This window comes from Streptomyces sp. SID13726 (assembly GCF_010548375.1).
In the GTDB taxonomy this organism is placed as follows: Bacteria; Actinomycetota; Actinomycetes; order Streptomycetales; family Streptomycetaceae; genus Streptomyces.
This window is the reverse complement of sequence record NZ_JAAGLY010000007.1, coordinates 1-54,920: the sequence shown is the minus strand read 5'-3', so window position 1 is coordinate 54,920 and position 54,920 is coordinate 1. Positions and strand designations below refer to the sequence as shown.

Below are 54,920 nucleotides of genomic sequence, written 5' to 3'. Positions count from 1 at the left end.
ACGGGGACGGCTGGTGGTGGCCGACGGTCATCGCCGCACTGGCCCTCGTGGTGCTCCTGGCCCTGTGGTGGCTCACGGCGGTCCTCCGCAGGCGTCGGCTCACCGAGGTCCGCGTCGACACGGGCGACGGCGAGGGCGCGCTCCTGAGGGGTCGCGCCCTGGAAGCCGTACTGGCGGGCGACGCGGGCCAGTTGGACGGCGTCCAGCGCGCCCAGGTCGGCCTGACCGGCCGCCCAGACGCCCCCGAGACCCACGTACGCCTCCACCTGGAACCGCACGTGGACCCGGGAACGGCCCTGCACCACCTGACGACGGAAGCCCTGACCCACGCCCGTAATTCAGCGGGGCTGGAGTCACTGCCGGCCGAGGTACGGATGACAGGGGTCAAGCACAAAGCGGAAAGGGTCAGTTGAGAGTTTTCAGGGGCGCGGGGTACTGCGTGACGAGCCCCCACCGGCCGGCACCTCAGAACCCGTGCCGCATCCCCCCGTCGACAGGCAACATGACCCCGGTCAAATACGAGGCGGCCGGCGACAGAAAGAAAGCCGCAGCCCGCCCGAATTCCTCCGGCGTCCCATACCTCCGCAACGGAATCCGGGACTCGTTGGCGGCCCGAGTGGCCTCGGGATCAGCCGACATCCCGTCCAGCTCGCGGACGCGATCCGTGTCGATCCGGGACGGCAGCAAGCCGACGACCCGAATACCCCGCGGCCCCAGCTCGTCCGCGAGCGACTTCGCGAACCCGGCGAGCCCCGGCCGCAGCCCGTTGGAAATGGTCAGCCCCGGAAGCGGCTCATGCACGGAAGCGGAGAGCACGAAGCCGATGACACCCCCGGCTTCCAGCTCACCGGCCGCCGCCCGGGCCAAGCGAACCGCCCCGAGGAACACGGACTCGAACGCGGTCTGCCACTGCTCGTCCGTGTTGTCGGCGACGAAGCCGGGCGCGGGCCCGCCCACACTGATCAGCACCCCGTCGAAGCCGCCGAAGTTCTCCCGCGCGACACCGATCAACCGTTCCGCCGCCGCCGGATCGGCGTTGTCGACGCCCACCCCCACCGCGTTCGGCCCCAGTTCGGCCGCCGCGGCAACGGCCCGCTTCTCGTCCCGCCCGGTCACCACGACCTTCGCCCCGTCGGCGACCAGCGAACGCGCCGCCGCGTTGCCGAGCCCACGGGTCGCGCCGGTGACGACGTACACACGGTCCTTCAGTCCAAGATCCATGGCCCCTATCCTGCCTCCTCGGCCGAGTCCGCGAACAGCGTGAGGGCGGTGCTGACCAGTCCGATGTGGCTGAACGCCTGCGGGAAGTTGCCGAGTTGGACGCCGGCCACGGGGTCGTACTCCTCGGACAGCAGCCCCACGTCGTTGGCGAGCCCCAGCAGCCGTTCGAAGAGGTCCCGCGCCTCCTTCGTGCGGCCCGTCATGTGCAGTGCGTCGGCGAGCCAGAACGAGCACACCAGGAAGGTGCCCTCGCCGCCGGGCAGCCCGTCCACCGGGGTCTCCTCGGCGCTGTACCGCCGTACGAAACCGCCGTGCTCCAGCTCCGCGCGGACCGCGTCGATGGTGCCGACCACGCGGGGATCGTCGGGCGGCAGGAAGCCGACGCGCGGGATCAGCAGCAGGGACGCGTCGAGTTCGCGGGAGCCGTAGTACTGGGTGAAGGTGTTGCGTTCGGGGTCGTAGCCCTTCTCGCAGACCTCGCGGTGCACCTCGTCGCGCAGCGCGCGCCAGCCTTCCAGGTCGCCGCTCAGGTCCGGGAAGGACTCCAGGGCGCGTACGGCCCGGTCGGCGGCGACCCACACCATGACCTTGGAGTGCACGAAGTGGCGACGGCCGCCGCGGACCTCCCAGATCCCCTCGTCGGGCTGTCGCCACGAGTCCCTGAGGAAGTCCAGGAGGACGCTCTGGAGGGACCACATGTGCGGTTTCGGGGGCAGGCCCGCCCGCCGGGCCAGCGACAGCGAGTCCATGACCTCGCCGTACACGTCCAACTGGATCTGTTTCACCGCCCCGTTGCCGATCCGCACCGGCTTGGAGCCGCCGAATCCGGCCAGCCACGGCAGCTCGAACTCGGGCAGCCTCCGCTCGCCCGCGAGGCCGTACATGATCTGGAGATCGGCCGGGTCACCGGCGACCGCGCGCAGCAGCCAGTCGCGCCAGGCCTCGGCCTCCTCCAGATAGCCGCACTGCACGAGGGCGCCGAGGGTGAGGGTGGAGTCGCGCAGCCAGCAGTAGCGGTAGTCCCAGTTACGCACCCCGCCCATCTCCTCGGGCAGCGAGGTCGTCGCGGCGGCCACGATGCCGCCGGTGGGCCGGTAGGTGAGCGCCTTGAGGGTGATCAGGGAACGGACCAGGGCGTCCCGGTGCGGACCGTCGTAGCGGCAACGCGCCGACCACGCCCGCCAGTCGGCCACGCTGCTCTCCAGCGCCTCGAACGGGTCGGTCAGCGGGGGCCGCGGCTCGTGCGAGGGATGCCAGGTCAGCACGAACCCGACCTTCTCGCCCTCCTCGACGGTGAACTCCGAGTGCGTCCCGAAGTGTTCACCCCAGGTGCGCACAGGGGGCTCGCTGCGCAGCCACGTCGAGTCGGGCCCCGCGACGGCCACCCGCTGCCCGTCCGACCGGCGCACCCACGGCACGACCGAGCCGTACTCGAAGCGCAGCCGGAGCGTGCTGCGGACGGTGACCCGGCCGCGCAGACCTTCCACGATCCGTACGACGTCCGGGGCGACATCGCGCTGCGGCATCAGGTCGGTGACCCGCACCGCGCCCTCGTCCGTCTCCCACTCGGTGTCCAGGACGAGGGTGCCGGGCCGGTAGCCGCGTCTCGTACATCGCTCGGCGTCCTTCGGGGCGATCCGCCAGTGACCGTTCTCCTCGTCGCCCAGCAGCCTGGCGAAGCAGGCCGCCGAGTCGAAGCGGGGCAGGCACAGCCAGTCCACGGAGCCGTCCATGCCGATCAGGGCGGCGGTCTGTTCGTCGCCGATGAGGGCGTAATCCTCGATACGGGGGTGCACGGAGAGCGGGTTCCCGGCTGATCGGGGCGGCAATCAGGGGTGCGGCCGGGGGAGTGACGCGGCCGTGCCGGTTCCGGTGCCCGAGAAGATCACCCCCGAGTGGGCGGGCGTCTGGTTCAGCACCCACAGTCCGATCAGGGTCGCCAGCGCGAACACGACGGCGATGAGGACGGCGAGGACCAGCCGGCGCCGGCGCTCGCGGCGCAGCCACTCACCGCGGGCGGTGCGGTAGGCGTCGGGGGCCGCGTGCACCCCGCCCGCCAGCGCGGCGAGGGCCTCCTGGAGTTCGCGCTCGGTGCGGTCCGGACTCGTGTCGTTCATCGCCGGGCCTCCATCGCCTGGGTCAGGGCGGCGAGGCCGCGTGCCGTGTGGGTCTTCACCGAGCCGCAGGAGATGCCCATCGCCGAGGCGATCTCGCTCTCCTTCAGCCCGAGCCAGTGCCGCAGCACCAGCGCCTCGCGCTGCCGGGCGGGCAGCTGCTGGAGCGCGTCGATGAGGACGCGCTGGTCGTCGTGGAGGAGGGCGGTGCTCTCGGCGGAGGCGACGAGTTCGTCCGCTCTCGCAGGGGGGTTCTCGACGTGCTTGCGGGCCACCTGGAGGTGCCGTATCCGCATCCGGGTCAGATTGCAGACCGTGGAGCGCAGATAGGCCTCGGCCGCCTCGGTGTCCCTGAGCCGCCGCCACTTCCGGTAGATCTGGTAGTACGCCTCGGCGACCACGTTCTCCGGGTCGTCCGCGCCGAGCAGCACGGCGAGGCGGAGCATCGACGCGTAGTGCAGCTCGAACAGGCGGGCCACACCGGCCTCGCGCTCCAGCTCGGCCGGGTCCGCCGCCGCGGGGGCGAGCGGGACGGGTACGGGGGTGCCGTGTCTCAGATGCTGTCTCACGGGTTGTTCGCTCCCGTCTCGGGGCGCCGCCTGACGGTCAGGCGCGACGGTAGGTCGGTCAGGTCGGCGCCGCGCGGGACGCCGAGCCGTTCGAGGGCCGCGGTCCCGGCCAGGGCGACGGCCAGGTTGAGGAGAAGGGCGACGAGACCGGCGTAGATCTGGAAAGGACCGGCGCCGATCGTCGAGAACCCCTCGCGGACGACGAGGAAGGTGCCGGACAGCATGCCCGCCGCCCACCCGGCGAGCAGCGCCCGCGGATGCAGCCGCCCGGTGAACAGGCCCACGGCGACGGCCGGGAAGATCTGGAGGATCCAGACCCCGCCGAGCAGCTGGAGGTTGATCGCGTCCTGGTCGCGCAGCCCGAACACGAACGCCACCGCGCCCACCTTCGCCGTCAGGGACACCGCCTTGGCGATCCGCACCTGCCGCTTGGGCGTGGCCGTGGGGTGCACGTACTCGACGTACACGTTGCGGACGAAGCTGGTGGCCGCCGCGATCGACATCACCGCCGCCGGGACCAGCGCCCCGACGGTGATCGCGCCGAACACCAGCCCGGCCAGCGGCCCCGGCATCAGCCGGTCCACCAGCATCGGTACGGCCGTCTCGGCGCCCCCCTCCGGCGCCCGCACCCCCTCCGCGAGCGCCGCGATCCCGAGGAACCCGAAGAGCGCGAGCAGCCCCGTCCAGGCGGGCAGGGCGACGGCGACCTTGCGCAGGGTGCGGGGGCTGTCGGCGGCGAACCCGGCGGTCAGGACGTGCGGGTACATCAGCAGGGCGAGCGCGGAGCCGAGGGCGAGGGTGGCGTAGGCGGGCTGCTGGTCGGGGGAGAGGAGCAGGGCGGGTCCGCCGAGGCGTTCGGCGGCTCCGTCGAACACCGCGCCCGGTCCGCCGAGCCGCTCCAGGACCAGCCAGGTCACGGCGGTGAGCGAGACGAACACCGCGACCGCCTTGAGCGCGGAGATCACGGTGGGCGCCCGCAGTCCGTGCCGGTAGGTGGCCACCGCGAGCCCCGCGAACAGCGCCACCATCACCAGGTCGCCGGTCGCGCCCTTCGGATACACGCCCCCGGCGGTCAGCACGGCCCGTATCCCGAGCAGCTGGAGCGCCAGGTACGGCATCGTCGCCAGGATCCCGGTGAGCGCGACCACCAGGGCGAGCGGCGCCGAACCGTACCGGCCGCGCACGAAGTCGGCGGCGGTGATGTAGCCGTGCCGTCGGGCCACCTCGCCCAGGCGGCTGAGCAGCACGAAGGCGATCGGGCAGACGATCACCGTGTACGGCACCGCGAAGAAGGCGGCGCCGCCGTTGCCGTACGCGAGACCCGGTACCGCGGTGAAGGTGTACGCGGTGAAGATCGTGCCGCCCAGCAGCAGCCAGGTCCACACCGGGCCGAGGCTGCGGTCGGCCAGCGCCCAGCCCTCCAGGGACGGCAGCCGGTCGCTCGGGCGCAGCCGGCGCGCGGTCACGGCGAGCAGCGACGCCCCGCCGATCACGGCGAGGAACGTCGTGGTCATGGCGCCGTCGGCCATGGTCACCGTCCTTGGTGTCCCTGAAGGTGTCTGTGCCCTCGCGCATTAGTTGCGCGGGCCGCCGGTTCGGATGACGGGCATCGGCGGGAAATCTCCCCGGAATTCGCTGTCAACCGTCCGCGGGGGGTGGGCAACTCTTGCACAGACCGACAGCGATGGGGAGAGGAGCGCAGGTCATGGCACGGACCGGTCATCACCGGCTACGGCGCGTCGCGATCGCCGTACTGCTGCTCGTCCCCGCCGCCGGACTGCTGTGGGTCCCGATGTACGCCGGTGCGGAGCCGCGCCTGGCGGGCACGCCGTTCTTCTACTGGTACCAGCTCGCCTGGGTGCCGGGGTGCGGTCTGTGTCTGCTCGCCGCGTATGCGCTGTCGGACCGACATCGTCGCTGAGCCGTTCTGATCTTGCACCGTCCTGTCATGCACCGCTTTCGGTGAGGAGCCGCCATGCCCGAAACCGCCCTTCAGCCTGCCCCTGAGGCGCCTGAAAAGTCACGAATGTCACCTCGGTCGATCCTGTTGTGGGCCGCCGTCGCACTGCTCGGCGCGGTCGCGTGGGGCGTGCTCGCGCTGGCCAGGGGCGAGAAGATCTCCGCGGTCTGGCTGGTCGTCGCCGCGCTCGGGTCGTACGCGATCGCCTACCGCTTCTACTCCCGCTTCATCGCCCGCCGCGTCCTGAAACCGGACGACCGCCGCGCCACCCCGGCCGAACGACTGGAGGACGGCGTCGACTTCCAGCCCACCGACAAGCGGGTCCTCCTCGGCCACCACTTCGCGGCCATCGCGGGCGCCGGACCCCTGGTCGGCCCGGTCCTCGCGGCCCAGATGGGCTACCTGCCCGGCACCCTGTGGATCGTCGCGGGCGTGATCTTCGCGGGCGCGGTGCAGGACATGGTGGTCCTCTTCCTGTCCATGCGGCGGGACGGCAAGTCGCTCGGGCAGATGGCCCGGGACGAGATCGGCAGGGCGGGCGGCGCGGCGGCCCTGATCGCCGTGTTCGCCATCATGATCATCCTGCTGGGCGTGCTGGCGCTGGTCGTGGTGAACGCCCTCGCGCACTCCCCGTGGGGCACCTTCTCCGTCGCCATGACCATCCCGATCGCCCTGTTCATGGGCTTCTGGCTGCACCGCATCCGCCCCGGCCGGGTCGTCGAGACCAGCTTCATCGGCGTGGCCCTGCTGCTCCTCGCGATCGTCGGCGGCAGCTGGGTGCAGAACTCCTCCCTGGCCTCGACCTTCACCCTCAGCCCGACGACCCTGGTCTTCTGCCTGGTCGGCTACGGCTTCGTCGCGTCCGTCCTGCCGGTCTGGATGCTCCTGGCCCCGCGCGACTACCTCTCCACCTTCATGAAGATCGGCACGATCGCGCTGCTCGCGGTGGGCGTCGTGGTCGCCGCTCCGGTGCTGCGCGCGGACGCGGTGACCGACTTCGCCACCTCGGGCGCCGGGCCGGTCTTCGCGGGCTCCCTCTTCCCCTTCCTGTTCATCACCATCGCCTGCGGCGCGCTGTCCGGCTTCCACGCCCTGGTCTCCTCCGGTACGACGCCGAAGCTGATCCAGAAGGAGTCGCAGGTCCGGCTCATCGGCTACGGCGCCATGCTGATGGAGTCCTTCGTCGCGATCATGGCGCTGATCGCGGCGGCGACCCTGGAGCCCGGCCTCTACTACGCCATGAACGCCCCGGCGGGCCTGCTCGGCGCCACGGCCGAGTCGGCGTCGCACGCGGTCGCCGGACTCGGCTTCACCATCACGCCCGACCAGTTGACCCAGGCCGCCAAGGCGGTCGAGGAGCAGACCCTGATCGCCCGTTCCGGAGGCGCCCCGACCCTCGCGGTCGGCATGTCGGAGATCTTCTCCGGGGTGTTCGGCGGCACCGCCATGAAGGCCTTCTGGTACCACTTCGCGATCATGTTCGAGGCGCTCTTCATCCTGACGACGGTGGACGCGGGCACGCGGGTCGGCCGCTTCATGCTCCAGGACATGCTCGGCAACGTGTGGAAGCCGGTCGGCCGGGTCAACTGGAAGCCCGGCATCTGGCTGTGCAGCGGACTGGTCGTCGCCGCCTGGGGCTACTTCCTCTACACCGGCGCCACCGACCCGCTCGGCGGGATCAACCAGCTCTTCCCGCTCTTCGGCATCGCGAACCAGCTGCTGGCCGCCATCGCGCTGGCCGTGTGCACCACGGTTCTGGTCAAGTCGGGGCGCCTGCGCTGGGCCTGGGTGACCGGGGTGCCGCTGGCCTGGGTGGTCGCGATCACCTTCACCGCGGGCTGGCAGAAGATCTTCTCCGACGATCCGCGGGTCGGGTTCTTCGCCCAGCGGACCAAGTACGCGGACGGCATCGACGCCGGCCAGGTGATCGCGCCCGCCAAGTCCCTGGACGACATGCACACGGTGGTCACCAACTCCACGGTCGACGGGGTGCTCATCGCGGTCTTCCTGCTGCTGGTCGCGGTCGTCCTCGGCAACGCGGCGATGGTGTGCGTACGGGCGATCCGGGCGCCGGGGACCTTGCCGATCACGGAGGCGCCGTACGTCGAGTCGCGTATCGATGCGGCGGAGCGGGCTGGTGAGGAGCTGGTGGGAGGCCGTACGTGACGGTGACCGTGGCCACGGCGGCGGTCTCTGCCGTACGGCGGTGGGGGCGGGCCGTCCGGTGGTATCTGCGGGAGCTGACCGGGGAGGCGGAGTACGACCGCTACTGCGCTCGGCATCTGCGGCACCATCCGCGCGCTCCGGTGCCGACGCGGCGGGAGTACCAGGTGCTGCGGGCACGGCACCGGGAGGCTCATCCGCAGGGGCGCTGCTGCTGACGCCGACGTTGTTCAGGGGGAGTCGCGGGGGCTGCGTGTCCGCGAGGGGCCCGCGCCTTCATGTGGGATCGCGGGGGCCTGCGTGTCCGCGATCCCCTCTCGCCTTCGGGACTTCGGGACTTTGAGATTTCCGGACTTCGGAACTTCGGGACTTCCGGACTTCCGGGACCACGTGACTTCGGGATCGAGATGCTCAGACGCCGCCCCGCCCTCCTCACCCGCCCCGCCCTCGACGACGACGCCCTGCACGCGACCCTGGCCGAACTCCGGCCCACGCTCCAGTCGCACGGTCTCGGCGCGGGCTCCAGCCGTCCGCCCTGGCAGCCGGTCGCCGAGCTGCTGCGGGCCACCGGGCGGGACTGGGACCGCAGGTGGCACCGGATGTCGGTGCTGGCGGACCGGTTGCCGGCGACGGTGTGCGAGCGGTGGATCGCGGACCGGCCCGGAGACGGGGACGCGTTGGTGCTGAGGGCCTGTGCCCGCCGGGCCTCGGCCGGCACCTGGGCCGTCGTGAAGGAGGCCGAGCGGGCCTGTCTGCGTGCCGCCGGGGCGTGCCCCGAGGACCCGACGCCCTGGCTGGCCCTCCTGGACCTGATGTACACCCACGCCGTGCCGACGCGGGACGCCGTACCCGTGTGGACCGAGGCCGTCACCCGGGCCCCGTGCCACCGCGGCGCCTACCACCGGCTGCTGCGCTATCTGTCCCCGCGCGGACACGGCTCGGTCGCCGACATGACCGACTTCGCCCACCAGGGCGCGGCCTGCGCGCCCCACGGTTCACCGCTCGCCCTGCTGCCCGTGGCGGCCCGCGTCGAACTCGTGGCGCACCGGCAGCGGCAGATGCTGCTGGGAGCCGACGGCCACTGGAACGAACCCCGGGCCGCCGACGAGATCGAGCACGCCTTGACCGGCTGGTTCCATACCGCCGCGGCCCCGCACGCCGAGGTGGTCGCCGACCTCAACATCCTGGCGTTCGCCCTGGTCCGCACCCACCGCCCGGCCGACGCGGCACCGGTGTTCCGGCGGATCGGCCGCCATATGACCGCGCATCCGTGGGAGCTGCTGCCCGAGCCGGAGCGCACGTTCCTGTACTGGCGGGACCGCCACCGGAGGTGAGGTGTCGGGGTGCGTCCCCGCGGCCGGCCGGGCCGCCGGGCCGTCGCGTCACACCGCGGCCGGTTCCGCCTCCGCCGTGGCGTTCTCGGACGCCTTCGCCCGGCGGTCGCGCAGCTCGCGGCGGACCAGGATCACCCAGCCGACCGGGACACCGAGGGCGAACAGCCACCACTGATAGGCGTAGGCGTAGTTCAGGGCGGCGTCCTCCTTGCCGGGGTTGCCGCCGATCAGCTCGGGGGAGTCGCCCCTGGGGTCCGGGGCGGTCTGCGCGATGTAGCCGCCGAGTACGGTCTTGCCGAGCCGCGCGGCCTCCTGCTCGCTGTTGATCAGCATGACCTGCCGGGCCGGCAGCCCCTTGAGGTTCTTGATGCCGCTCGCCGCGGTCGTCTCGTCGGGCATCAGGCGCCCGGTGACGGTGATCTCGCCCTCGGGAGGAGCGGGGATCTTCGGGAACGCGGTCTGGCTCGGGCCGTCCGACGGGATCCAGCCCCGGTTGACCAGCAGCACCTTGCCGTCGTCGAGGACGAAGGGGGTCAGCACGTGGTAGCCGACCTCGTCGTCCGAGTTGGTGCGGCGACGGACCACGACCTCGTCGGAGGTGTCGAAGTGGCCCTTGGCGGTTACCCTGCGGTACCGGTCGTGGGTGGTGACCGTGTGCCCCGGCGAGGTCATCTCCTCCACCGGCACCGGCTTCGCGTTCAGCGCGTCGGTCACCAGCTGGTTGCGCGCGGTGCGCTCCTCGTAGCGGTGCATCTGCCAGATACCCAGCCTGATCATCGTGGGGATGAGAAGGAGGGCGACCAGCGTGAGGATCACCCACTGCCGGGACAACAGGAAGCGGTACACCCCACGACCGTACAACTCGGGCCGCGGGGTGTTCGCACAGGGGTGTGGTCACACCCGGTCGACGATGCCCGCCTTCCCCTCCGCACGGGCGCAGTGCGCGCCGCAGAACCAGTGGCCCTCGACCTCCACGCCCTGTCCGATGATCTGCACCCGGCAGTGCTCGCAGATCGGTGCCATCCGGTGGATCGCACAGGAGAAGCAGTCGAAGACGTGCACCGCGCCCTGCGCGTGCACCTCGAAGGACATGCCGTAGTTGTTGCCGCAAACTTCGCAAGTCGCCATGCGCCACAGGGTGAGCCGTAGGTGCCGCCCGGGCGAGCGGACGCCGGGCGAGTCGTACGGCAATCACCCGTCCGTACGGTCATCCCTCCGAGGCCGGTTCCACATCCCTGAGGAGCTGTCCGAAGGCCGCCTCGTCGACCACCGGGGTGCCGAACTGGCGGGCCTTGACCACCTTGGACGTGCCCGAGTCCGGGTCGTTGGTGACGAGCAGGCTGGTCAGCCGGGAGATGCTGGTGGCGACATGCAGCCCGGCCTCTACGGCACGGTCCTCCAGGAGGTCGCGCTCGACCGAGGTGTCCCCGGAGAACGCGATCCGCATGCCCTGCTTGAGCGGCTTGCCGTCCTCGAACCGACCGGGGTTGGGGTAGGGGCACGAGGGCCGCTTGCGCGCGGGCCGCCAACTGGTCGGCCGGTAGTTGTTGTAGCCCGCCGGCTGCCGGGGCACCGCCCGGTCCGTCCACTCGGTCAGCGGCCGGCACTCGTGCAGCGGCAGCCGCACGCTTCGCTCGGCCGCCGCCAGCAGGCTCGGCCGGAACGCCTCCGCGAGCACGCGCGCGTCGTCGAGCGCGTGGTGCGCCCGCTGCTGTACGACGCCGAAGTGGGCCGCCAGCGACTCCAGCTTGTGGTTGGGCAGCGGCAGGCTCAGCTCCTTGGACAGCGCGATGGTGCACAGGCGTTGGCGCACCGGGGCCTCACGCTTCGCGCGCGCGTACTCGCGGGCGATCATCTGCCAGTCGAAGACGGCGTTGTGCGCGACCAGCACCCGGCCGTCCAGCCGGGCCGAGAACTCCTCGGCGATGTCCTCGAACAGGGGCGCGCCCTCCAGCACTTCACTCGTCAGACCGTGGATCCACACCGGGCCCGGGTCGCGCTCCGGATTGACCAGCGTGTACCAGTGGTCCTCGACCTCGCCGCGGGCGTCGAGGCGGTAGACGGCCGCGGAGATTATCCGGTCGTCGCGGGCCAGGCCGGTGGTCTCCACGTCGACGACCGCGTATCCCAGCGGATACGCGGTCGGCCACGCTGTGGGGGAGGACGCTGCGGTCGTCCGGTCTTCGAGCATGGTCCCTGAGGATACGGGCCGCGACTGACAGTCCCTCACCGCGGCGTCGGTACCGGGCTCCAGACGGCCGGGGTGCGATCCTCCGGAGGTGACCGAACCGACGCACGACGAGTCCCACGGCGGCGCGCTGGGCACCCGCCTCAACTGGCTGCGCGCCGCCGTCCTCGGCGCCAACGACGGCATCGTCTCCACGGCGGGACTGGTCGTCGGCGTGGCCGGCGCGACGAGCGACCGGTCGGCACTTCTGACGGCGGGTCTGGCCGGGCTGCTGGCGGGCTCGATGTCCATGGCGGCCGGCGAGTACGTGTCCGTCTCCACCCAGCGCGACTCCGAGAAGGCCGCGCTGGCGGTGGAGAAGCGCGAGTTGCGTGAACAACCCGAGGCGGAACTCCAGGAGTTGACGGAGCTTCTGGAGGAGCGCGGGCTCTCCCGTGACGTGGCCCGCGAGGCGGCCGAACAATTGACGGAGCGTGACGCGCTGCGGGCCCACGCGCGCGTGGAGCTCGGTATCGACCCGGACGCCCTCACCAACCCGTGGCACGCGGCCTGGGCGAGCTTCCTGGCGTTCACCGCGGGAGCGCTCCTGCCCCTGCTCGCGATCGTGCTCCCGCCGTCGGACTGGCGGGTCCCGGTGACGGTGGTCTCGGTGGTGGGCGCACTGGTGCTCACCGGCTGGAGCAGCGCCCGGCTGGGTTCGGCGGACGCGGGGCGCGCGGTGGTCCGGAACGTCGTCGGCGGGCTGCTGGCGATGGGGGTCACGTATGCGGTGGGGTCGCTGCTGGGGGCGGCGGGGGTCGGCTGACGGGGAGGGGCCCCTCTCCGTGGCTGCCCTCGGCTCTCCTTTGCGGCTGTGCTCGGCGGTCGCCCTTGGCGGAGATCACCAAGAAGCAAGCGCATACCACCGTTAATACTTGTGGGTAACAACGTCTAGCCGTGCCCCACCGGCGGTTCTACGGTGCACGCATGCCGAACCTCCCCGACGTCGTGGTCTGGTCCATCCCCGCCTTCGTGCTGCTCACCGTCATCGAGATGATCAGCGTCCGCGTCCATCCCGACGAGGACGCCGCCGGGTACGACACGAAGGACGCCGCCACCAGCCTCGGCATGGGGCTCGGCAGTCTCGTCTTCGACTTCCTCTGGAAGATCCCGATCGTCGCCGTCTACACGGCGATCTACGAACTCACCCCGCTCCGCGTCCCCGTCCTGTGGTGGACGGTCCCGCTGATGCTGCTCGCACAGGACTTCTTCTACTACTGGTCCCACCGCGGCCATCACGTCATCCGCATCCTCTGGGCCTGCCACGTCGTCCACCACTCCAGCCGGAAGTTCAACCTCACCACCGCGCTGCGCCAGCCGTGGACCACCCTGACCGTCTGGCCGTTCTACGTCCCCCTCGTAGCCGCCGGCGTCCACCCGGCCGCGCTCGCCTTCTGCTCCTCCGCGAACCTCGTCTACCAGTTCTGGATCCACACCGAGCGCATCGACAAGATGCCCCGCTGGTTCGAGTTCGTCCTCAACACGCCCTCCCACCACCGCGTCCACCACGCCTCCCAGGGCGGCTATCTGGACCGTAACTTCGGCGGCATCCTCATCGTCTGGGACCGCCTCTTCGGCTCGTTCGTCGCCGAGACCGTACGGCCCGTCTACGGGTTGACCAAGAACATCAACACGTTCAACCCGATCAAGGTGGCCACCCATGAATACGTCTCGATAGTCAAGGACATCAAGGCGGCGCGGAGCTGGCGCGAGCGGGCCGGGCGGGTGTTCCGGGGGCCGGGCTGGGGGCCGACGCCGGCCCCGGTCGCGGAACCGGCTCCGGAGCCGGCCGCCGCCGAGGGGACCGCGGCCGCATGACGGCACGCGACGGACACCGGCCACGCGGGCGCACACCACGGACGGACAGCTCGCGCCCCCGTGGACGCGGGCCGCGGGCGACCGCCTCACGCCCACGCGTACGTGCACCCCACGCGGCCACCTCGCGGACCCGCGCCCACCTGCCCGCCCTCCTCCTCGCCGCCTTCGCCCTGGCCGCCCTCGTCGACCTCGTCTCCCTGGCCGCCGGCTTCTCCGTGGGGCACGCGGTGGCCAAGCCCTTCCTGATGCCCTTCCTCGCCGCGTACGCGATGGCGTCCGGCGCACCCCGCCTCCTCGTCGCCGCGCTCCTGTGCGGCTGGGGCGGTGACGTCCTGCTGCTGTCCGACGCCGACCCCGCGTTCCTCGCGGGCATGATCTCCTTCGCGGCCGGTCACGTCTGCTACCTCGCGCTCTTCAGGGCGTACGGCAGCCCACGCGCACGCGTGGCCGTCCTCGCGCCCGCCTACGCCACCGCCCTGGTCGTCACCGTCGTGGCCCTGTGGCCGGACCTGCCCGCCGAACTCCGGGTGCCCGTCGCCGGGTACAGCGTGCTGCTCACGGCGATGGCGTGCGCGTCGGCCGTCCGCCTGGGTGCCGTCGCCGGACTCGGCGGCGCGCTCTTCCTGCTCTCCGACACCCTCATCGCGACCGGCGTCGCCGACTGGCCGCAGCTCCCACGGCCCGACCTCTGGATCATGCTCACCTATGTCGCCGCCCAGTTCCTGCTGGTCAGCGGCGCACTGCGAGCCCTCGAAGCGCGCCCCGGGCCGATGGCGACGTACGGTGAGGTGCGCTCGACCACCCCCTGAGCGCCGTCACGACCTCGCACGAGAAGGACCCTCGCCATGCGCGCCACCACCATCCACGCCCCGTTCGACATGCGCGTGGAGGATGTGCCCGAGCCCGTGGTGCAGCTGCCCACCGACGCCGTGCTGCGGGTGCTGCGGGCCTGCATCTGCGGCAGCGACCTGTGGGCCTACCGCGGCGAGGCGGCCCGGCAGGCGGGGCAGCGGATCGGGCACGAGTTCCTCGGTGTCGTGGAGGAGACCGGCTCCGAGGTGAGCGCCGTCAAGCGGGGCGACCTCGTCGTCGCGCCCTTCATGTGGTCCGACGGCGTCTGCGACCACTGCCGTGAAGGCCTGACCACCTCCTGCGAGCACGGCGGCTTCTGGGGCTCGGTCGGTCACGACGGCGGCCAGGGCGAGGCCGTGCGTGTCCCCTTCGCCGACGGCACCCTCGTACGGCTGCCCAAGGAGGCGGCCTCCGACGACCGGCTGCTGACCTCCCTGCTGACCCTCTCCGACGTCCTCGGCACCGGCCACCACGCCGCCCTCGGCGCAGGGGCCCGCCCGGGCGCCACCGTCGCCGTCGTGGGCGACGGAGCCGTCGGCCTGTGCGCGGTGCTCGCGGCCAGGCGGCTCGGCGCCGAGCGGATCATCGCCCTGGGCCGCCATCAGGCCCGCACCGACCTCGCCCGCCGCTTCGGCGCCACCGACGTCGTCGCCGAGCGCGGAGACGCCGCCGTGGCGGCCGTACGCGAACTCACCCGCGGCCAGGGCGCGCACGCCGTCGTCGAGGCCGTCGGCACCGAGCAGTCCATGCGCACGGCGGTCAACATCGCCCGCGACGGCGGCGCCATCGGCTTCGTCGGCGTCCCGCACGGCAGCGGCACCGGTGTCGACCTCGGTGTCATGTTCGACCGGAACATCGCCCTGCGCGGCGGCGTGGCACCGGTCCGCGCCTACATCCCCGAACTGCTGCCCGACGTCCTGGACGGCACCGTCGACGCCTCGCCCGTCTTCGACATGACCGTCACCCTGGAGGACGTCCCGGCCGGCTACAAGGCGATGGACGAACGCACCGCTCTCAAGGTGCTCGTCACGCCCTAGCTCACCAGCGGATCGGCACCGGCAGCGCCGTCAGCAGCCCCGACACCGCGACCACCAGCCCCAGCGCGGCGACCTCCGCGCGCGCGGGGACACACGCGGTCAGCGGGTCGGGGGCGCGGCGCAGCCGGGCGCGGGCCCACAGGGCGAGCGCGGCGACGGCCGCCACGAGGAGCACCTTGGCCAGCAGAGTGCGCCCGTAGGCCGTGTCCGTCAGCTGGCCCAGGACGGTGCCGGGCGGCATCCGGCGCAGCGAACTCCACACCCCGGTCGCGGTGATGGCGGCGAGCAGAACGGCCGCCACGCGCGCGTAGAGCCCGAGCAGCGCGGCACCCGGCGCCCCCGGACCCCAGTGGCGCAGCGTCCGCAGCACCTGAAGCAGTCCGCCCGCCCACAGCGCGGCGCACGTCAGATGAACCAGCGTCAGCCCGGAGCCCACCAGCGGACCGTGCTCGGTCGGGGGATGCGCGCGCAGTGCCTCGGCGACGACCACGGCGGCCAACGGCCACACCTGGACGGCGGGCCGGGCCGAGCGGGCGCACAGGGCGGCCACCAGGAAGGCGTTGACCTCCAGCAGCGCCAGCTTGCCGTCACGGGACTCGTACAGGCCGCCGACGTCGATCTCGGTGAGACTGTGCGGCACCAGATTGCCGGTCGCCACGACCGACGCGAGCCCCAGCGCGGCCACGAAACCGGCGGCTGCCGCGAACGGCGCCCAGGAGCGGGGCACGGCCGGGGGAGCGCCGGGCACCGAACGGGCCAGCCGGGCCGCGAACAGCTCGCCCAGCGGCACGCACAGCGCGGCGAACAGCACCGCCCGCAGCAGCGCCACCCCGCCGACGCCGGGCGCCGCCGCCTCCCCGGTGCCGTGCAGCGCGGCGGACGGGCCCAACAGGGGTATCAGCGCGGCCAGCACCACCAGGGCGAGGACGGCGACCGCCCGGCCGACACCGGGCCGCCGCTCGGGCCCGCTCGCGTCGGCCGCCCCGGCGGTGGGTCTTATCAAGGTCACCTCACGATCTTGACCAGCACGGACAGAACCGGGCAAGTGCAGGGAAACAAGTGGCGGTACGGCATTCCGCCCATCGGTACGTCCCCCGCCCGCCCGCGTGTTCAGCCCCAGCGTGCCGCGTCCGTCCCCCACGGCACCGGCGGCCGGGTCCAGTCCGTCGGACCGCCCTCGAAGGAGACCGGCGACCGGGCGTACCGCAGCCGCCCGAGCGCGCTGTCCGTCTCCGCCAGCCAGGCCCCGGGCCCCTCGTACGCGACACCGTCGGCGTCACCCGCCCCCGTCCCGTCCGTCTCGTCGGTCAGCCACCGGGCCGTCCGCGCCAGCGCCAGCCGCACGAACCGGCTCCCGCCCTCGTACGACTGCTCGGCCAGCGCCCGCAGCACGGCCGCCGCCAGCAGATAGCCCGTCCCGTGGTCGAGGGCCTGCGCCGGCAGCGCACCCGGCTTCTCCGCCGAACCCTCCAGCGCCGCGATCCCGGTGGCAACCTGCACCAGGCTGTCGAACCCCCGCCGCTCACGCCAGGGCCCGTACGCGCCCCAGGCCGACAACTGCGCCACGACCACCCCGGGCCGCCGCTCCGCCAGCGCCTGGGGCGACAGCCCGAACCGGTCCAGCGCGCCCGGCCGGTACCCCGTGACGACCACGTCCGCCGCCGCGAGGAGTTCCTCGAAGGTCTGCCGGTCGGTGGCCAGGTCGAGGGTCGCCGACCGCTTCCCGAAGCCGGTGTCGGCGTGCTGGTCGGGGAGTTCGGGCAGCAGGGGAGCGTCCACGCGCAGGACGTCCGCGCCCAGGAGAGCGAGCGTGCGGGTGGCGACCGGTCCCGCCAGGACCCGCGTCAGATCCAGCACCCGCAGACCGGCGGCCGGCAGCAGGGGAGAGGCGTCGACCGGGGCGAGCGCACGCACGGGAGCCGTGTCCAGCCGCCCCCGTTCGACCAGCGGCCGCTTCGCCACCTCGGCCGCCTGCGGATGCGCGGCCCACTCCTCGGGGGAGCGCAGGGCCACCGCGAGGCCCCCGGCCGCGTACACCGTCTCTTCGACGTCCAGGGCGGACCTCTCGGCGAGCGCAGCCTCGACGACCGCCACATCGTCCGGTACCCCGAGCGCCGCGAGGAGCCGCGCGCGGTGGTGCGGATAGTTGGCATGCGTCCGCACCCATCCGTCGGCCGTCCGCCAGAACCGTGACAGCGGTGCGAAGTTGACCGGCGCGCGTCCGTCGATCAACAGATGACGCTCGCTCAGGAAAGCCGCGGCGAGGGCTCCGTCGTCCACCCGTACCGCAGGCGCCATGGCGAGCCCGGCCCGCAGCGCCCCCAGCTCGGCGGCGGCCTGCGCGCACGTACCGACACAGGCGCGAGCGAGCTCTCGCACGGGAAGGCGCCCCTGGAGAGCGCCTTCCCGCACCACAAACTTGATCCCAGTCATGACTGCACTATGCAGTATTGACTCAATCAATATATGGATCGACCTTGATCGATCCCTATCGCGATCTGGCCACCGGCGCTACTTCGTCACCGCGTCCAGTGCGTCCACCGTGCCCCAGCCGTAGAAGCCGTTGCGGTTCTTGGACCCCTCGCACACCGCGTCGACCTTGCCGTCGCCGTTGATGTCGTACGGGTCCGTGCACGGCGTGGCGTCGGCCTCCGCGTACAGCAGCGCCTTCACCAGGGCGGGCGAGGCGTGCGGGTGCGTCGACTTGATCAGCGCGGCCACCGCGGCGGCGTGCGGCGAGGCCATCGACGTACCGGCCATGTAGCCCCACTTGCCGCCGGGCAGCGTGCCCAGGATCAGACCGCTGGTCGCGGGCGGCGCGGGCGTCTGGTAGACCGTCGAGTCACCGCCGGGCGCGGCGACGTCGATGGTGCCCAGGCCGTAGTTGGAGAAGGACGACTTGATGCCCTTCGCCCCGGTCGACGCGACCGTCACGACACCCGGCAGCTGCGTCGGTATGTCGAAGCACTCCGACGGGTCGATCACCCGGTCCGAGGGCGTGCCGTCGTTCGGCGAGACCGGGTCGGTGATCTCGTCGGCCGCGAGGTCGTAGTTCTCGTTGCCGGCCGCGGCGACGTTCACCACGCCCTTCTTCTCCGCGTACCGCGAGGCCCGGGTGACGGCTTCCACGAGCGCCTTCTGGTCCGGGTCGTCGGTGCAGTTGAAGTACCAGGGGTCGGTGTAATAGCTGTTGTTGGTGACGTCGACGTCGTGCGTGGCCGCCCACATGAAGCCGCAGACCACGGCCTCCGTGTAGAAGTAGCCGGCGGTGGTCGACACCTTGATGCCCGCCACCTTCACGCCGGGCGCCACGCCCGTCATGCCGACGCCGTTCTTGGCGGCCGCGATCTCACCGGCCACGTGCGTGCCGTGCGGGCTCTCCGCCGCGCTCGGCCGCCACGCCCCGTCTGCGGTGTCCGGCTTGCCCGTCACGCAGTTGACCGACGCGGCCCGGTCGAAGTTCGGCGCGAGGTCCGGGTGGGTGTCGTCGACGCCGGTGTCGATCACGGCGACGGTCACCTTGCGGCTGCCGAGCGACTTCTCGTGCGCCTTGTCCGCCTTGATGGCGGGCAGGTCCCACTGGAGCGACTCCAGCGGGTCCTGACCGGCGTCGGCGACGGCCCGGACGGCGGCCATCTGTGCCGAGCTGAGCGCCTTCGGCGTGCCCTCGTCGGTCGTCGACTGCGCGGGCAGCGGCGCGTTGCGCGTGTTGCCCGCCGACTCGACCCCGCGGACCTTGCGGATCGTCTTCGCGAAGTCGGGGTTCGAGGAGTGGACGACGATCACGCCGATCCGGTCGTACGACGTCACGATCGTGCCGCCGGCCTTGCCGATGGCCTTCTTCACCTGGGCGGAAGGAGCGTGCCCGGCACGGACGTTGACGACATAGCTGAGCGCCGTCCCGTCCGCCGTGGCGGAGGCGAGGACGTCGTTCACTGCGCCGGTGACTCCGGCCACGGTGCCGGGCAGGTCGGCCGCGGAAGCCGTGGCGCCCGGCAGGAACGCCATGGCCGTCGCCATCGTCATGCCGAGCGGGATCGCGAACGCGCGCCGGTAGCGCGTGTGGGGCCCTGTCATGATGGAAGTTTCTCCAGTTCGTTCGGGGTACAAGCGGTCCGTGCGGGTGGTGTCGCGGCTCGCGTTCGGCGGGTCACTTGACCGCGCGCAGCGCGTTGACGATGCCGAAGCCGTAGAAGCCGTTGACCCGGGTGCCGCCCTCGCACACCGCGTCCTGTGTGCCGTCGCCGTCCTGGTCGTAGGACGCCGGGCAGCTCGTGGCGTTCGCCTGCGCCTTCAGCAGCGCCTGGAGCTGGGCCGGGCTCGCCTTGGGGTGCGTCGACTTCAGCAGCGCGGCGACGCCCGCGGCGTGCGGCGACGCCATCGAGGTGCCCTGGAGGAAGCCGTACTCACCGTTCGGCAGGGTGGACAGGATGCGGCCGTTCTGCGAGGGCGTGTCCGGGATCTGGTAGAGCCGGTCGCCACCGGGGGCGGCGACGTCGACGACTCCCTTGCCGTACGAGGAGTAGTACGACTTGAGGTTCTTGACGCCCGTCGCGCTGACCGTGACGACACCCGGCAGCTGCGTCGGCACGTCGAAGCACTCGTGCGGGTCGACGGTGCGCTCCACCGGGGTGGAGTCGTCGGGGCTCGTGGCGTCGACGATCGCGTCGGAGTCCAGGTCGTGGTTGGAGTTGCCCGCCGACGCCAGGTTGAGCGTGCCCTTGTGTTGCGCGTACAGCTGCGCCCTGTTGACCGAATCAACAATGGCCCGCTGATCGGGGTCGTCCATGCAGTTGTACAGCCATGGATCAACGTAGTAGCTGTTGTTCGTGATCTCGACGCCGTGGTCGGCGGCGAACACGAACGCGCACACGACGCTCTCCGGGTAGAAGAGGCCGTTGCTCCGGTCGGTCACGTTGATCGCGGAGACCTTCACACCGGGAGCGACCCCGGCCACGCCGATGCCGTTGCGGGCCGCGGCGATCTCACCGGCCACATGGGTGCCGTGGTAGTCGTCCGCGGTGTACGGCCGCCAGGCGCCCGCGCTGGTGTCCGGGACACCGCCGTCGCAGTTGGCCGACTGGGCGGCGGAGAAGTTCGGCGCGATGTCGGGATGGGTGTCGTCGACGCCGGTGTCGATCACGGCGACGGTCACCTTGCGGCTGCCCGGGTTGATCCTGGCCGCCTTGTCGGCGCCTATCGCGCGCAGGTCCCACTGGTCGGCCTCCAGCGGCTCACTGGCCGGCGTGGCCGCGGACGCCTTCGCGACCTTCGCGGCCTGCGCGTCCGACAGGACCTGGACCGCGCCCTCGTCCGTCGTACCGGCCGGGGTCAGTGCCGAGGTGCGGGTAGCACCGGCCGACTGCACTCCGCGCACCTTGCGCATCTGCGCGGCGAAGTCCGGGTTCGACGAGTGGGCGACGATCACACCGATCTTCGCGTAGGTGATCACCACGGTGCCGCCGGCCGCCGGGACGGCCTTCCTGACCTTCTCGATCGTGCGACGGTCCAGCTTGGTGTTGACGACGTACGAGAGATTCGTCGCCTCCGCGGCCGACGCCGTGCTCCGTGCGAGAGGGGCGGCCGAGGCCGCCGCGGGCAGGAAGCCGAGCGAGGCCGTGAGGGACAGCGCGACCGGTACGGCGAGCGCGAGCGTGCGTCTCGAACGTCTGGAACGCGGCTGGGACATGGGGTCTCCACATCATCCGGAAACGAAACCGGCCCGAGACGCAGGTGTCGCTCGGGCAGGTACATGACGGGTGGTGCAGGCCGAAGCTATCTTCCGAAGTCGCTGGCCAGCAATGACTTGCCCAAGGTGAGTTAGGAAAGAAGCAAAGCGAGTTGAACCGGTCCGTGCGTGCCGCCGTGACCTTGGGCAGGGAACGCGAGGACACTCGCCCCCGATCCCCGTCACAACCGCACGAGCAACGCGAGGAGACTTCGTGTCCACCGACGCACCGCCCCCCTCGAAAGAGCAGCACAAACTCCCCACCACCGCGGAGTTCACCGAGGTGCAGGAGAGCGCGGAGTTCGGTGAACTGCGCCGCTCCTACCGCTCCTTCGCCTTTCCGCTGACCGTCGGCTTCATCGCCTGGTACCTGCTGTACGTCCTGCTGTCCAACTACGCGGGCGACTTCATGGGCACCAAGGTCGTCGGCAACATCAACGTGGCCCTGGTCCTGGGCCTCGCGCAGTTCCTGACCACGTTCCTCATCGCCTGGTGGTACTCGCGCGTGGCCGCCGCCAAGTTCGACCCCAAGGCCGAGGCGATCAAGTCCCGGATGGAGGGCGGCGCATGAGCCCCGCGTTCACCTTGGCGGCCGGCGAGGCCAGCGAGCACCGGCCGCTGATCATCAGCCTGTTCGCGGTCTTCGTCGTCGCGACCCTCGTCATCACGGTCTGGGCCGGACGCCAGACCAAGGACGCCTCCGACTTCTACGCCGGCGGACGCCAGTTCACCGGCTTCCAGAACGGCCTCGCCGTCTCCGGCGACTACATGTCCGCCGCGTCCTTCCTCGGCATCGCGGGCGCCATCGCCCTCTTCGGCTACGACGGCTTCCTGTACTCCATCGGCTTCCTGGTCGCCTGGCTCGTCGCCCTGCTCCTGGTCGCCGAACCGCTGCGCAACTCCGGCCGCTACACGATGGGCGACGTCCTCGCGTACCGCATGCGCCAGCGCCCGGTCCGCACCGCCGCCGGCACCTCGACGATCGTCGTCTCGATCTTCTACCTGCTGGCCCAGATGGCCGGCGCCGGCGTCCTGGTCTCGCTGCTGCTCGGCATCACCTCCGACGCGGGCAAGATCGGCATCGTCGCCCTGGTCGGCGTCCTGATGATCGTCTACGTCACCATCGGCGGCATGAAGGGCACCACCTGGGTCCAGATGGTCAAGGCCGTCCTGCTGATCGCGGGCGCCCTGCTGCTGACCTTCCTGGTGCTGCTGAAGTTCAACTTCAACATCTCCGACCTGCTCGGCTCGGCCGCCGACAACAGCGGCAAGGGCGCCGCCTTCCTGGAGCCCGGCCTGAAGTACGGCGCCACCGGCACCACCAAGCTGGACTTCATCTCCCTCGGCATCGCCCTGGTCCTCGGCACCGCGGGCCTGCCGCACATCCTGATCCGCTTCTACACGGTGCCCACCGCCAAGGCCGCCCGTAAGTCGGTCCTGTGGGCCATCGGCCTCATCGGCGCCTTCTACCTGATGACCCTCGCCCTCGGCTTCGGCGCCGCCGCGCTGATCAAGCCCGACGAGATCATCGCCTCCAACAAGGCGGGCAACACGGCCGCGCCACTCCTGGCACTCCATCTGGGCGGTGTCGACTCCAACTGGGGCGCGATCCTGCTGGCCACCATCTCGGCGGTCGCCTTCGCCACGATCCTCGCGGTCGTCGCCGGCCTCACCCTGGCCTCGTCCTCGTCCTTCGCGCACGACATCTACGCGAACGTCATCAAGAAGGGCCAGGCCACCGAGAAGCAGGAGATCAGCGCGGCCCGCTGGGCCACCATCGGCATCGGCGCCGTCTCCATCCTGCTGGGCGCCCTGGCCCGCGACCTGAACGTCGCCGGACTCGTCGCCCTCGCCTTCGCGGTCGCCGCCTCCGCCAACCTGCCCACGATCCTCTACAGCCTCTTCTGGAAGCGGTTCACCACCTCCGGAGCCCTGTGGTCGATCTACGGCGGTCTCGTCTCCGCGGTCGGCCTGGTGCTGTTCTCGCCGGTCGTCTCCGGCAAGCCCACCTCGATGTTCCCCGACGTCGACTTCCACTGGTTCCCGCTGGAGAACCCGGGCATCATCTCGATCCCGGTCGGCTTCCTGCTCGGCGTCATCGGCACCTACCTCTCCAAGGAGGAGCCGGACAAGGGCAAGTACGCGGAGCTGGAGGTCCGGTCCCTGACCGGCACCGGCGCCCACTGACACGCCCCCTGAGCGGCCGCGTCGTAGGTCTCTACGACGCGGCCGCTCCATACGTCGTGGGATCGGCACCTGTCGATGTCGGTGACGTCACGTAGGCTCGCAAGTGACGGAAGAACACTGTGCTGATCCGCGACGAGGGAGGGGGCCCGCGTGCTCATCGACACCTACGGCCGGCAGGCCACCGACCTGAGGGTCTCGCTGACCGACCGCTGCAATCTGCGCTGTACGTACTGCATGCCCGAGGAGGGCCTGCAGTGGCTGTCGAAGACCGACCTGCTGAGCGACGACGAGATCGTCCGCCTGATCGACATCGCCGTGACCCTGCTGGGGATCGAGGAGGTCCGTTTCACCGGTGGTGAGCCGCTGCTGCGGCCCGGTCTGGTCGGCATCGTGGAGCGGGTGGCCGCGCTGGCCCCACGCCCGCAGATGTCCCTGACCACCAACGGCATCGGCCTGAAGCGCACCGCTGCCGCGCTGCGGGCGGCGGGCCTTGACCGGGTCAACGTCTCCCTGGACACCCTGCGCCCGGACGTCTTCAGGACGCTCACCCGCCGGGACCGCCACCGGGACGTCCTGGAGGGCATGCGGGCCGCCCATGAGGCGGGTCTGACGCCGGTCAAGGTGAACAGTGTCCTGATGCCGGGGCTCAACGGTGACGAGGCCCCGGAGCTGCTGGCCTGGGCGGTGGAGCACGATTACGAACTGCGGTTCATCGAGCAGATGCCGCTGGACGCCCAGCACGGCTGGAAGCGCGACGGCATGATCACCGCCGGTGACATCCTGGCCTCTCTGCGTACTCGTTTCGAGCTCACCGAGGAGGGCTCGCAGGCCCGCGGTTCGGCGCCGGCGGAGCGCTGGCTGGTGGACGGCGGCCCGCACCGCGTCGGTGTGATCGCCTCGGTCACCCGCCCGTTCTGTGCCGCCTGCGACCGCACCCGCCTCACGGCCGACGGCCAGATACGCACCTGTCTCTTCGCCCGGGAGGAGACCGACCTCAGGGCGGCGCTGCGCTCCGGTGCGCCCGACGAGGAGATCGCCCGCATCTGGCGGCTGGCGATGTGGGGCAAGAAGGCGGGAGCGGGCCTCGACGACCCGTCCTTCGTCCAGCCGGACCGCCCGATGTCAGCCATCGGCGGCTAGGTCCAGTCCGGCGGATCGGACACTGGGCCGGATCGGCCCCCAGGCCGGTCCGGGGACCCTAGGCCCCTTCGGGCGCCTGCCAGTCCTCGAACTTCACGACGTCCTTGAGGAACCCCCGCACCCCGAGGAACTGCGAGAGATGCTCCCGGTGCTCCTCACAGGCCAGCCACGTCTTCCGCCGCTCCGGCGTGTGGATCTTCGGGTTGTTCCACGCGAGCACCCAGACGGCGTCGACACGGCAGCCCTTCGCGGAGCAGATCGGGGTCTCGTCACTCACGGATTCGTCTCACAACCGGGGTGGAAAAGGCGACGCCGAGCAGCCACGGGGGGAGCTGCCCGGCGTCGGTCTGTCGCTCCGACGGGGGATGCGGAGCGCGTAGGAAGTATGTCACGGGTAACCCGTCGCCCGGCACTGGAACAACATGATTGATCTGAGCTTTTCTTGAGCTTGGTACGGAGCCGACTTCTCATGTCCGCTCGTGCGGTTCGCCCCGCGCACCCGACGCCGAACCGCCCGAACCGTCTTCCGGGACGGGTTCCGCGAAGTCGTCCTCGGCCCGCGGCGGCATGATCATCGTCCGGGTCGGCGCGGTCACGAACGTCGACGGGAGCGACGGCGCGTTCTCCCGCCCCGCATTGGCGACGACGACGGCGATATAGGGCAGAACCGCCCCGAGCACCAGCGCCACGATCGCGACGTGCCGTTCGACGTTCCAGAGCGTGGCCGCGAGCACCACCGACAGCGTACGGACCGTCATCGAGATGACGTACCGGCGCTGCCGCCCGCGCACGTCGTCCTGGAGGCTCGTCCGGGCTCCGGTGATCCGGAACACCTCGGCGCTGCCGCCGCCACGCTGCTTCCGCATCACATTCCACCATCCGCCCGCATCGGACTCTCCCCGCCCCACATCCGTTCCCCACCCGGTGCGGACACCGGGCCGGAACAGCCTCCACGTTACGCCGCGCCTCCGCCGCCTACGAGACCGGGGCACCTCCCGCCTGGGCGAACGACCTCGCCCACCGCACGTACGGCCGTACCCGACATGCGCCGTACGGCGAACGGACCGACACTGGCCGTAATGCTCACGTCGAGCCGTACGAGGAGGCAGCCATGGGCTGGTTGTGGGCGATCATCGTGGGATTCGTGCTGGGTCTGATCGCGAAGGCGATCATCCCCGGAAAACAGCACAGTCCCCTCTGGCTGACCACCATCTTCGGCATGCTGGGCGCCATCGTCGGCAACGCCATCGCGCGTTGGGCGGGCGTCGACGCGACCTCCGGCATCGACTGGAGCCGCCACGCGTTCCAGCTGATCGCCGCGGTCATCATCGTCGGCGTCGGCGACATGCTCTACATGGCGACGCTGGGCAAGAGGAAACAACAGACCTGACACAAGGGGCGCGGAGAACCTCCGCGCCCCTTCTACGTTCATGCTCCGGTGACCTCGACAGCGGCCAGGTTCTTCTTGCCCCGGCGCAGCACGAGCCAGCGACCGTGCAGCAGGCTTTGCAGAGCGGGAACCGCGTCCTCGGCGGTGATCTTCACGTTGTTCACGTAAACGCCGCCCTCCTTGATCGTCCTGCGCGCGGCCGACTTGCTGGCGACCAATTCAGTCGCAGCCAGCATGTCAACGACCTGGGACAACCGGTCGATCTTGATGTTCGGTAGCTCTGAAAGTGCTGCGGCCAACGTCTTGGCGTCCAACTCCGCCAGCTCGCCCTGCCCGAACAGGGCACGGCTCGCCGCGATCACGGCGGCCGTCTGGTCGGCGCCGTGCACCAGTGTCGTCAGCTCCTCGGCCAGCGCCCGCTGCGCGGCCCGCGCCTGCGGACGCTCCTCGGTCTGCCGCTCCAGCTCCTCCAGCTCCGCACGGGACCTGAAGGACAGGATGCGCATGTACGTCGAGATGTCCCGGTCGTCGACGTTCAGCCAGAACTGGTAGAACGCGTACGGCGTCGTCATCTCGGCGTCGAGCCAGATGGCCCCGCCCTCGGTCTTGCCGAACTTGGTGCCGTCCGCCTTGACCATCAGCGGAGTCGCCAGACAATGCGCCGAGGCCTCCGGCTCCAGCCGGTGGATCAGGTCCAGGCCCGCCGTGAGGTTGCCCCACTGGTCGCTGCCGCCCTGCTGGAGCGTGCAGCCGTACCGCCGGTACAGCTCAAGGAAGTCCATGCCCTGGAGCAGCTGGTAGCTGAACTCCGTGTAGCTGATGCCCTCCTGGGACTCCAGCCGGCGCGCGACCGAGTCCTTGGTGAGCATCTTGTTGACGCGGAAGTGCTTGCCGATGTCCCGCAGGAACTCGATGGCCGACATGCCGGCCGTCCAGTCCAGGTTGTTCACCATCGTCGCGGCGTTCTCGCCCTCGAAGGACAGGAACGGCTCGATCTGCGCGCGCAGCCGGTTCACCCAGTTCGCGACGGTCTCCGGGTCGTTCAGCGTGCGCTCCGCCGTGGGGCGGGGGTCGCCGATCTGGCCCGTGGCACCGCCCACCAGCGCCAGCGGGCGCAGGCCCGCCTGCTGGAGCCGGCGCATGGTGAGGACCTGGACCAGGTGACCGACGTGGAGAGAGGCCGCGGTCGGGTCGAAACCGCAATAGAACGTGACGGGACCGTCCGCGAGCGCCTTGCGCAAAGCGTCCTCGTCGGTGGACAGGGCCCACAGCCCTCGCCACTTCAGCTCGTCGACGATGTCCGTCACGGTTCTCGTATCTCCTCGAAAGATCCTCGGGCAGTCGAGTGACTACCGCCTACGAGGTTATACGCCCCGACTGACAGAACTCATATTGAAATCCGGTACCCGCAGCGCGGGCATCGCGGCCCTGGTGAACCAGTCGCTCCACTCCCGCGGCAGCGTCTTCTCCGTGCGCCCGGCCTCCGTCGCCCGGCCCAGCAGGCCGACCGGCGACTCGTTGAACCGGAAGTTGTTGACCTCGCCCGTGACCTCGCCGTTCTCGACGAGGTAGACGCCGTCCCGGGTCAGCCCGGTGAGCAGCAGCGTGGCCGGGTCGACCTCGCGGATGTACCAGAGGCAGGTCAGCAGCAGCCCGCGCTCGGTGTTCGCGACCATCTCGTCCAGGGAGACGTCCTGGCCGCCGTCCAGGACCAGGTTGCCGATCGCCGGGGCGACCCCGAGCCCGGTCAGGCCCGCGCTGTGCCGGGTGGTCGTCAGATGCGCCAGCGAGCCCTGCCTGATCCACTCGGTCGCGCCGACCGGAAGACCGTTGTCGAACACCGACTGGTCGCCCCCGGAGGAGTGCGCGACGACGAAGGGCGCGGACTCCAGACCGGGTTCGTTCGGGTCGCTGCGCAGCGTCAGCGGCAGGTCGGTGAGCTTCTCGCCGATCCTGGTGCCGCCGCCCGGCTTGGAGAACACCGTCCGGCCCTCGGCCGCGTCCCGGCCCGACGCCGACCACAGCAGATAGATCAGCAGATCCGCGACCGCGGTCGGCGGCAGCAGCGTCTCGTACCGCCCGGCGGGCAGCTCCACGCGCCGCTCGGCCCATCCGAGGCGTACGGCGAGTTCGGCGTCCAGCGCCGCCGGATCGACGTCCTTGAAGTCCCGCGTGGAGCGTCCGGCCCAGGCCGAGCGGGTGCGGTCCGGCGACTTGGCGTTCAGCTCCAGCGTGCCGTTGGGCTGGTCGTGCCGCAGCCGCAGCCCCGTGGACGTGCCCACGTACGTCGACACGAGCTCGTGGTTGGCGAAGCCGTACAGCTCCCGGCCGCCCGCACGCGCGCGTGCGAAGGACTCGCCCAGCGCCGGGGCGAAGTCGGCGAAGACGGCCGAGGAGGTCTCGGTCGGCGCGTCCGTGAAGTCGGGGGACTCCGGCACACCCGTGACCAGCGGCTGGGCGTCCTCAGCGGACCCGGCGCCGCGCGCGGCGGCCTCGGCGGCCCGGACCAGCGGCTCCAGCTCGTCCGCGGTCACCGCCGACCGGGAGACGACCCCGGAGGCGGTGCCCTCCTTGCCGTCGACGGTCGCGACGACGGTGAGCGTGCGCCCGCGCGTGACGCCGTTCGTGGTGAGGGCGTTGCCCGCCCAGCGCAGGTTGGCGGTCGAGTGCTCGTCGGCGATCACGACACAGCCGTCCGCCCGAGACAGCGCGAGCGCCTGCTCGACGATCTCGTGCGGCTTGTTGGTACGCGGGCTCATCGACCGGCCTCCTGCGTGGTGTTCAGAATGTTGACGCCCTTGAAGAGGGCCGACGGACAGCCGTGCGACACCGCCGCGACCTGCCCAGGCTGGGCCTTGCCGCAGTTGAAGGCGCCGCCGAGCACATAGGTCTGCGGCCCGCCCACCGCGGCCATCGAGCCCCAGAAGTCCGTGGTGGTCGCCTGGTAGGCGACGTCCCGCAGCTGCCCGGTGATCCGCCCGTTCTCGATCCTGAAGAACCGCTGCCCGGTGAACTGGAAGTTGTAGCGCTGCATGTCGATCGACCAGGACCGGTCCCCTACGACGTAGATCCCGCGGTCCACGCTCCCGATCAGGTCCTCCGTGGACATCCCGGCCGGGTCCGGCTGGAGCGAGACGTTGGCCATGCGCTGCACCGGGACGTGCCCGGGGGAGTCGGCGTAGGCGCAGCCGTTGGAGCGCTCGAACCCGGTGAGCTTCGCGATCCGCCGGTCCAGCTGGTAGCCGACGAGGGTGCCGTCCTTCACCAGGTCCCAGGACTGGCCCGCGACGCCCTCGTCGTCGTAGCCGATGGTCGCGAGGCCGTGCTCGGCGGTGCGGTCACCGGTGACGTTCATCAGGTCCGAGCCGTAGCGCAACTTGCCGAGCTGGTCGAAGGTGGCGAAGGAGGTGCCGGCGTAGGCGGCCTCGTAGCCGAGCGCGCGGTCCAGTTCGGTGGCGTGGCCGATGGACTCGTGGATGGTCAGCCAGAGGTTGGACGGGTCGACGACGAGGTCGTACAGGCCCGCCTCGACGCTCGGCGCGCGCATCTTCTCGGCGAGCAGCCCGGGCAGTTGCTCCAGCTCGCCCTCCCAGTCCCAGCCGGTGCCCGTGAGGTACTCCCAGCCGCGTCCGACCGGCGGCGCGATGGTCCGCATGGAGTCGAACTCACCGCTGGACTCGTCCACCGACACGGCCGTCAGCTGCGGGTGCAACCGGACCCGCTGCTGGGTGGTGACGGTGCCCGCGGTGTCGGCGTAGAACTTGTTCTCGTGCACGGTGAGCAGCGAGGCGTCGACGTGGTTGACGCCGTTCGCCCCGAGCAGCCGCGCGCTCCAGTCCGCGAGCAGCGCCGCCTTCTCCTCGTCGGGCACCGAGAACGGATCGATCTCGTACGACGAGATCCACGTGCGGTCGGCGTGCACGGGCTCGTCGGCCAGCTCCACCCGCTCGTCGGACCCGGCGGCCCGGATCACCTGCGCGGACAGCTTCGCCATGGCCACGGCCTGCGAGGCGACCTTGGCGGCGGCGTCCAGCGACAGGTCCACGCCGGACGCGAAGCCCCAGGTGCCGCCGTGCACGACCCGCACCGCGTACCCGAGGTCGGTGGTGTCCGAGGTACCGGCGGGCTTGGCGTCCCTGAGCCGCCAGGACGCGCTGCGCACCCGCTCGAACCGGAAGTCCGCGTGCTCGGCGCCGAGCGCACGCGCGCGTGCCAGCGCGGCGTCCGCGAGGGCGCGTAGGGGAAGCGCTGTGAAGGCTTCGTCGATGGTATGAGGCACCTGGGTCTCTTCCTGTCGGGATGGGGGCGGCCGGCGGTCGCTCCGATCATGTCGCGGCGACCGGTGCGGGGACCACACGTTTCCGCCCGCTGTCGGCATCTTTCTGTAGGGACCCGACAGCGAGTCCCGTAACCCACTGTCGGTGCCCGAATGTCCCCGGGCGGGAGCGGCCCGATAGGTTTTCAAAGAAGCCGCCTGTCATCCACGTGTTCGGGCGGATGTGTCAGACCCCTATCGAAAGGGTGATCCGTTGAGCCGCTCGGTTCTCGTCACCGGAGGCAACCGGGGCATCGGCCTCGCCATCGCCCGCGCATTCGCCGACGCCGGCGACAAGGTCGCCATCACGTACCGCTCCGGTGAGCCGCCGGCCGGCTTCCTCGCGGTCAAGTGCGACATCACCGACTCCGAGCAGGTGGAGCAGGCCTACAAGGAGATCGAGGCCGAGCACGGCCCGGTCGAGGTCCTGATCGCCAACGCCGGCATCACCAAGGACCAGCTCCTGATGCGCATGTCCGAGGAGGACTTCACCTCGGTCGTCGACACCAACCTCACCGGCACCTTCCGCGTGGTCAAGCGCGCCAACCGCGGCATGCTGCGCGCCAAGAAGGGCCGGGTCGTCCTGATCTCCTCGGTCGTCGGCCTCTACGGCGGCCCCGGCCAGGCCAACTACGCGGCCTCCAAGGCGGCCCTGGTCGGCTTCGCGCGCTCCCTCGCCCGTGAGCTGGGGTCGCGCAACATCACCTTCAACGTCGTCGCGCCCGGCTTCGTCGACACCGACATGACCAAGGTGCTCAGTGACGAGCAGCGTGAGGGCATCGTGAAGCAGGTGCCGCTCGGTCGTTACGCACAGCCGGAGGAGGTCGCCGCGGCGGTGCGGTTCCTCGCCTCCGACGACGCCTCGTACATCACTGGAGCCGTCATCCCCGTTGACGGCGGACTGGGAATGGGTCACTGATCACCATGAGCGGAATCCTCGAAGGCAAGCGCGTCCTGATCACCGGTGTGCTGATGGAGTCCTCCATCGCCTTCCACGCCGCCAAGCTGGCCCAGGAGCAGGGCGCCGAGATCATCCTGACGGCGTTCCCGCGGCCCACGCTGACCGAGCGCATCGCAAAGAAGCTCCCCAAGCCCACCAAGGTCATCGAGCTCGACGTGACCAACGACGAGCACATGGGCCGACTGGCCGACGTGGTCGGCGAGGAGCTCGGCGGCCTGGACGGCGTCGTGCACTCCATCGGCTTCGCGCCGCAGGACGCCCTCGGCGGCAACTTCCTGAACACCCCGTTCGAGTCCGTGGCCACCGCCATGCACGTCTCGGCGTACTCCCTGAAGTCGCTGACCATGGCCTGTCTGCCGCTGATGCAGAACGGCGGCTCGGTCGTCGGCCTCACCTTCGACGCCCAGTACGCCTGGCCGCAGTACGACTGGATGGGCCCCGCCAAGGCCGCCCTGGAGGCCACCAGCCGCTACATCGCGCGCGACCTGGGCAAGCAGAACATCCGCTGCAACCTCATCTCCGCGGGCCCGATCGGCTCGATGGCCGCCAAGTCCATCCCGGGCTTCAGCGACCTGGCCTCCGTGTGGGACGACCGCTCCCCGCTGGAGTGGGACCTCAAGGACCCGGAGCCGGCCGGCAAGGGCATCGTCGCCCTGCTGAGCGACTGGTTCCCGAAGACCACCGGCGAGATCATCCACGTGGACGGCGGTCTGCACGCCATCGGCGCGTAGCACCGAACCTCTGCCGCCGTGCGGGGCCCGTGTCCTCCAGGACACGGGCCCTCACTCGTTCGGCCCACCAGGCCAGGCGCCCGGCGGCCGCAACTGCGCACCCTGGATTACGCGTTCACCCCGCGATTCCCTCCCCAGCACGGCCGAGGAGGTCCCCTTGTGCGCCTGTCCCGCAGCCTGGCCTCAGTGACCGCCGCCGTCTGTCTCGTGATGTCCCTGCCGTACGAGGCGCTGCCACACGCACGCGTGAAGGCGCCCAGGGCCGCCGCACCGGAGCTGTTCGGCGCGGGGTGCCACAGCCGGATCACCGGCTCCCGTGTGACCGCGTACTGCCACAACCCCTATCCGCGGACCGACGGCGTCACCCTGCACATCGAGTGCGACCGCTGGTGGGACGTCGACAGCGACGGCGGCATGGTCGAGGCCGGGCCCGCGCAGACCGTGCGGCTGAGCGGCCGGTGCTGGAAAGAGGTCCGCGCGTTGTGGATCAGCCACCGGAAGCTGGCGCGCTGAACCGCCCCGGACGGCACAGGAACGGATAGCCGGCGGCCTCCTCGGCGGCGGCCGTCGCGTCACCCGCGCGGATCGCGTCGACGAGCCGGGTGTGGTCCATGTACGTCTCCGGCGTCAGCTCCTCGCCGACGTCCTCGCGCAGCCAGTCCCGCAGCACCTCGCCGAGGTCCGCGTACATCTCGGTCATCACGTCGTTGTGCGAGGCGGCCACCACGGCGAGGTGGAAGGTGGCGTCCGCGGTCACGAAGGCCTCCTTGTCGCCCGATGCCCACGCCTCCTCGCGGCGCACCAGGAGCGCGTCCAGCTGCTTGAGGTCCTTCTCGGTGCGCCGCTCGGCGGCCAGCCGCGCGGCGGACGACTCCAGGGTGGAGCGCAGCTCGGCGACGTGCCGTGGGTCCGCGTCGGCGAACCTGCGGTGCATCACGCCCGCCAGCTCACTGGTCGCCACGACGTAGGTCCCCGAGCCCTGGCGGATGTCCAGCAGGCCGTTGTGCGCGAGCGCGCGGACGGCCTCGCGGACGGTGTTGCGGGCGACCCCCAGCTGCTCGACCAGCTCGGGCTCGGTGGGGATCCGGGAGCCGACCGGCCACTCACCCGAGGTGATCTGGTTGCGCAGCGCGGCGATGACCTGCTCGGACAGGGCCGAACGACGGGGATGGCTCAGGGGCATGGCACACCTTCGCACGGGCGGACCGATGGCGGGCGGTCCGGGGATGGACAACCAATCATCCCATGATTCTATGATGGGTGTCATGGCAAGCGAGGAAACCCGGACGGTGAAGTCCATGACCGCACGCAGTTCCGCGACGGCGACCGAGGAGGCAGCCACGGTGCCCGCCGCCCCGCGCGCGTGGGCGGTGCGCCTGGTCGTCGTCGGGATCGTGCTGTCCGCCCTCAACCTCCGCCCCGCCATCACCAGCCTCGGCGCCCTCCTCGAAGAGGTGCGCGACGGACTCGGCATGAGCGGCAGCCTGGCCGGCCTCCTCACCTCGGTGCCCCCGCTCTGCTTCGCCGTCTTCGGCGTCATGGCCCCCCGGCTGGCCCGCCGCTTCGGCCCGGGCGCGGTGGTGTGCGCGGGCATGGTCGCGATCACGGCGGGCCTGCTGATACGGCCCTACACGGGCTCCACGGCGGGCTTCCTGGCCGCGAGCGCCCTCGCCCTCATGGGCATCGCCGTCAGCAACGTCCTGATGCCGGTCATCGTCAAGCGCTGGTTCCCCGACCGGGTCGGCTCCATGACCGGCCTGTACTCGATGGCCCTCGCCCTCGGCACCTCGACCGCGGCCGCCGTGACCGTGCCGATGACCGAGGCGCTGGGCGGCAGCTGGCAGTCCGGGCTCGCGGTGTGGGCGGGCCTGGCCGCGGCGGCCGTACTGCCGTGGATCCCGCTCGTACGGGACCGGGGGCCGGCGCCGGCCGGGCAGGCGGTGTCCCGCCAGGTGCACGCGCGCGTGGCGGGCGCCGGTCCGGTCCGGAGCGTGCCCGCGCGCGAGGAGCCGCCCGCGCTGCGGATCACCCGCAGCCGTACCGCCTGGGCGCTCGCCGTCTTCTTCGGGCTCCAGGCCACCGCCGCCTACATCACCATGGGCTGGATGGCCCAGATCTTCCGGGACGCGGGCGTGCCCGCGGGCACCGCGGGCCTGCTGCTGGCCGTCACGATGGTGATGGGCGTCCCGCTCGCCTTCGTCATCCCGCGCGTGGCCACCCGGCTGCCCCACCAGGGCCCGATCGTGATCGCGCTCGGCGTCTGCGGACTCGCCGGATACGCGGGCCTGTACCTCGCCCCCGCCGCCGGTGCCTGGGCCTGGGCCGTCCTGCTCGGCATCTCCAACTGCGCGTTCCCGCTGGCCCTGACCATGGTCGGGATGCGGGCCAGGACCGGCGCGGGCGTCGCCCAGCTGTCCGCCTTCGCGCAGAGCACCGGCTACCTGATCTCCATCCCGGGACCGCTCCTGGTCGGCGTGCTCTATCAGCACAGCGGCGGCTGGGGGCTGCCGATCGCGCTCATGGTCGGCCTGATGCTCCCGCAGATGGCCGTCGGCGTACTGGCCGGCCGCGACCGCACGGTCGAGGAGGAGGCGGCCCGCTGAGGCACCCTGGCGGCCCGGGTAAGAGACCGGGGTGCGAGACTGGCCGCATGCTCGACCCGAACCCTCAGAACGGCCAGAAGAAGATGCTGCTGATCTTCGGCTCGTTCTTCGCCATCTTCATCGTCATCGCCGTCATCGCGACGATCGCCTCGCCCTGATCCGCCGAGCCGCTCCCCGGGGCGACGGTGGGGTTAACCCCCCTGTCCCCTAGGGGGCGAGTGTCAGGGTCAACTGGGTGGATCACCGGATGGGTTGAGGGCCCCCGGTTCCGTAACTTCGAGATGTGACCGCGCGAAGCGGATCACGCAGGACTCGAAGAGCGGAGGCACTCATGTCGGCCCCAGCGCACACCCCGCCCCACCCGGCGTCCCGGGGCGGCGTCGACATCCGGTTGCCCTGGTGGGCCCTCGCCCTGCCGACGCTCGCCTTCGTGGTGCTCCTGGCGCTCATCCTCAACCCCTCCGACGCGCACGCGGCCTCCGGCGACCCCGCCGTCACCCGGTTCCTGGAGCATGTACAGCAGCTCATAACGCGCTGAGCACCGGCGAAGCCGCCCGTCAACTCCCTGCGCCCGTTGGCCTGTTTCATGCGAAGCTGGATCCCATGAGCGTCGCAGAACCCCGCAGGATTGTCCTTTTCCGGCATGCGAAAGCCGACTGGCCCCAGGTGACCGACCACGAGCGGCCGCTCGCCGACCGGGGCCGAAAAGATGCGGCGGAGGCCGGACGGCGGCTGGTCGACTCCGGCATCCCCGTCGACCTGGCCCTCTGCTCCACCGCGACCCGGACCCGTGAGACCTGGAAGCTCGCCGTGCAGGAGTTCCCGCACCGGCCGAAAACCGTCTACGAGGAGCGGATCTACGAGGCTTCCCCCGGCGAGCTGATCGCCGTGCTCAACGAAACCCCGGACGACGTGCACAACGCCGTCCTGATCGGCCACAACCCCGGTGTGCAGGGCCTCGCCGACATCCTCGCCGGCGCCGCCGAGGGCGATGCCCGCCGGCGAATGAGCGACCGCGGCTTCCCGGCCGCCGCCTTCGCCGTCCTGACCTTCAGCGGCCCCTGGAAGACCCTGGAGCCCGGCGTGGCCACCCTGGTCGACTACTGGGCACCGTCCGACTGACGGCGACCCCACCCGCGCGAGACACGCCAGGGGCCCGGCACCACGAAGGTGCCGGGCCCCTGGGCTGTACGCCGGGTTCAGTCCTCCTCGTGCGCGTCCGCCGCCTCGACCTCTTCGCGGGTGACGCCCAGCAGATAGAGCACCGTGTCCAGGAAGGGCACGTTCACCGCGGTGTGCGCGGCCTCCCGCACCACCGGCTTGGCGTTGAAGGCGACCCCGAGCCCGGCCGCGTTCAGCATGTCCAGGTCGTTGGCGCCGTCGCCGATCGCCACCGTCTGGGACAGCGGGACCCCGGCCTCGGCGGCGAACCGGCGCAGCAGCCGCGCCTTGCCGGCGCGGTCCACGATCTCCCCGGTGACCTTGCCGGTGAGCTTCCCGTCGACGATCTCCAGCGTGTTGGCCTGGGCGAAGTCCAGCCCCAGCCGCTCCTTCAGATCGTCGGTGACCTGGGTGAACCCACCCGAGACCACACCGACTTGGAAGCCGAGCCGCTTCAGCGTACGGATGAGGGTGCGGGCGCCCGGCGTCAGCCGTACCTCGGAGCGCACCTTGTCGACGACCGAGGCGTCCAGCCCCTCCAGCAGCGCCACGCGCGCGTGCAGCGACTGCTCGAAGTCCAGTTCGCCGCGCATCGCCGCCGCGGTCACCTCGGCGACCTTGTCCTCGCAGCCGGCGTGCGCCGCGAAGAGCTCGATCACCTCGTCCTGGATGAGCGTCGAGTCCACGTCCATCACGACAAGCCGCTGGGCCCTGCGGTGCAGTCCCGCGGCCACGACGGCGACGTCCACGCCGAGCTTCGAGGCGTCCAGCACCAGGGCGGTGCGCAGCGGCTCCGTCTCCACGCCGGACACCGCGAACTCGACCGCCGTGACCGGGTACTTGGCCAGCCGGAAGATACGGTCGATGTTGCCGCCCGCCTTCGCGATCTTGGCGGCGATCGCGGCGGTCGCCTCCGCGGTCAGCGGATGCCCGAGCACGGTGACCAGCGAACGCCCCAGCCCGCGCGGCCGGTTGTCGCCCAGACCGGAGATGATCTCGGCCTGCATCTTGATCGACTCCGCCCAGCTGTGGACGGTCGCACGCAGATCACCCTCCAGCGAGCGGGGCGGCGCGGTCACGAGCGCGCACAGCACCATGCGGCCACGGGTGACGACCTGCTCGATGTCGACCACGTCGACGGAGTAGGCGGCGAGGGTGTCGAAGAGACCGGCCGTGATACCCGGCCTGTCCTTCCCGAAGATCTTGACGAGAAGGGTGGGGACGTCGGAGGGCGAGGTCTGCGAAGCGCTCATGGTGTTCCCACCGTATCCGGCACCCAGTGCCTTCTGCTCCCGCGGTCCGTCTGACGGACACGGAACAATCGGTGTCGAACGGGTGGCGGGGTCCTTACATGTCGGACACGTCTTCGCGGGCGCGGGCGGGGCTTCGGCCGCTGAGATGGTGGACGGTCAGGGTCTCGCCGTAGACCCGTCCATGGCTACGACGGCCTCGCGCGCCGCCGTGTCCGACCGGCCGGCGTGCGACGCGCCCCCCAGGTGATCAACCCCGGCCCAGTCCTCCGGTCCGAGCCGGATCAGCGCCGCCCCTTGGGATTCCCCGGCGGCGGCGGAGGAGGGGGCGGCGGAGGTGGCGGAGGAGGTGGCGGTGGTGACCCCTCCTCCGGAGAGGAACGGCGTCGGCTACCGGGCCGTTGCCGGGGCGACCGCTGCGGCGGGTCGAACCGGCGAGCCACCGTCGGGGCGCCGTACACGTCATTCCGTGGCGGCGAGTCGTCCTCGGAGTGCGGCGCCTCGTCCTGAGACCGGGAGCCCTCGCCCTGCCCGTACCCACCAGCCGCCCGCGGACCCCGCTCGGGCGGCACCGCGTCCTCCGGCCCCCGCAGCAACTCGTCCGGTACCCGCAGATACGGATTCGTGGCCGGATTAGGAGGCCGGTAAGACCCACCGGGCGCATAAGGCCCGGCCCCACTCTCCTGCCCCGCACCCCCGGCCTGCTCATCGCCGTGCCCAGGACCCCCGGCTCCGCCGCCGTATGCCCTCGACCCGCTGTCGTCGTACGGTCGGCCCGTGCCGCCTGGCGCCCCGGACCTGCCGTCTCCGTAAGGACCGGCCTCACTCCCCGCCGCCTCGTATGGCCCGGCTCCGCCGCCGTACGCCTTCGACCCGCTGTCGTCGTACGGTCGGCCCGTGCCGCCTGGCGCCCCGGACCTGCCGTCTCCGTAAGGACCGGCCTCACTCCCCGCCGCCTCATACGCCCCAGCCCCGCCGCCATAGCCTCCCGCCCCCTCACCGCCATACGCGCCGGCCTCACCGCCATGCCCCTCAGCCCCCGCCCCGTACATCCCCGGCATCCCCGACACCCCACCGCCGTAAGGCCCGCCGCCCCCCTGATACGCCCCGGCCTCCCCCTCATAAGACCCGGCGCCCCGATACGGCCCACCCGCCCCCGCATACCCCGAACCCCCACCGACCCCGGCCCCTTGCGCCCCGGCACCAGCCCCCACCCCCGCCAAGTCACCCCGTGCCAACACCGCGGCCCGAGAGCCCGCCGCCCCCGTCGCCCGAGCCAGCAGTGCTCCGGCCGCGCCCGCCGCCGCCCCCCACACCGCGCCGAGCAGCAACGCCACCCCCAGCTGCCCCCGCAACCGCACTCCCGCCCCGAACGCGTCGAACCCCAGTACGGACAGTGAGGCATCCACCGACAGTTCCGTCAGCCAGGCCAGCAACGGCAAGGTCAGCGCGGTCGCCGCCCCCAGCCGCAGCGCGCACCGCCCCGCGAAACGAAGAGCCCCCGGATCCCGTACGACCTCGGAAGGCACCCCAGGCCCGGACGCCCCGCCCCCCACCGGCGTCCGCACCGCCACCAGCACCCCCGCCAGCAGCATCAGCATCGCCGCCCCCACCCCCAGCAACCACACCCGCCCGTCCAGCTCCGCCAACCGGCCGAGCGTCACGGACTGTTCGGAGCCGGAGTCGAGGAGCCGGTCCAGGGGATCGGGGAGGAAGTTGGTGAGGACGCCCGTGGCGCGGCCGTCGAAGGGGACGAAGAGGCCGATCGGGATGCCCAGCCAGACCCCGTTCGGCGCGCCGAGGAGCGCGGCACCGGCGATCCGCTTCGGGTGGTCGTCGCCGATCGCCGCGTACGCCCCCGCCGAGAACCCCGCGACGACCGCGACCAGCAGCACCGTCACGAGCGCGGACGCGGCCGGCCGTACGACGCGGTGCACGGCCTCCCAGCCGGCCGGCAACGGCGTACGACGGGACGCCAGCAGCGCGATCAGCAGAATTCCGGCCGACCAGCCGAGCCCGCCGAGCAGGGTCGGCACGGTGTCCACCGTGAACCCGACCGCCGCCTTCGCGTCGATGAGGTTGCCGATCTGGTCCGGCAGCAGCCCCCCGATGTCGCCGACGTCGCCGAGCCCGGGGATGTCGAGGCCGCCGCCGCCCGCGCCGGGCAGCTTGTCGAGGCCCAGCGCGCCCCCGTCGATGGTGATGACGTCGTGCCCCGCCCAGGCCAGCCCGCCCAGCGTCGCCACGAACAGCGCGATCACCGAGCCCGCGCGCGCGAGGAGTTCGGACGGTGCGATCACCGCTCCGGCGGCCCGCAGGGATCGTAGGAAGAACCATGACAGAAGGAGCGCGCCGACCAGGCTGACACCCAGTGGCGTGATCTCGATGGCGGTCGCCGCCTCCGCGCCCGTCAGCCCGAAGGCGGACACGTCGCCGGAGGGCGTGACCGAACCACCCGCCGCAAGGGCCACGACCGCCGCGGTCATCGGTCCCAGCGAGGCCGCCGAGTCGGCTTCCAGCAAGTGCAGACCGAGCGCGGCGGTGCCCGCCATCCCGATCAGCGCCCAGCTCACCGACGCTATGGCGGACAGCAGGATGTCCACCCACGGCAGCTTCGCGCCGTGCTTCGTCGTTCCGAGGCTCATGGACGCGCTCATGGCAGACCCCCCGATCCGCGGCGCGGCCGAAACCGCGCATGTCCCCTCGCGTGGCTTACCACTCTCCAAGTCGGTTTCAACCCCGTCAACGGAACCGGTCGAAGCGCACGGACGTGCTCTCCGGAGGGCTCAACTTTCGGTCAGGAGGTGGATCCTGAAATAGTTCCCGACGATGTTCGACATCCCTAGACTCCCCGTGACAGGGGTAATTCGGGGGACTACTCAGTGGGGCTTGGAGTGCCGGAACTCGTACTGGAAGCTAACGGACGGACCTGGACGCTCGACTCGTCCCGGCCGTACACCCTTGGACGCGATCCGCAGGGGGACGTCGTGTTCGACGACGCCAGGGTGTCCTGGCGTCATGCCACGATCAGCTGGAACGGGCGCGGCTGGGTCATCGAGGACCACAGCAGCACCAACGGCACCTTCGTGCAGGGGCAGCGGATCCACCAGACGGACATCGGCCCCGGTACGGCCGTCCACCTCGGCAACGCCGGCGACGGCCCGCTGCTGAGCTTCTCCGGCGCCGCGGCCCCGGCCGCACAGCCGCAGCAGCAGCCGTACGCCGCCCAGGGCGTCCAGGGCGCGAACCCCGGCTGGGCCCAGCCGGCCCCGTCGCAGCAGACACCGCAGCAGACACCGCAGCGACAGCAGGCGGAGTCCGGCTGGCCGCAGCCACAACCGCAGGCGCGGCCGCACCACCAGCCGCAGCAGCATCACCAGCCGCAAGCGGCATCGCAACACCAGCCACCGGCGCACCAGCCGCCGCAGAAGACCCCGCCGCAGCAGGGCCCCGGCATCAGCGCGGGCGCGCCGCCGGTCTACGGCGACCGCAGCCCGACCACGTTCCACCAGTTCACCATCGGCCGCATCATGCGGATCGGCCGTGCCCTGGAGAACGACCTGGTCGTCTCCGACCTCCAGGTCTCCCGCCATCACGCCGAGTTCCACTCGATGCCCGACGGCCGCATGGAGATCCGCGACCTCGGCTCGCACAACGGCACGTACGTCAACGGCCAGCCGATCCCCAAGGGCGGCGCGTTGATGCTCGGCGCGGCCGACATCGTCGGCGTCGGCCACTCCACGTTCCGGATCGTCGGCGACCGGCTCGAGGAGTTCGTCGACACCGGTGAGGTCTCCTTCTCGGCCCGCCACCTCACCGTCACGGTCGACGGCGGCAAGCAGATCCTCAAGGACGTCTCCTTCGGAGTCCCGGAGAAGTCCCTGATCGCGGTCATCGGACCGTCGGGTTCCGGCAAGTCGACCCTGCTCAAGGCACTGACCGGCTACCGGCCCGCCAACCAGGGCGACGTCCTGTACGACAACCGCAACCTCTACAAGCAGTTCGCCGAGCTGCGCCAGCGCATCGGTCTGGTCCCGCAGGACGACATCCTGCACAAGGAGCTGACCGTCAAGAAGGCCCTCAAGTACGCGGCCAAACTCCGCTTCCCCGCCGACACCACCAGCGAGGAGCGCGAGAACCGCATAGACGAGGTGCTGCGCGAGCTGAAGCTCGACATCCACAAGGAGAAGAAGGTCACCGCCCTCTCCGGCGGCCAGCGCAAGCGCGTCTCGGTGGCCCTGGAACTGCTCACCAAGCCGTCCCTGATCTTCCTCGACGAACCCACCTCGGGCCTCGACCCGGGCATGGACCGCGATGTCATGCAGCTGCTGCGCGGCCTCGCCGACGACGGCCGCACGGTCCTCGTGGTCACCCACTCCGTCGCCGAACTCGCGCTCTGCGACAAGCTCCTGGTGATGGCCCCGGGGGGCGCGGTCGCCTACTTCGGCCCGCCCGAGGAGGCCCTGAACTTCTTCGGCTACGACAGCTGGGCCGACGTCTTCTCCGCCTTCGAGAACTACCGCGACTACGACTGGGCCGGACGCTGGAAGGGCTCGCAGCACTACCAGATGTACGCCGCGGACATCGACGCGATTGCGCCGCAGTCCGTACAGCTGCCTCCGATGCAGGCGATGAAGCCGCCGAAGCCACAGGGCTGGATGAGCCAGTTCGGCACCCTGGTGCGCCGCTATGTCTCGGTCATCGCCTCCGACCGGGGCTTCCTCGCCCTCACCCTGATCCTGCCGCTCGTCCTCGGCTCGGTGAGCCTGCTCATCGACTTCGGCGACGCCCTGCTGCCCAAGCCGATCGACCCCAGGACCAAGCTCCCCGAACCGAACAGCACGGCGACCACGGTCCTGCTGATCCTCGCGGTCGGCGCCTGTTTCGCGGGCGCGGCCAACTCGGTCCGCGAGCTGATCAAGGAACGGGTCATCTACGAACGGGAGCGCGCCACCGGCCTGTCCCGCTCGGCCTACCTGATGTCCAAGGTCGTCGTGCTCGGCGTGATCACCATCCTCCAGGGCCTGCTGGTCGGCCTGATCGGCTTCGCCAGCCGCGGCCTCCCCAAGGAGGGCCTGGTCCTCGGCAACGCCACCCTCGCGGAGCTCTGCCTGCCGATCATGGGCCTCGGCTTCACCTCGATGATGTTCGGCCTGATCATCTCCGCGCTGGTGAAGACCTCCGAGAAGACCATGCCGCTGCTGGTCATGTTCGCGATCGTCCAGGTCGTCTTCACGGGCTGTCTGTTCACCCTGAACGGCACTCTCGGCGTCAACGAGCTCTCGTACCTCATGCCGTCCCGCTGGGCGGTCGCCGCCGCCGGCGCCACGCTCGACTTCAACAGGGTCAACCCGCCCGTCAAACCGGGCGACTCCACCGACCCGCTCTGGGACCACACCCTCAGCGCCTGGGGCCTCGACATGATCGCCCTCATCGCCATCGGCGTGGTCTGCGGCTTCTTCGTGGCCCGCTTCCTGCGCCGCCACGAGCCCGAGGTCATGCGCAAGTGATCACTGTTGTACGACGGTGAAGGGCGGCACCCCGACAGGGTGCCGCCCTTTCCGCGTACGAGAGGTCCGCGCGGCCTCAGTACGCGCTGTTGACGTTGTCGATCGAGCCGTAGCGGTGGTACGCGTAGTTGGCGGACGCGGTGATGTTGGCGACCGGGTCGTACTGGCTCCAGGCTGTACCGGAGACGTGGTAGGCGTTGAAGGTCGGCTTGATGATCTGGAGGAGACCGATCGACGGCGTGCCGTTGATCGCGTTGATGTCCCAGCCGTTGATGGCGTTCGGGTTGCCCGAGGACTCCCGGATGATGTTCCGGTAGAGGCCGTTGTACGTGCCTGGGATGCCCTTGGACTTCATGATGTCCAGGGACTCCTTGATCCAGCCGTCCAGGTTGTCGGCGTAGGTCTTCGTCGCGGCGGCCTTGATCTTCACGCGCTGCGCGGAGCGGCTCGCGGCCTCCTTGGCCTTGCGCGCCTGCGCGGCCTTCTTGGCGGCGGCGGCCTTGGCGGCGGCCTTCTGCTTCGCGGCGGCCTTCGCCTGTGCCTTGGCCTTCGCGGCAGCGGCGGCCTTCGCCTTCGCCTCGGCTGCCTTGCCCGGCAGGCTCTTGGCGGCGAGCTGCTCGCCGACGTCCGCCTGGAGGCCCTTGAGCTGCTCGGAGCTGTACTTCACGGGGGCGACGGCGGTGGCGGCCTCCGACGTGGTGGTCTCCGCGTTGCCCGGAACAGCGGTGAACACGACGGCGGCGGCGCCGAGCGTGGCGACACCGGCGACGGCGATCCTGTGGCGCTTGGTCAGCGCGCGACTATGACCACGGGTGAAGGTGTTCTTGGGCATGCGGATGGACCTCTTCGAATAGCGCGGAGGTCGCTCGCTGTCCGGCGGGGGACACGGGTGCTTCCGGCACAAACGCCGCGGGGGAAACCCGCGGCGCTGAGCGACGAGAGCCATTCTTAGCGGCCGCAAAATGCCTGGGCAAAGGTGTGACGTACGATCCGGGGTAGTGGACCCGGGGAGGGCAAAACCGGACAGACTGGAACGTCTGTCCCGTTCATGAGGGAAGCCTTTGTCTCCTATGCCGCTTCGTACGTGATCTGCGCCCTATGTGCGGGCTCACATCGGCGGCGGGGCAGTCTCACCGGCAGTTGCGAGAGCAATGCTGTGCGTGAGGGTTCTCCTCCGGGAGGAGGAGATGCACGTCCCCGAACTCGTGCCACAGGTAGAGCCCGCGCAGCGCCGCCTCGTAGCCGCGGTCGATCGCCGCCCGCCCCGCGACCGCCTCCAGCATCAGCAGATGCGAGGCCTCCGGCTCGTGCAGCCCGGTCAGCAGCCCGTCCACCACTCGTACCCCGCGCTCCGGGGTCACGACGAGATCCGTCCACCCCACACGCGCGCGTACGACCCCGTCGGCCCCCGCCGCCGACTCCACGGCCCGCACCGCGGTCGTCCCCACGGCGACGACCCGGCCGTCCCCGGCCCGCACCGCGTTGATCAGCCGCGCCGAGGTCTCCGGCACCGAGAACCGCTCCGGATACGGCGGCTCGTGCACCTCCGCCGAGGCCACCCCGGTGTGCAGCGTGACCGGCGCGAACTGCACCCCCCGGCTCACCAGCTCCGCCACCAGCCGCGCGGTGAAGGGCCGCGCGGCACTCGGCATCTCCGCACTGCCCGAACCGTCGGGCGACGGCAGCGCGAACACCGTCTGGTAGACGGACAGCGGCTGGTCCCGCTCCGTGTAGGAGTACCGAATGGGCCGCCCGTGCTCCCGCAGCAGCCCGAGCACCTCCCCGCCGTACACCCGCGCCCACCGGAGCCGCTCGCTCACCGCCTCCTCCAGGACCAGCCGCCCGCCCCCGGGCAACCGCACCTCGGTCCCCGCGGGCCCGCCCGCACGCGCACGCGTGGTGCCCCGCCCGTCGGGATCCCGCAGCTCGACGGCCCACCGCCCGTCGTCCCCGCGCGTCGAGAAGTGCACCACCACACGCGTGTGCCCGATCCGCCCGTCCACGGCCGCGGCCAGCGTGGGCGAGGTATTCACCACGAGCAGGTCCCCGGCCCGCAGCAGCCGCGGCAGCTCCCCGAAGGCGTGATGCGCCACCCTCTCGCCCCGCGACACCAGCAGCCGTACGGCGTCCCGGTCGAGCCCGGGCCCCCGCTGCTCGGCCGGCACCCGCGCCGACAGCTCCTCCGGCACCCGCACCGCGAGCGTCATCGCCCCTCCAGCAGCGAGGGAGCCCCGTACCGCCCACTCGCCGGCCGCTCGTCCAGCAGCCGCAGGAACGCCGGCACCACGCTCGCCGGATCGGGCCGCGGCTCCTCGTCGTCCGGTACGGCCGCCGCGTACAGGTCCGTCGCCATGTCCCCGGGGTCCACGGCCCACACCCGCAGCGCGGGCTCCTCCTCGCCCAGCACCGCCGCGAGATGGTCCAGGGCGGCCTTCGACGCCCCGTACCCGCCCCACGTCTCGTACGCCTCGGCCGCCGCGTCCGAACTGACCGCGATCACCGCGCCGGCCTCCGACTCCCGCAGCAGCGGCAGCGCCTCCTGGACCAGGCCCAGCGCGGCCACCACGTTCACCTCCAGCGCCCGGCGCAGCCCCTCCAGGGACAACCCCTCAAGACGGGCCAGCGGCTCGGCGCCCAGCGCGCTCGCGTTGTTCACCAGCAGATCGACCCCGCCGTACTTCCAGGCCGCGGCCACAAGCCCGGAGCGGTGCGCCGGGTCCGTGACATCGCCGGGCAGGGCCGTCACCCGGGTCCCGTGTGCGGCGAGCGCGGCCTCGGTCCGCGCCAGCACCTCGGCCGTCCTGGCGTCGAGCACCAGGTCCCAGCCCCGCGCGGCCAGCGCCTCGGCGAGCGCCCGCCCCAGTCCCTTCGACGCCCCCGTGATGATCGCTACCGGCATGACACACGTCCCCTCGTCCACCACGCCCCCTGACGGGCGTGCTCCCAACGTAGGAACGGCACCGCCCCGGCCGCCTCGGACGCGGGGCGCAAAGCAGAGCGACCCTTCGCCCTAGGTCGCTCGCCCTAGCCGGGGGCCGTCACAGGTCCGATCCGCGCTGTCACACCCCGCCCGTACTCTGAGGACATGAGTCAAGGCCCCCGGTCCGGCCTCGCCGCGGTGAGCTCCGCGCTGCTGGCCATGAGCAGGCACCTCGAGGTGCGCGACGTCCTCAAGACGATCGTCGCCTCGGCCCGCGAGCTGCTCGACGCGCAGTACGCCGCCCTCGGCGTCCCGGACGACCACGGAGGCTTCGCCCAGTTCGTCGTCGACGGCGTCAGCGACGAACAGTGGAAGGCCATCGGCCCGCTCCCGCGCCAGCACGGCATCCTCGCCGCGATGCTCCAGGAAGCGAGGTTCGAGCGGCTGGCGGACGTCCGCGAGGACCCGCGCTTCGAGGGCTGGCCGTCCGCCCACCCCGAGATGTCCGACTTCCTGGGCCTGCCGATCCGCGACGGCGACGAGGTCATCGGCGCGCTCTTCCTCGCCAACAAGGTCTGCGAGAAACCCGCGGGCGACTGCGGCTTCACCGAGGAGGACGAGGAGCTGCTGTCGATCCTCGCCCAGCACGCCGCGATCGCCCTCACCAACGCCCGCCTCTACGAACGCAGCCGCGAGCTGACCATCGCCGAGGAGCGCTCCCGCCTCGCCCACGAACTGCACGACGCGGTCAGCCAGAAGCTCTTCTCCCTGCGCCTGACCGCCCAGGCCGCCGCCGCCCTCGTCGACCGCGACCCGTCCCGCGCCAAGGGCGAGCTCCAGCAGGTGGCCGCGCTCGCCGCCGAGGCCGCCGACGAACTGCGCGCCGCCGTGGTCGAGCTGAGGCCCGCCGCGCTGGACGAGGACGGCCTCACGGCCACCCTCCGCACCCACATCCAGGTCCTGGACCGCGCCCACGACGCGCATGTGACCTTCGCCGCCCACAGCTTCCGCGCACTGCCCGCAGCCCAGGAGGAGGCCATGCTCCGGGTCGCCCAGGAGGCCCTGCACAACGCCCTGCGGCACTCGGGAGCGGCCCGTGTCGACGTGACGGTCGACCGGCGCGGCGGCGGAGCGGTCCTGCGCGTGAGCGACGACGGCGGCGGCTTCGACCCGAAGTCCATACGCCGGGCGGGACGCCACCTGGGCCTGGTCTCCATGCGGGACCGGACCAGCGGGGTCGGCGGCACGCTGACCGTGGAATCGGCGCCCGGCAAGGGCACCACGATCGAGATGGAGGTCCCCGGTGGCTGACGCGATCAAGGTCCTGCTCGTCGACGACCACCAGGTGGTCCGCCGGGGGCTGCGCACCTTCCTGGAGGTACAGGACGACATCGAGGTCGTGGGGGAGGCGGCCGACGGCGCCGAGGGCGTCGCGCGCGCGGAGGAACTGAAGCCCGACATCGTCCTCATGGACGTCAAGATGCCGGGCATGGACGGCATCGACGCCCTGCGCAAGCTCCGCGCGCTGGACAACCCCGCGCGCGTGCTGATCGTCACCAGCTTCACCGAACAGCGCACCGTGGTCCCGGCCCTGCGCGCGGGCGCCGCCGGGTACGTCTACAAGGACGTCGACCCCGACGCCCTGGCCGGCGCCATCCGCTCCGTGCACGCCGGGCACATCCTGCTCCAACCCGAGGTCGCCGGCGCCCTGTTGTCCCAGGAGGAGAACAACTCCGGCGGCGGCAGAGGCGGTTCGCTCACCGAGCGGGAGCGCGAGGTGCTCGGCCTGATCGCGGACGGCCGCTCCAACCGGGAGATCGCTCGCGCCCTGGTCCTGTCCGAGAAGACCGTCAAGACCCACGTCTCGAACATCCTGATGAAGCTCGACCTGGCGGACCGTACACAGGCGGCGCTCTGGGCGGTTCGTCATGGAGTGGCCGGATAGGCCTTCATACTGTCGTGGGAATGTCCCCCGGATGGCGCATCCTTCGTGGATCTCCACCGTTCTCCAGTGCGTGCCGCGGCGACTGCCGCGGCAATCGCTAGGAGGGCTCAGAAGTGAAGAACCTGAAGAAGGTAGCGGCCGTGACGATGGTGGCCGGCGGGCTGGTCGCCGCCGGTGCCGGTATGGCGTCCGCCACCGACGGCTCGCAGGCCGACGGCAAGGCCGTGGGCTCGCCGGGCGTCGTCTCGGGCAACCTCGTCCAGGCCCCGGTGCACGTCCCGGTGAACGCGGTCGGCAACAGCGTCAACGTCATCGGCGTGCTGAACCCCGCCTTCGGCAACCTCGGTCTCAACCGCTGACCTCCTCGCCGAGCGGGCAGTGACTTCGGCCTCCCGGACGCACCACGCGTCCGGGAGGCCGGTCCGTTTGTCGTTCGAATGATCCGAACGGTGATTCCTGCGCGGATTTCCGTACCGCCCGGCCCTCCGCGCGCGTTGATCAGCGCACGACCCGCGGCCGGGTCGGACTCGCAAACGCAGGAGGAACGCTTCTCATGAACATCGCCAAGAAGGCCGCCGTGGCCATCACCGTCGCCGGTATCGCCACGGGTGCCGCTGCCGGTGCCGCTGTCGCCGACGCGGGTGCCGACGGCGCGGCCGTGAAGTCGCCGGGCGTCGGCTCGGGCAACCTCGTCCAGGTCCCGGTCCACGTCCCCGTGAACGCGGTCGGCAACACCGCCAACCTGATCGCGCTGCTGAACCCGGCGTTCGGCAACGCCGGCGCGAACGACTGACCTCGGGTCTGAACCGTGGGGCCCCTCGAGTCAAGGGTGACTCGAGGGGCCCTTGCGTGTGTGCGGTCGTGTTTCGGCCGCGGGCCAGTGAGGGCTGGTCGCGCAGTTCCCCGCGCCCCCAAGTGGGTACAGCTCAGTGCGTGTGACTGCACCCACCTGTTTCAGGGGCGCGGCTCACCGAACCCCACGCTCCAGTTCCTCCACGTACGCGTTGTACGCGGCCACCTGCGCCCGCCGAGCCGTCCGCTCCACCGGCCGCAACGCCTCCCCCCGGGCCCGCATCTCACCGGAGCTGACCGCACCCCCGTGCCCGTTCTCATGGGCGAGCGACACCAGAAACCCCACCCGCTGGGCAAGCTCCAACACCCGCACCGCCCGCGGCGGATACCCCGGCGCCAGCAGCTCCCGCCCCCGCTCGGCCCGCGCCCGGTACGCCGAGATCGCCGCCTCCGCCACCGGCCCGGAACCGGCGACATCCAGCCGCGACAGCACCTCCGTCGCGTCCCGCAGGGCCTCCGCGAGCTCCCGCTCCGCCTCGCCCAGCGAAGGAACGTCGGCCGGGGGAGCCTCCCGCACCGGGAGCACGTGCCAGGTCACCTCGACGTGCACGTCGCCGGCGGGGCCGGCCTCGTACACCTCAGGCACCAGACCCAGCGCGGCGCCGTGACAGATCACGGCCTCCTCCGCCTCCAGCGCCCGCGCGTTGAACTCCGGCGGCCCGCTCAGCCCCAGTGGATGCCCCGGCGCGGGCAGCGCGACCCGCAGGCCCGTCACACCGAGCGCCCGCAGCCGCCCCAGCGCCAGCGTGAGACCGACCGGCGCCGTCTCACCGGGCAGCCCTTCCACCCGGTGCACGGCGTCGTCACCGACGATCGCCAGCACCGCGTCGTCCGGCGAGACAAGTCCGGCCAAAAGGCCATTTCCCCAAGCGGCGAGGGATCCAGAGCGAGGTTCCGAGTGCATGCCCCCACCCTAAGGACCGGACCGATGGATGGGAGCGGCCGACCGGTGGCGTAGATTTCATCGAGGGCTGCGCCCGAAAGCGCGCACGCGACAGCCGAGACGCCGAACCGGTCACACAGCAAGGGGAGACAACGCGCTCATGAGCGATGTTCTGGAGCTTCAGGACGTATCCGTGGTCCGTGAGGACCGGGCTCTGGTGGACCAGGTCTCCTGGTCGGTCAAGGAGGGCGAGCGCTGGGTCATCCTCGGCCCCAACGGCGCCGGCAAGACCACGCTCCTGAACCTCGCGTCCAGCTACCTCTACCCCAGCAAGGGCACCGCCACCATCCTCGGCGAGACCCTCGGCAAGCCCGGCACCGACGTCTTCGAACTGCGCCCCCGCATCGGCATGGCCGGCATCGCCATGGCCGACAAGCTCCCCAAGCGCCAGACCGTCCTGGAGACCGTGCTGACCGCGGCGTACGGCATGACCGCGGGCTGGCAGGAGGAGTACGAGGAGATCGACGAGCAGCGCGCCCGCGCCTTCCTCGACCGCCTCGGCATGAGCGACTACCTGGACCGGAAGTTCGGCACCCTCTCCGAGGGCGAGCGCAAGCGCACCCTCATCGCCCGCGCGCTGATGACCGACCCCGAGCTGCTCCTCCTCGACGAGCCCGCCGCCGGCCTCGACCTCGGCGGCCGAGAGGACCTGGTCCGCCGCCTCGGCAGGCTCGCCCGCGACCCGATCGCCCCCTCGATGCTCATGGTCACCCACCACGTCGAGGAGATCGCCCCCGGCTTCACCCACGTCCTCATGATCCGCCAGGGCAAGGTCCTCGCCGCGGGCCCCCTGGAGCTGGAGCTCACCTCCCGCAACCTCTCCATGTGCTTCGGCCTCCCCCTCGTCGTCGAGCAGGTCGGCGACCGCTGGACCGCACAGGGCCTGCCCCTGTCGTGATCACGTGAAGTACCCGCGAAAACACGGGTAAGAAGCGTGTCCCAGCCCCATCGCGCCCTGTCCGCGGGGGCACCCCCGGACCTACCATGACCATGTGAACGACATCGACGCATGGGTGTGGTGGCTCGTCGGCGCGGCAGCGCTCGGAATCCCGCTCGTGGTGACCGCGATGCCGGAGTTCGGCATGCTCGCGGTGGGCGCCGTCGCCGCCGCGGTGGTGGCCGGAGTCGGCGGTGACGTCGTCGTCCAGGTCCTCGTCTTCGCCGTCGTCTCGGTGGCCCTCATCGCCGTCGTACGGCCCATCGCGACCCGGCATCGCGCACAACGGCCCCAACTCGCCACCGGAGTGGACGCGTTGAAGGGCAAGCAGGCCGTCGTCCTGGAGCGCGTCAACAGCGCCGGCGGCCGGATCAAGCTCGCCGGAGAGGTCTGGTCGGCCCGCTCCCTCGACGCCGGACAGGTCTACGAGGCGGGCCAGGAAGTGGATGTGGTGGACATCGAGGGAGCCACGGCGATCGTCATGTGACCTCGCACGATGCAACTGCACCGAACGCACCACGAGTTACCCGACGGTCTGTCAGACTCGACCAGCAAGATCTTCAACAGGCATAAGATCTTCCGAAAACACCGAGGCGGAGAAGGGCACGGGGAGCACGATGGAACCGGTCATCATCGTCTTGATCATTCTGGTGGTGTTGGTCTTCATCGCCCTGATCAAGACGATCCAGGTCATCCCGCAGGCGAGCGCCGCCATTGTCGAGCGCTTCGGCCGCTACACGCGGACACTCAACGCGGGACTCAACATCGTCGTCCCGTTCATCGACACCATCCGCAACCGCATCGACCTGCGTGAACAGGTCGTGCCGTTCCCGCCGCAGCCGGTGATCACCCAGGACAACCTGGTCGTCAACATCGACACGGTCATCTACTACCAGGTGACCGACGCCCGCGCGGCCACCTACGAGGTCGCCAGCTACATCCAGGCGATCGAGCAGCTCACCGTCACCACGCTCCGCAACATCATCGGTGGCATGGACCTGGAGCGCACCCTGACCTCCCGCGAGGAGATCAACGCGGCGCTGCGCGGCGTCCTCGACGAGGCCACCGGCAAGTGGGGCATCCGCGTCAACCGCGTCGAGCTGAAGGCGATCGAGCCCCCGACCTCCATCCAGGACTCGATGGAGAAGCAGATGCGCGCCGACCGTGACAAGCGCGCCGCGATCCTGACCGCCGAAGGTACCCGCCAGGCCGCGATCCTCACGGCAGAGGGCGAGAAGCAGTCCCAGATCCTCCGCGCCGAGGGCGAGGCCAAGGCAGCGGCCCTGCGCGCGGAAGGTGAGGCCCAGGCGGTCCGTACGGTCTTCGAGGCGATCCACGCAGGCGACCCGGACCAGAAGCTCCTCTCCTACCAGTACCTCCAGATGCTCCCCAAGATCGCCGAAGGCGACGCCAACAAGCTCTGGATCGTCCCCAGCGAGATCGGCGACGCCCTCAAGGGCCTCTCCGGAGCCATGGGCAACTTCGGTGGCATGGGCGGCGGTTCGAACGGCAACAGCGGCACAGAACGCCGGGAGAATCCGAAGATCGACTGACGCGCACACGGAACTGGGGCTCACCTCTTCGGAGATGAGCCCCAGTTCTGCTTTCCGCCACGGCCTAGGCGGCCTCGCCGGCCAGCCACTCCGGCAGCGCGGAGTAGTCCTCACGCCCCAGGGACAGCAGCATGGCATCGGCGGGAGTCGGCTCGAACGGCTCCCGCAGCAACGGCATCCCGGCCTCCGCCGGAGTCCGGTTCGCCTTGCGGTGGTTGTCCTCCGCGCAGGACGCCACCGTGTTCAGCCAGGTGTCCTGACCACCCTGGGACCTCGGCAGCACGTGGTCCACGGTCGTCGCCCGCCGCCCGCAGTACGCGCACCTGTGCCGGTCACGCACCAGAACACCCCGCCGAGACCACGGAGCTTGTCTTCGGAAGGGCACCCGCACATACCTGCACAGCCTGATCACCCGCGGCGCCGGTATGTCGACCGCGGCTCCGCGCATGCGCAGTTCGGGGTGGGACTGCTCGACGACGGCCTTGTCCTGAAGCACCAGAACGACGGCTCGATTCAACGTCACCGTCGACAGCGGCTCGAAGCTCGCGTTGAGTACCAGCGTGTCCCGCATTTCAGCCCACCTCCCGTGCGCACCGGCCCACCCCGTGGCGGGCTTGGGCTTGGATCAACTCTGGCCGGGCACGCCGAGATGGACAACGCAATAAAAAGTGCCCGCCCCTGATCAATTCCATGACCAGAGGCGGGCAAACGCTCGATGAACGTCAGTCTTCGGCGGGCACCTCGTACTCACCGATCAACTGCGCACGCGCGATCGCGTGGAACCGCAGGTTGAAGCCCACATAAGCGGGAGAGGCATCGGCATCCGGCCCGAGCTTCTCCTGGTCCACGGCGTACACGGTGAAGACGTACCGATGCGGCCCGTCCCCGGCCGGCGGCGCGGCCCCGCCGAAGTCCTTCGACCCGTAGTCGTTCCGCGCCTGTACGGCACCCTCCGGCAGCCCCTCGAACTTCCCGCTGCCCGCACCCACCGGCAGCTCGGTCACCGAGGCCGGAATGTCGAACACCACCCAGTGCCAGAACCCGCTGCCCGTGGGCGCGTCGGGGTCGTAGCAGGTCACGGCGAAGCTCCTGGTCTCCGGCGGGAACCCCTCCCAGCGCAGCTGCGGAGAGATGTTGCCGGCCGCGTAGACCTGAGCGTCCTTGAGCGTGCCGCCTTCCTGCACGTCCTCGCTCGTCACCGTGAACGACGGCACGGGCGGGTGGAAGTCATGGGGGAGCGGCCGCCGCTTGAGCTCGGTCACCTCGGTACCTCCTGATCGATGAACGGAATCAGCAGTTCCCGAGCCTAGAACCAGTTGCGCTTGCTGCCGACCTCGGACAGCCACTGGTTGAGGTACGCGGCCCAGTCAGTGCCCTGGAAGTCGTGCAGACCCACCTGGAAGGAGCGGAAGGTGTCACTGCCCTCGCTGAACAGCCCCGGCTTCTTGTCCATCTCCAGGATGACGTCCATCGCGTTGCCGTCCGCGACGAAGCTCAACTCGACCTGGTTCAGCCCGCGGTACTGCTGCGGCGGGAAGAACTCGATCTCCTGGTAGAAGGGCAGCTGCTGGCGCGTCCCACGGATGTGACCGCGCTCCAGGTCGGCGTTCTTGAAGCGGAAGCCCAGCTGCATGAACGCGTCCAGGATCGCCTTCTGCGCCGGCAGCGGGTGCACGTTGACCGGGTCCAGGTCACCGGAGTCCACGGCCCGCGCGATCGCCAGCTCGGTCGTCACACCGACGTTCATGCCCCGCAGCGCCTGCCCGTCGATCATCGTGACCGGCGTCTCCCAGGGAATCTCGAGCCCGAACGGCACCGTGTGCACAGCGTTCGCCTGGAGCGTGAAGGCACCACCGAGCGAGACCTTCGTGAACTCGATGTCCTGCTTGTACTCCTGGTCACCGCTCTCGACCTCGACCTTGGCCTGCAGCCCGACCGAGAGCGCCTGGATCTCCTGCTCGACGGACCCGCCCTGGATCCGCACCTCGCCCTGGACGACACCACCCGGGACGACGTTGACCTCGGTCAGCACCGTCTCCACCGAAGCCCCACCGGCACCCAGGCTCGCGAGCAGCTTCTTGAACGCCATGTCTCTCCTTACAACGCGCGGATTCCTGATCCCTACAAACGCGATCCGGCCGTGGTCGGTTCCGCGCCATCACCCTGGCAAGCGGACGGACCCTTGACCACCCCTGGCACACACCCGTCTGGACTACGCTCGTACGCCATGATCACGCCCCCGGACCGTACCCCCCTCCCGAGGGACTTCTTCGACCGCCCCGTACTGGAAGTGGCCCCCGACCTTCTCGGCCGCGTCCTGGTCCGGACCACCCCGGACGGTCCGATCACCCTGCGCCTCACGGAGGTCGAGGCGTACGACGGCCCGAACGACCCGGGCTCCCACGCCTATCGCGGCCGGACGGCCCGCAACGGAGTGATGTTCGGTCCGCCCGGGCATGTGTACGTCTACTTCACCTACGGCATGTGGTTCTGCATGAACCTGGTGTGCGGACCGGAGGGCCGACCCAGCGGCGTCCTGCTCCGCGCCGGCGAAGTCCTCGAAGGCGAGGAACTGGCGCGCAAACGTCGACTATCGGCCCGAAATGACAAAGAACTGGCCAAAGGGCCGGCCCGCCTGGCCACGGCCCTGGGTGTGGACCGGGCCCTGGACGGCACGGACGCCTGCGAGCCCGGCGACACCCCCCTGAGGATGCTCACGGGCACCCCGGTCGCCTCCGACCAGGTACGCAACGGTCCGCGCACCGGAGTCGCCGGCGAAGGAGGCGTCCACCCCTGGCGGTTCTGGGTCGCCAACGACCCGACGGTGAGCCCTTATCGGGCCCACGTCCCCAAGCGCCGCTCAAGTTGACTCGCTCTTGGAAGATGCGTAACGTAGCCCGAGCCGCTTGACCCGGGTACGGCAATCGCCAGCAGCCGGAAGCGGCCAAACCACTACCTACGACATCCCCTCGGCGGGATCGATTTCGACGTGCCCGCACGCCTGAATTCGAACTCGCGGAACTCGATTATGAGTTACCGAGGGAATCGGTTAACGTAGTGAATGTCGAAAGGCCCCGCCGACAGGGAATCAGGCCCGAAAGGATCTGATAGAGTCGGAAACACGAAGGGAAAAGCCCGGAGGAAAGCCCGAGAGGGTGAGTACAAAGGAAGCGTCCGTTCCTTGAGAACTCAACAGCGTGCCAAAAATCAACGCCAGATATGTTGATACCCCGTTCCCGGCCATCACGGCTCGGGGCGAGGTTCCTTTGAAGAAACACAACAGCGAGGACGCTGTGAACGACCGCCTTATTCCGGTGGTTGTTCCGCTCTCGTGATGTGTCGACCGGCTGTATTAATTTACTGGCCGAGTAAACATTCACGGAGAGTTTGATCCTGGCTCAGGACGAACGCTGGCGGCGTGCTTAACACATGCAAGTCGAACGATGAACCACTTCGGTGGGGATTAGTGGCGAACGGGTGAGTAACACGTGGGCAATCT

General features: G+C 70.8%; 56 protein-coding genes and 1 rRNA gene (1 of these 57 running past the window's edge). 30 read left to right on the top strand and 27 right to left on the bottom strand.

Annotated elements, in window-relative coordinates:
* On the top strand, positions 1 to 413 hold the 3' portion of the coding sequence (amaP, locus tag G3I78_RS19960) for an alkaline shock response membrane anchor protein AmaP (protein ID WP_164426421.1). It extends 166 nt beyond the left edge of the window; only the last 413 of its 579 coding nucleotides appear in the window; the start codon falls outside the window, past its left edge; the stop codon is at positions 411 to 413.
* A gap of 52 nt (positions 414 to 465) precedes the next feature.
* Here amaP and G3I78_RS19955 read toward each other — a convergent pair whose 3' ends face one another.
* The 5 genes from G3I78_RS19955 to G3I78_RS19935 are packed head-to-tail and all read right to left on the bottom strand — an operon-like array spanning position 466 to position 5,433.
* Positions 466 to 1,221, bottom strand: a complete 756-nt coding sequence (locus G3I78_RS19955) for an SDR family oxidoreductase (RefSeq protein WP_164426419.1) — start codon at positions 1,219 to 1,221, stop codon at positions 466 to 468.
* Between the two features lie 5 nt (positions 1,222 to 1,226).
* Positions 1,227 to 3,017 carry a glycoside hydrolase family 15 protein gene (locus G3I78_RS19950; protein ID WP_164426417.1) on the bottom strand — a complete coding sequence of 597 codons (1,791 nt, stop codon included), beginning with the start codon at positions 3,015 to 3,017 and terminating at the stop codon, positions 1,227 to 1,229.
* A gap of 33 nt (positions 3,018 to 3,050) precedes the next feature.
* Positions 3,051 to 3,338: a hypothetical protein gene (locus tag G3I78_RS19945; RefSeq protein WP_164426415.1), complete on the bottom strand. Its 288-nt coding sequence runs from the start codon at positions 3,336 to 3,338 to the stop codon at positions 3,051 to 3,053.
* Positions 3,335 to 3,904 carry a sigma-70 family RNA polymerase sigma factor gene (locus G3I78_RS19940; protein ID WP_164426413.1) on the bottom strand — a complete coding sequence of 190 codons (570 nt, stop codon included), beginning with the start codon at positions 3,902 to 3,904 and terminating at the stop codon, positions 3,335 to 3,337. The genes G3I78_RS19945 and G3I78_RS19940 overlap by 4 nt, the downstream gene beginning before the upstream one ends.
* Positions 3,901 to 5,433: a sodium:solute symporter family protein gene (locus G3I78_RS19935; RefSeq protein WP_164426411.1), complete on the bottom strand. Its 1,533-nt coding sequence runs from the start codon at positions 5,431 to 5,433 to the stop codon at positions 3,901 to 3,903. Before G3I78_RS19935 ends, G3I78_RS19940 begins: the two co-directional genes overlap by 4 nt.
* Positions 5,434 to 5,609: 176 nt before the next feature.
* Between G3I78_RS19935 and G3I78_RS19930 the strand changes: the two genes are divergently transcribed.
* From G3I78_RS19930 to G3I78_RS19915, 4 genes are all read left to right on the top strand, one after another.
* Positions 5,610 to 5,825: a DUF3311 domain-containing protein gene (locus tag G3I78_RS19930; RefSeq protein WP_164426409.1), complete on the top strand. Its 216-nt coding sequence runs from the start codon at positions 5,610 to 5,612 to the stop codon at positions 5,823 to 5,825.
* A 105-nt stretch (positions 5,826 to 5,930) separates the two neighbouring features.
* Entirely contained in the window at positions 5,931 to 8,030 is a 2,100-nt protein-coding gene (locus G3I78_RS19925; RefSeq protein WP_203615225.1) for a carbon starvation CstA family protein, read from the top strand.
* Positions 8,027 to 8,245, top strand: coding sequence for a YbdD/YjiX family protein (locus G3I78_RS19920; protein WP_343243807.1), 219 nt, complete (start codon positions 8,027 to 8,029; stop codon positions 8,243 to 8,245). The genes G3I78_RS19925 and G3I78_RS19920 overlap by 4 nt, the downstream gene beginning before the upstream one ends.
* 189 nt (positions 8,246 to 8,434) lie before the next feature.
* The gene (locus G3I78_RS19915) at positions 8,435 to 9,361 is read left to right on the top strand and encodes a hypothetical protein (protein WP_164426406.1); all 927 of its coding nucleotides are present in this window, start codon (positions 8,435 to 8,437) and stop codon (positions 9,359 to 9,361) included.
* Between the two features lie 48 nt (positions 9,362 to 9,409).
* On the opposite strand, the gene G3I78_RS19910 is transcribed toward G3I78_RS19915, so the two are convergent.
* The 3 genes from G3I78_RS19910 to G3I78_RS19900 form a co-directional block, all read right to left on the bottom strand.
* On the bottom strand, positions 9,410 to 10,207 hold the full coding sequence (locus G3I78_RS19910; RefSeq protein WP_164426404.1) for an SURF1 family protein: 798 nt from the start codon (positions 10,205 to 10,207) through the stop codon (positions 9,410 to 9,412).
* 48 nt (positions 10,208 to 10,255) lie between these two features.
* Positions 10,256 to 10,489, bottom strand: a complete 234-nt coding sequence (locus G3I78_RS19905; RefSeq protein ID WP_164426402.1) for a hypothetical protein — start codon at positions 10,487 to 10,489, stop codon at positions 10,256 to 10,258.
* A 79-nt stretch (positions 10,490 to 10,568) separates the two neighbouring features.
* Positions 10,569 to 11,552 carry a DEDDh family exonuclease gene (locus G3I78_RS19900; RefSeq protein ID WP_164426400.1) on the bottom strand — a complete coding sequence of 328 codons (984 nt, stop codon included), beginning with the start codon at positions 11,550 to 11,552 and terminating at the stop codon, positions 10,569 to 10,571.
* 88 nt (positions 11,553 to 11,640) lie between these two features.
* On the opposite strand from G3I78_RS19900, the gene G3I78_RS19895 reads away from it, so the two are divergent.
* From G3I78_RS19895 to G3I78_RS19880, 4 genes are all read left to right on the top strand, one after another.
* Positions 11,641 to 12,354, top strand: a complete 714-nt coding sequence (locus tag G3I78_RS19895; protein WP_164426398.1) for a VIT family protein — start codon at positions 11,641 to 11,643, stop codon at positions 12,352 to 12,354.
* A gap of 161 nt (positions 12,355 to 12,515) precedes the next feature.
* Positions 12,516 to 13,406: a sterol desaturase family protein gene (locus tag G3I78_RS19890; protein WP_164426396.1), complete on the top strand. Its 891-nt coding sequence runs from the start codon at positions 12,516 to 12,518 to the stop codon at positions 13,404 to 13,406.
* On the top strand, positions 13,403 to 14,215 hold the full coding sequence (locus G3I78_RS19885) for a lysoplasmalogenase (RefSeq protein WP_164426394.1): 813 nt from the start codon (positions 13,403 to 13,405) through the stop codon (positions 14,213 to 14,215). The genes G3I78_RS19890 and G3I78_RS19885 overlap by 4 nt, the downstream gene beginning before the upstream one ends.
* Before the next feature lie 36 nt (positions 14,216 to 14,251).
* Complete coding sequence (locus G3I78_RS19880; protein ID WP_164426392.1) at positions 14,252 to 15,295, top strand: zinc-dependent alcohol dehydrogenase family protein; 1,044 nt, start codon at positions 14,252 to 14,254, stop codon at positions 15,293 to 15,295.
* 1 nt (position 15,296) lies between these two features.
* Here the strand turns inward: G3I78_RS19880 and G3I78_RS19875 are convergent, their stop codons facing one another.
* From G3I78_RS19875 to G3I78_RS19860, 4 genes are all read right to left on the bottom strand, one after another.
* Positions 15,297 to 16,304: a CopD family protein gene (locus tag G3I78_RS19875; protein ID WP_164426390.1), complete on the bottom strand. Its 1,008-nt coding sequence runs from the start codon at positions 16,302 to 16,304 to the stop codon at positions 15,297 to 15,299.
* A gap of 101 nt (positions 16,305 to 16,405) precedes the next feature.
* Positions 16,406 to 17,728 (bottom strand): CoA transferase, encoded by a 1,323-nt coding sequence (locus G3I78_RS19870; RefSeq protein ID WP_164426388.1) that lies wholly within the window; start codon positions 17,726 to 17,728, stop codon positions 16,406 to 16,408.
* 78 nt (positions 17,729 to 17,806) lie between these two features.
* A complete protein-coding gene (locus G3I78_RS19865) occupies positions 17,807 to 19,372 on the bottom strand; it encodes a S8 family serine peptidase (protein ID WP_164426386.1) in 1,566 nt (521 codons plus the stop codon).
* Between the two features lie 73 nt (positions 19,373 to 19,445).
* Positions 19,446 to 20,984 carry a S8 family serine peptidase gene (locus tag G3I78_RS19860; protein WP_164426384.1) on the bottom strand — a complete coding sequence of 513 codons (1,539 nt, stop codon included), beginning with the start codon at positions 20,982 to 20,984 and terminating at the stop codon, positions 19,446 to 19,448.
* 253 nt (positions 20,985 to 21,237) lie between these two features.
* Here G3I78_RS19860 and G3I78_RS19855 point away from each other — a divergent pair, with 253 nt between their 5' ends.
* The 3 genes from G3I78_RS19855 (at position 21,238) to moaA (ending at position 24,350) form a co-directional block, all read left to right on the top strand.
* Positions 21,238 to 21,594, top strand: a complete 357-nt coding sequence (locus G3I78_RS19855) for a DUF485 domain-containing protein (protein WP_164426382.1) — start codon at positions 21,238 to 21,240, stop codon at positions 21,592 to 21,594.
* Positions 21,591 to 23,210 carry a cation acetate symporter gene (locus G3I78_RS19850; RefSeq protein ID WP_164426380.1) on the top strand — a complete coding sequence of 540 codons (1,620 nt, stop codon included), beginning with the start codon at positions 21,591 to 21,593 and terminating at the stop codon, positions 23,208 to 23,210. The genes G3I78_RS19855 and G3I78_RS19850 overlap by 4 nt, the downstream gene beginning before the upstream one ends.
* A 150-nt stretch (positions 23,211 to 23,360) precedes the next feature.
* A complete protein-coding gene (gene moaA, locus G3I78_RS19845) occupies positions 23,361 to 24,350 on the top strand; it encodes a GTP 3',8-cyclase MoaA (RefSeq protein ID WP_164426378.1) in 990 nt (329 codons plus the stop codon).
* A 58-nt stretch (positions 24,351 to 24,408) separates the two neighbouring features.
* Here the strand turns inward: moaA and G3I78_RS19840 are convergent, their stop codons facing one another.
* Both G3I78_RS19840 and G3I78_RS19835 read right to left on the bottom strand, forming a co-directional pair.
* Positions 24,409 to 24,627: a hypothetical protein gene (locus tag G3I78_RS19840; RefSeq protein WP_123759849.1), complete on the bottom strand. Its 219-nt coding sequence runs from the start codon at positions 24,625 to 24,627 to the stop codon at positions 24,409 to 24,411.
* Between the two features lie 190 nt (positions 24,628 to 24,817).
* Positions 24,818 to 25,216 (bottom strand): DUF3099 domain-containing protein, encoded by a 399-nt coding sequence (locus tag G3I78_RS19835; RefSeq protein WP_164426376.1) that lies wholly within the window; start codon positions 25,214 to 25,216, stop codon positions 24,818 to 24,820.
* A gap of 245 nt (positions 25,217 to 25,461) precedes the next feature.
* On the opposite strand from G3I78_RS19835, the gene G3I78_RS19830 reads away from it, so the two are divergent.
* Positions 25,462 to 25,740, top strand: a complete 279-nt coding sequence (locus G3I78_RS19830; RefSeq protein ID WP_164426374.1) for a GlsB/YeaQ/YmgE family stress response membrane protein — start codon at positions 25,462 to 25,464, stop codon at positions 25,738 to 25,740.
* A gap of 38 nt (positions 25,741 to 25,778) precedes the next feature.
* On the opposite strand, the gene tyrS is transcribed toward G3I78_RS19830, so the two are convergent.
* From tyrS to G3I78_RS19815, 3 genes are read right to left on the bottom strand one after another with little or no spacing between them, the layout of a single operon-like run.
* Entirely contained in the window at positions 25,779 to 27,047 is a 1,269-nt protein-coding gene (tyrS, locus tag G3I78_RS19825) for a tyrosine--tRNA ligase (protein WP_164426372.1), read from the bottom strand.
* A 57-nt stretch (positions 27,048 to 27,104) separates the two neighbouring features.
* Entirely contained in the window at positions 27,105 to 28,499 is a 1,395-nt protein-coding gene (locus G3I78_RS19820) for a metallopeptidase TldD-related protein (protein ID WP_164426370.1), read from the bottom strand.
* A complete protein-coding gene (locus G3I78_RS19815) occupies positions 28,496 to 30,019 on the bottom strand; it encodes a TldD/PmbA family protein (RefSeq protein WP_164426368.1) in 1,524 nt (507 codons plus the stop codon). The genes G3I78_RS19820 and G3I78_RS19815 overlap by 4 nt, the downstream gene beginning before the upstream one ends.
* Before the next feature lie 250 nt (positions 30,020 to 30,269).
* Here G3I78_RS19815 and fabG point away from each other — a divergent pair, with 250 nt between their 5' ends.
* The 3 genes from fabG to G3I78_RS19800 all read left to right on the top strand — a co-directional run bounded on the left by fabG (position 30,270) and on the right by G3I78_RS19800 (position 32,260).
* The gene (fabG, locus tag G3I78_RS19810; protein WP_164426366.1) at positions 30,270 to 30,974 is read left to right on the top strand and encodes a 3-oxoacyl-[acyl-carrier-protein] reductase; all 705 of its coding nucleotides are present in this window, start codon (positions 30,270 to 30,272) and stop codon (positions 30,972 to 30,974) included.
* Between the two features lie 5 nt (positions 30,975 to 30,979).
* Positions 30,980 to 31,747 carry an enoyl-ACP reductase FabI gene (gene fabI / locus G3I78_RS19805; protein ID WP_164426364.1) on the top strand — a complete coding sequence of 256 codons (768 nt, stop codon included), beginning with the start codon at positions 30,980 to 30,982 and terminating at the stop codon, positions 31,745 to 31,747.
* A 159-nt stretch (positions 31,748 to 31,906) separates the two neighbouring features.
* Positions 31,907 to 32,260: a hypothetical protein gene (locus G3I78_RS19800; protein WP_164426362.1), complete on the top strand. Its 354-nt coding sequence runs from the start codon at positions 31,907 to 31,909 to the stop codon at positions 32,258 to 32,260.
* Here G3I78_RS19800 and G3I78_RS19795 read toward each other — a convergent pair.
* Positions 32,235 to 32,930 (bottom strand): FadR/GntR family transcriptional regulator, encoded by a 696-nt coding sequence (locus tag G3I78_RS19795; RefSeq protein ID WP_164426360.1) that lies wholly within the window; start codon positions 32,928 to 32,930, stop codon positions 32,235 to 32,237. The genes G3I78_RS19800 and G3I78_RS19795 overlap by 26 nt on opposite strands.
* A 70-nt stretch (positions 32,931 to 33,000) precedes the next feature.
* On the opposite strand from G3I78_RS19795, the gene G3I78_RS19790 reads away from it, so the two are divergent.
* The 4 genes from G3I78_RS19790 (at position 33,001) to G3I78_RS19780 (ending at position 35,472) form a co-directional block, all read left to right on the top strand.
* The gene (locus tag G3I78_RS19790; protein ID WP_164426358.1) at positions 33,001 to 34,350 is read left to right on the top strand and encodes a CynX/NimT family MFS transporter; all 1,350 of its coding nucleotides are present in this window, start codon (positions 33,001 to 33,003) and stop codon (positions 34,348 to 34,350) included.
* 47 nt (positions 34,351 to 34,397) lie between these two features.
* Positions 34,398 to 34,508, top strand: coding sequence for an SGM_5486 family transporter-associated protein (locus G3I78_RS52860; protein ID WP_275424837.1), 111 nt, complete (start codon positions 34,398 to 34,400; stop codon positions 34,506 to 34,508).
* Positions 34,509 to 34,681: 173 nt separating this feature from the next.
* Positions 34,682 to 34,888 (top strand): hypothetical protein, encoded by a 207-nt coding sequence (locus G3I78_RS19785; protein WP_164426356.1) that lies wholly within the window; start codon positions 34,682 to 34,684, stop codon positions 34,886 to 34,888.
* Positions 34,889 to 34,953: 65 nt separating this feature from the next.
* Entirely contained in the window at positions 34,954 to 35,472 is a 519-nt protein-coding gene (locus tag G3I78_RS19780; RefSeq protein ID WP_164426354.1) for a histidine phosphatase family protein, read from the top strand.
* 77 nt (positions 35,473 to 35,549) lie between these two features.
* Here the strand turns inward: G3I78_RS19780 and serB are convergent, their stop codons facing one another.
* Together serB and G3I78_RS52050 are read right to left on the bottom strand one after the other, a co-directional pair.
* Positions 35,550 to 36,764, bottom strand: a complete 1,215-nt coding sequence (gene serB / locus G3I78_RS19775; RefSeq protein WP_164426352.1) for a phosphoserine phosphatase SerB — start codon at positions 36,762 to 36,764, stop codon at positions 35,550 to 35,552.
* Positions 36,765 to 37,045: 281 nt separating this feature from the next.
* Positions 37,046 to 39,418, bottom strand: a complete 2,373-nt coding sequence (locus tag G3I78_RS52050; protein WP_239157936.1) for a streptophobe family protein — start codon at positions 39,416 to 39,418, stop codon at positions 37,046 to 37,048.
* Between the two features lie 237 nt (positions 39,419 to 39,655).
* On the opposite strand from G3I78_RS52050, the gene G3I78_RS19765 reads away from it, so the two are divergent.
* Positions 39,656 to 42,271, top strand: coding sequence for an ABC transporter ATP-binding protein/permease (locus tag G3I78_RS19765; RefSeq protein ID WP_164426350.1), 2,616 nt, complete (start codon positions 39,656 to 39,658; stop codon positions 42,269 to 42,271).
* Positions 42,272 to 42,347: 76 nt separating this feature from the next.
* Here G3I78_RS19765 and G3I78_RS19760 read toward each other — a convergent pair whose 3' ends face one another.
* From G3I78_RS19760 to G3I78_RS19750, 3 genes are all read right to left on the bottom strand, one after another.
* On the bottom strand, positions 42,348 to 43,103 hold the full coding sequence (locus G3I78_RS19760) for a transglycosylase SLT domain-containing protein (RefSeq protein WP_164426348.1): 756 nt from the start codon (positions 43,101 to 43,103) through the stop codon (positions 42,348 to 42,350).
* Positions 43,104 to 43,401: 298 nt separating this feature from the next.
* On the bottom strand, positions 43,402 to 44,478 hold the full coding sequence (locus G3I78_RS19755; RefSeq protein WP_164426346.1) for an S-adenosylmethionine:tRNA ribosyltransferase-isomerase: 1,077 nt from the start codon (positions 44,476 to 44,478) through the stop codon (positions 43,402 to 43,404).
* Positions 44,475 to 45,170: an SDR family NAD(P)-dependent oxidoreductase gene (locus tag G3I78_RS19750; protein ID WP_164426344.1), complete on the bottom strand. Its 696-nt coding sequence runs from the start codon at positions 45,168 to 45,170 to the stop codon at positions 44,475 to 44,477. The genes G3I78_RS19755 and G3I78_RS19750 overlap by 4 nt, the downstream gene beginning before the upstream one ends.
* A 186-nt stretch (positions 45,171 to 45,356) precedes the next feature.
* Here G3I78_RS19750 and G3I78_RS19745 point away from each other — a divergent pair, with 186 nt between their 5' ends.
* From G3I78_RS19745 to G3I78_RS19730, 4 genes are all read left to right on the top strand, one after another.
* Entirely contained in the window at positions 45,357 to 46,502 is a 1,146-nt protein-coding gene (locus G3I78_RS19745) for a GAF domain-containing sensor histidine kinase (protein ID WP_164426343.1), read from the top strand.
* On the top strand, positions 46,495 to 47,136 hold the full coding sequence (locus tag G3I78_RS19740; RefSeq protein WP_164426341.1) for a response regulator transcription factor: 642 nt from the start codon (positions 46,495 to 46,497) through the stop codon (positions 47,134 to 47,136). The genes G3I78_RS19745 and G3I78_RS19740 overlap by 8 nt, the downstream gene beginning before the upstream one ends.
* A 113-nt stretch (positions 47,137 to 47,249) precedes the next feature.
* Entirely contained in the window at positions 47,250 to 47,495 is a 246-nt protein-coding gene (gene chpE, locus G3I78_RS19735) for a chaplin ChpE (RefSeq protein WP_164426339.1), read from the top strand.
* Positions 47,496 to 47,689: 194 nt separating this feature from the next.
* Complete coding sequence (locus G3I78_RS19730; RefSeq protein ID WP_164426337.1) at positions 47,690 to 47,929, top strand: chaplin; 240 nt, start codon at positions 47,690 to 47,692, stop codon at positions 47,927 to 47,929.
* A 174-nt stretch (positions 47,930 to 48,103) separates the two neighbouring features.
* Here G3I78_RS19730 and G3I78_RS19725 read toward each other — a convergent pair whose 3' ends face one another.
* Entirely contained in the window at positions 48,104 to 48,892 is a 789-nt protein-coding gene (locus G3I78_RS19725; RefSeq protein WP_164426335.1) for a hypothetical protein, read from the bottom strand.
* Positions 48,893 to 49,031: 139 nt separating this feature from the next.
* On the opposite strand from G3I78_RS19725, the gene G3I78_RS19720 reads away from it, so the two are divergent.
* The 3 genes from G3I78_RS19720 (at position 49,032) to G3I78_RS19710 (ending at position 51,421) form a co-directional block, all read left to right on the top strand.
* Positions 49,032 to 49,829: an ABC transporter ATP-binding protein gene (locus tag G3I78_RS19720; RefSeq protein ID WP_164426333.1), complete on the top strand. Its 798-nt coding sequence runs from the start codon at positions 49,032 to 49,034 to the stop codon at positions 49,827 to 49,829.
* Positions 49,830 to 49,923: 94 nt separating this feature from the next.
* On the top strand, positions 49,924 to 50,355 hold the full coding sequence (locus tag G3I78_RS19715; RefSeq protein ID WP_164426331.1) for an NfeD family protein: 432 nt from the start codon (positions 49,924 to 49,926) through the stop codon (positions 50,353 to 50,355).
* Positions 50,356 to 50,485: 130 nt separating this feature from the next.
* Positions 50,486 to 51,421, top strand: coding sequence for an SPFH domain-containing protein (locus tag G3I78_RS19710; RefSeq protein ID WP_164426329.1), 936 nt, complete (start codon positions 50,486 to 50,488; stop codon positions 51,419 to 51,421).
* A 64-nt stretch (positions 51,422 to 51,485) separates the two neighbouring features.
* Here G3I78_RS19710 and G3I78_RS19705 read toward each other — a convergent pair whose 3' ends face one another.
* The 3 genes from G3I78_RS19705 to G3I78_RS19695 all read right to left on the bottom strand — a co-directional run bounded on the left by G3I78_RS19705 (position 51,486) and on the right by G3I78_RS19695 (position 53,510).
* Complete coding sequence (locus G3I78_RS19705) at positions 51,486 to 51,992, bottom strand: HNH endonuclease (protein ID WP_164426327.1); 507 nt, start codon at positions 51,990 to 51,992, stop codon at positions 51,486 to 51,488.
* 151 nt (positions 51,993 to 52,143) lie between these two features.
* Entirely contained in the window at positions 52,144 to 52,683 is a 540-nt protein-coding gene (locus G3I78_RS19700; RefSeq protein WP_164426325.1) for a YbhB/YbcL family Raf kinase inhibitor-like protein, read from the bottom strand.
* Between the two features lie 44 nt (positions 52,684 to 52,727).
* Positions 52,728 to 53,510 carry a sporulation protein gene (locus G3I78_RS19695; RefSeq protein ID WP_164426323.1) on the bottom strand — a complete coding sequence of 261 codons (783 nt, stop codon included), beginning with the start codon at positions 53,508 to 53,510 and terminating at the stop codon, positions 52,728 to 52,730.
* 138 nt (positions 53,511 to 53,648) lie between these two features.
* On the opposite strand from G3I78_RS19695, the gene G3I78_RS19690 reads away from it, so the two are divergent.
* Both G3I78_RS19690 and G3I78_RS19685 read left to right on the top strand, forming a co-directional pair.
* The gene (locus G3I78_RS19690) at positions 53,649 to 54,290 is read left to right on the top strand and encodes a DNA-3-methyladenine glycosylase (RefSeq protein WP_164426321.1); all 642 of its coding nucleotides are present in this window, start codon (positions 53,649 to 53,651) and stop codon (positions 54,288 to 54,290) included.
* Positions 54,291 to 54,796: 506 nt separating this feature from the next.
* Positions 54,797 to 54,920, top strand: a 16S ribosomal RNA gene (locus tag G3I78_RS19685); the annotation flags it as partial.

Coding starts and splice junctions, on each gene's coding strand:
- G3I78_RS19955 (WP_164426419.1), bottom strand. CDS start 1,221: ATGGATCTTGGACTGAAGGACCGTGTGTACGTCGTCACCGGCGCGACC.
- G3I78_RS19945 (WP_164426415.1), bottom strand. CDS start 3,338: ATGAACGACACGAGTCCGGACCGCACCGAGCGCGAACTCCAGGAGGCC.
- G3I78_RS19935 (WP_164426411.1), bottom strand. CDS start 5,433: ATGGCCGACGGCGCCATGACCACGACGTTCCTCGCCGTGATCGGCGGG.
- G3I78_RS19930 (WP_164426409.1), top strand. CDS start 5,610: ATGGCACGGACCGGTCATCACCGGCTACGGCGCGTCGCGATCGCCGTA.
- G3I78_RS19925 (WP_203615225.1), top strand. CDS start 5,931: ATGTCACCTCGGTCGATCCTGTTGTGGGCCGCCGTCGCACTGCTCGGC.
- G3I78_RS19915 (WP_164426406.1), top strand. CDS start 8,435: ATGCTCAGACGCCGCCCCGCCCTCCTCACCCGCCCCGCCCTCGACGAC.
- G3I78_RS19905 (WP_164426402.1), bottom strand. CDS start 10,489: ATGGCGACTTGCGAAGTTTGCGGCAACAACTACGGCATGTCCTTCGAG.
- G3I78_RS19900 (WP_164426400.1), bottom strand. CDS start 11,552: ATGCTCGAAGACCGGACGACCGCAGCGTCCTCCCCCACAGCGTGGCCG.
- G3I78_RS19890 (WP_164426396.1), top strand. CDS start 12,516: ATGCCGAACCTCCCCGACGTCGTGGTCTGGTCCATCCCCGCCTTCGTG.
- G3I78_RS19885 (WP_164426394.1), top strand. CDS start 13,403: ATGACGGCACGCGACGGACACCGGCCACGCGGGCGCACACCACGGACG.
- G3I78_RS19880 (WP_164426392.1), top strand. CDS start 14,252: ATGCGCGCCACCACCATCCACGCCCCGTTCGACATGCGCGTGGAGGAT.
- G3I78_RS19870 (WP_164426388.1), bottom strand. CDS start 17,728: ATGACTGGGATCAAGTTTGTGGTGCGGGAAGGCGCTCTCCAGGGGCGC.
- G3I78_RS19865 (WP_164426386.1), bottom strand. CDS start 19,372: ATGACAGGGCCCCACACGCGCTACCGGCGCGCGTTCGCGATCCCGCTC.
- G3I78_RS19860 (WP_164426384.1), bottom strand. CDS start 20,984: ATGTCCCAGCCGCGTTCCAGACGTTCGAGACGCACGCTCGCGCTCGCC.
- G3I78_RS19850 (WP_164426380.1), top strand. CDS start 21,591: ATGAGCCCCGCGTTCACCTTGGCGGCCGGCGAGGCCAGCGAGCACCGG.
- G3I78_RS19835 (WP_164426376.1), bottom strand. CDS start 25,216: ATGCGGAAGCAGCGTGGCGGCGGCAGCGCCGAGGTGTTCCGGATCACC.
- G3I78_RS19830 (WP_164426374.1), top strand. CDS start 25,462: ATGGGCTGGTTGTGGGCGATCATCGTGGGATTCGTGCTGGGTCTGATC.
- G3I78_RS19820 (WP_164426370.1), bottom strand. CDS start 28,499: ATGAGCCCGCGTACCAACAAGCCGCACGAGATCGTCGAGCAGGCGCTC.
- fabI (WP_164426364.1), top strand. CDS start 30,980: ATGAGCGGAATCCTCGAAGGCAAGCGCGTCCTGATCACCGGTGTGCTG.
- G3I78_RS19795 (WP_164426360.1), bottom strand. CDS start 32,930: ATGCCCCTGAGCCATCCCCGTCGTTCGGCCCTGTCCGAGCAGGTCATC.
- G3I78_RS19790 (WP_164426358.1), top strand. CDS start 33,001: ATGATGGGTGTCATGGCAAGCGAGGAAACCCGGACGGTGAAGTCCATG.
- G3I78_RS52860 (WP_275424837.1), top strand. CDS start 34,398: ATGCTCGACCCGAACCCTCAGAACGGCCAGAAGAAGATGCTGCTGATC.
- G3I78_RS19785 (WP_164426356.1), top strand. CDS start 34,682: ATGTCGGCCCCAGCGCACACCCCGCCCCACCCGGCGTCCCGGGGCGGC.
- G3I78_RS19780 (WP_164426354.1), top strand. CDS start 34,954: ATGAGCGTCGCAGAACCCCGCAGGATTGTCCTTTTCCGGCATGCGAAA.
- serB (WP_164426352.1), bottom strand. CDS start 36,764: ATGAGCGCTTCGCAGACCTCGCCCTCCGACGTCCCCACCCTTCTCGTC.
- G3I78_RS52050 (WP_239157936.1), bottom strand. CDS start 39,418: ATGAGCGCGTCCATGAGCCTCGGAACGACGAAGCACGGCGCGAAGCTG.
- G3I78_RS19760 (WP_164426348.1), bottom strand. CDS start 43,103: ATGCCCAAGAACACCTTCACCCGTGGTCATAGTCGCGCGCTGACCAAG.
- G3I78_RS19755 (WP_164426346.1), bottom strand. CDS start 44,478: ATGACGCTCGCGGTGCGGGTGCCGGAGGAGCTGTCGGCGCGGGTGCCG.
- G3I78_RS19750 (WP_164426344.1), bottom strand. CDS start 45,170: ATGCCGGTAGCGATCATCACGGGGGCGTCGAAGGGACTGGGGCGGGCG.
- G3I78_RS19745 (WP_164426343.1), top strand. CDS start 45,357: ATGAGTCAAGGCCCCCGGTCCGGCCTCGCCGCGGTGAGCTCCGCGCTG.
- G3I78_RS19730 (WP_164426337.1), top strand. CDS start 47,690: ATGAACATCGCCAAGAAGGCCGCCGTGGCCATCACCGTCGCCGGTATC.
- G3I78_RS19725 (WP_164426335.1), bottom strand. CDS start 48,892: ATGCACTCGGAACCTCGCTCTGGATCCCTCGCCGCTTGGGGAAATGGC.
- G3I78_RS19720 (WP_164426333.1), top strand. CDS start 49,032: ATGAGCGATGTTCTGGAGCTTCAGGACGTATCCGTGGTCCGTGAGGAC.
- G3I78_RS19710 (WP_164426329.1), top strand. CDS start 50,486: ATGGAACCGGTCATCATCGTCTTGATCATTCTGGTGGTGTTGGTCTTC.
- G3I78_RS19705 (WP_164426327.1), bottom strand. CDS start 51,992: ATGCGGGACACGCTGGTACTCAACGCGAGCTTCGAGCCGCTGTCGACG.
- G3I78_RS19695 (WP_164426323.1), bottom strand. CDS start 53,510: ATGGCGTTCAAGAAGCTGCTCGCGAGCCTGGGTGCCGGTGGGGCTTCG.
- G3I78_RS19690 (WP_164426321.1), top strand. CDS start 53,649: ATGATCACGCCCCCGGACCGTACCCCCCTCCCGAGGGACTTCTTCGAC.